The organism is Arthrobacter sp. 2RAF6 (genome assembly GCF_052115205.1).
Taxonomy (GTDB): Bacteria; Actinomycetota; Actinomycetes; order Actinomycetales; family Micrococcaceae; genus Arthrobacter.
The window spans coordinates 1-57,671 of record NZ_JBFRGF010000028.1; the positions used below are offsets into that span (position 1 = coordinate 1).

48 protein-coding genes and 1 pseudogene (1 of these 49 running past the window's edge) are annotated in these 57,671 nt (G+C 64.1%); 35 read left to right on the plus strand and 14 right to left on the minus strand.

The window, feature by feature from the left end:
* A pseudogene (locus tag AB4Z38_RS17885) lies at positions 1-131 on the plus strand (IS110 family transposase); the annotation flags it as partial.
* A 209-nt stretch (positions 132-340) separates the two neighbouring features.
* Here AB4Z38_RS17885 and AB4Z38_RS17890 read toward each other — a convergent pair.
* Complete coding sequence (locus AB4Z38_RS17890; RefSeq protein ID WP_441430946.1) at positions 341-1,585, minus strand: glycoside hydrolase family 32 protein; 1,245 nt, start codon at positions 1,583-1,585, stop codon at positions 341-343.
* The gene (locus AB4Z38_RS17895; RefSeq protein ID WP_441430947.1) at positions 1,585-2,937 is read right to left on the minus strand and encodes a glycoside hydrolase family 172 protein; all 1,353 of its coding nucleotides are present in this window, start codon (positions 2,935-2,937) and stop codon (positions 1,585-1,587) included. Before AB4Z38_RS17895 ends, AB4Z38_RS17890 begins: the two co-directional genes overlap by 1 nt.
* Before the next feature lie 208 nt (positions 2,938-3,145).
* On the opposite strand from AB4Z38_RS17895, the gene AB4Z38_RS17900 reads away from it, so the two are divergent.
* The 9 genes from AB4Z38_RS17900 (at position 3,146) to AB4Z38_RS17940 (ending at position 14,837) form a co-directional block, all read left to right on the plus strand.
* On the plus strand, positions 3,146-4,162 hold the full coding sequence (locus tag AB4Z38_RS17900) for a LacI family DNA-binding transcriptional regulator (protein WP_441430948.1): 1,017 nt from the start codon (positions 3,146-3,148) through the stop codon (positions 4,160-4,162).
* Positions 4,163-4,331: 169 nt separating this feature from the next.
* Complete coding sequence (locus tag AB4Z38_RS17905; RefSeq protein ID WP_441430949.1) at positions 4,332-5,648, plus strand: ABC transporter substrate-binding protein; 1,317 nt, start codon at positions 4,332-4,334, stop codon at positions 5,646-5,648.
* Between the two features lie 69 nt (positions 5,649-5,717).
* Positions 5,718-6,587, plus strand: a complete 870-nt coding sequence (locus tag AB4Z38_RS17910) for a carbohydrate ABC transporter permease (protein ID WP_441430950.1) — start codon at positions 5,718-5,720, stop codon at positions 6,585-6,587.
* Positions 6,584-7,501 carry a carbohydrate ABC transporter permease gene (locus AB4Z38_RS17915; RefSeq protein ID WP_441430951.1) on the plus strand — a complete coding sequence of 306 codons (918 nt, stop codon included), beginning with the start codon at positions 6,584-6,586 and terminating at the stop codon, positions 7,499-7,501. Before AB4Z38_RS17910 ends, AB4Z38_RS17915 begins: the two co-directional genes overlap by 4 nt.
* Positions 7,502-7,921: 420 nt before the next feature.
* Positions 7,922-9,013, plus strand: a complete 1,092-nt coding sequence (locus tag AB4Z38_RS17920) for a PfkB family carbohydrate kinase (protein ID WP_441430952.1) — start codon at positions 7,922-7,924, stop codon at positions 9,011-9,013.
* A gap of 236 nt (positions 9,014-9,249) precedes the next feature.
* A complete protein-coding gene (locus AB4Z38_RS17925; protein WP_441430953.1) occupies positions 9,250-9,831 on the plus strand; it encodes a cadmium resistance transporter in 582 nt (193 codons plus the stop codon).
* 375 nt (positions 9,832-10,206) lie between these two features.
* Complete coding sequence (locus AB4Z38_RS17930) at positions 10,207-10,524, plus strand: hypothetical protein (RefSeq protein ID WP_441430954.1); 318 nt, start codon at positions 10,207-10,209, stop codon at positions 10,522-10,524.
* A gap of 56 nt (positions 10,525-10,580) precedes the next feature.
* Positions 10,581-11,762: a NosD domain-containing protein gene (locus AB4Z38_RS17935; RefSeq protein WP_441430955.1), complete on the plus strand. Its 1,182-nt coding sequence runs from the start codon at positions 10,581-10,583 to the stop codon at positions 11,760-11,762.
* A 537-nt stretch (positions 11,763-12,299) separates the two neighbouring features.
* Complete coding sequence (locus AB4Z38_RS17940; RefSeq protein ID WP_441430956.1) at positions 12,300-14,837, plus strand: GH32 C-terminal domain-containing protein; 2,538 nt, start codon at positions 12,300-12,302, stop codon at positions 14,835-14,837.
* A gap of 172 nt (positions 14,838-15,009) precedes the next feature.
* On the opposite strand, the gene AB4Z38_RS17945 is transcribed toward AB4Z38_RS17940, so the two are convergent.
* Positions 15,010-16,560 carry a chitinase gene (locus tag AB4Z38_RS17945; RefSeq protein WP_441430957.1) on the minus strand — a complete coding sequence of 517 codons (1,551 nt, stop codon included), beginning with the start codon at positions 16,558-16,560 and terminating at the stop codon, positions 15,010-15,012.
* Between the two features lie 217 nt (positions 16,561-16,777).
* Between AB4Z38_RS17945 and AB4Z38_RS17950 the strand changes: the two genes are divergently transcribed.
* The 11 genes from AB4Z38_RS17950 (at position 16,778) to AB4Z38_RS18000 (ending at position 28,212) form a co-directional block, all read left to right on the plus strand.
* The gene (locus AB4Z38_RS17950) at positions 16,778-19,141 is read left to right on the plus strand and encodes a glycosyltransferase family 2 protein (protein ID WP_441430958.1); all 2,364 of its coding nucleotides are present in this window, start codon (positions 16,778-16,780) and stop codon (positions 19,139-19,141) included.
* Between the two features lie 95 nt (positions 19,142-19,236).
* Positions 19,237-19,587, plus strand: a complete 351-nt coding sequence (locus tag AB4Z38_RS17955; protein ID WP_441430994.1) for an ArsR/SmtB family transcription factor — start codon at positions 19,237-19,239, stop codon at positions 19,585-19,587.
* Positions 19,584-20,291, plus strand: coding sequence for an aquaporin (locus tag AB4Z38_RS17960; protein ID WP_441430959.1), 708 nt, complete (start codon positions 19,584-19,586; stop codon positions 20,289-20,291). Before AB4Z38_RS17955 ends, AB4Z38_RS17960 begins: the two co-directional genes overlap by 4 nt.
* The gene (locus tag AB4Z38_RS17965; protein WP_441430960.1) at positions 20,288-20,710 is read left to right on the plus strand and encodes an arsenate reductase ArsC; all 423 of its coding nucleotides are present in this window, start codon (positions 20,288-20,290) and stop codon (positions 20,708-20,710) included. The genes AB4Z38_RS17960 and AB4Z38_RS17965 overlap by 4 nt, the downstream gene beginning before the upstream one ends.
* Positions 20,711-20,749: 39 nt before the next feature.
* A complete protein-coding gene (locus AB4Z38_RS17970; protein WP_441430961.1) occupies positions 20,750-21,172 on the plus strand; it encodes an arsenate-mycothiol transferase ArsC in 423 nt (140 codons plus the stop codon).
* A 7-nt stretch (positions 21,173-21,179) separates the two neighbouring features.
* Positions 21,180-21,725: a DinB family protein gene (locus AB4Z38_RS17975; RefSeq protein WP_441430962.1), complete on the plus strand. Its 546-nt coding sequence runs from the start codon at positions 21,180-21,182 to the stop codon at positions 21,723-21,725.
* Between the two features lie 179 nt (positions 21,726-21,904).
* On the plus strand, positions 21,905-23,218 hold the full coding sequence (locus tag AB4Z38_RS17980; RefSeq protein WP_441430963.1) for a MinD/ParA family ATP-binding protein: 1,314 nt from the start codon (positions 21,905-21,907) through the stop codon (positions 23,216-23,218).
* A gap of 370 nt (positions 23,219-23,588) precedes the next feature.
* Positions 23,589-24,461: a hypothetical protein gene (locus tag AB4Z38_RS17985; RefSeq protein WP_441430964.1), complete on the plus strand. Its 873-nt coding sequence runs from the start codon at positions 23,589-23,591 to the stop codon at positions 24,459-24,461.
* Positions 24,462-24,481: 20 nt separating this feature from the next.
* The gene (locus AB4Z38_RS17990; protein WP_441430965.1) at positions 24,482-25,237 is read left to right on the plus strand and encodes a hypothetical protein; all 756 of its coding nucleotides are present in this window, start codon (positions 24,482-24,484) and stop codon (positions 25,235-25,237) included.
* A gap of 195 nt (positions 25,238-25,432) precedes the next feature.
* Positions 25,433-26,650 (plus strand): MFS transporter, encoded by a 1,218-nt coding sequence (locus AB4Z38_RS17995; RefSeq protein ID WP_441430966.1) that lies wholly within the window; start codon positions 25,433-25,435, stop codon positions 26,648-26,650.
* Between the two features lie 239 nt (positions 26,651-26,889).
* Entirely contained in the window at positions 26,890-28,212 is a 1,323-nt protein-coding gene (locus AB4Z38_RS18000; protein ID WP_441430967.1) for an acyltransferase family protein, read from the plus strand.
* A gap of 3 nt (positions 28,213-28,215) precedes the next feature.
* Here the strand turns inward: AB4Z38_RS18000 and AB4Z38_RS18005 are convergent, their stop codons facing one another.
* The 4 genes from AB4Z38_RS18005 to AB4Z38_RS18020 all read right to left on the minus strand — a co-directional run bounded on the left by AB4Z38_RS18005 (position 28,216) and on the right by AB4Z38_RS18020 (position 33,263).
* Positions 28,216-29,082, minus strand: coding sequence for an alpha/beta fold hydrolase (locus AB4Z38_RS18005; protein ID WP_441430968.1), 867 nt, complete (start codon positions 29,080-29,082; stop codon positions 28,216-28,218).
* Positions 29,083-29,115: 33 nt separating this feature from the next.
* Complete coding sequence (locus AB4Z38_RS18010; RefSeq protein WP_441430969.1) at positions 29,116-29,964, minus strand: phosphatase PAP2 family protein; 849 nt, start codon at positions 29,962-29,964, stop codon at positions 29,116-29,118.
* Positions 29,965-30,068: 104 nt separating this feature from the next.
* A complete protein-coding gene (locus AB4Z38_RS18015) occupies positions 30,069-31,091 on the minus strand; it encodes a glycosyltransferase (protein WP_441430970.1) in 1,023 nt (340 codons plus the stop codon).
* Positions 31,092-33,263 (minus strand): amylo-alpha-1,6-glucosidase, encoded by a 2,172-nt coding sequence (locus tag AB4Z38_RS18020; protein WP_441430971.1) that lies wholly within the window; start codon positions 33,261-33,263, stop codon positions 31,092-31,094.
* Between the two features lie 357 nt (positions 33,264-33,620).
* Between AB4Z38_RS18020 and AB4Z38_RS18025 the strand changes: the two genes are divergently transcribed.
* The 4 genes from AB4Z38_RS18025 to AB4Z38_RS18040 all read left to right on the plus strand — a co-directional run bounded on the left by AB4Z38_RS18025 (position 33,621) and on the right by AB4Z38_RS18040 (position 38,338).
* A complete protein-coding gene (locus tag AB4Z38_RS18025) occupies positions 33,621-35,039 on the plus strand; it encodes an ABC transporter substrate-binding protein (protein ID WP_441430972.1) in 1,419 nt (472 codons plus the stop codon).
* Entirely contained in the window at positions 35,036-35,986 is a 951-nt protein-coding gene (locus AB4Z38_RS18030; RefSeq protein WP_441430973.1) for a carbohydrate ABC transporter permease, read from the plus strand. The genes AB4Z38_RS18025 and AB4Z38_RS18030 overlap by 4 nt, the downstream gene beginning before the upstream one ends.
* A 92-nt stretch (positions 35,987-36,078) precedes the next feature.
* The gene (locus AB4Z38_RS18035) at positions 36,079-36,882 is read left to right on the plus strand and encodes a carbohydrate ABC transporter permease (protein WP_441430995.1); all 804 of its coding nucleotides are present in this window, start codon (positions 36,079-36,081) and stop codon (positions 36,880-36,882) included.
* Between the two features lie 25 nt (positions 36,883-36,907).
* Positions 36,908-38,338, plus strand: coding sequence for a glycoside hydrolase family 32 protein (locus AB4Z38_RS18040; protein WP_441430974.1), 1,431 nt, complete (start codon positions 36,908-36,910; stop codon positions 38,336-38,338).
* 115 nt (positions 38,339-38,453) lie between these two features.
* On the opposite strand, the gene AB4Z38_RS18045 is transcribed toward AB4Z38_RS18040, so the two are convergent.
* Positions 38,454-39,512, minus strand: coding sequence for a LacI family DNA-binding transcriptional regulator (locus AB4Z38_RS18045; protein WP_441430975.1), 1,059 nt, complete (start codon positions 39,510-39,512; stop codon positions 38,454-38,456).
* Positions 39,513-39,855: 343 nt separating this feature from the next.
* On the opposite strand from AB4Z38_RS18045, the gene AB4Z38_RS18050 reads away from it, so the two are divergent.
* From AB4Z38_RS18050 to menD, 4 genes are all read left to right on the plus strand, one after another.
* A complete protein-coding gene (locus AB4Z38_RS18050) occupies positions 39,856-40,644 on the plus strand; it encodes a hypothetical protein (RefSeq protein ID WP_441430976.1) in 789 nt (262 codons plus the stop codon).
* Positions 40,645-40,763: 119 nt separating this feature from the next.
* Complete coding sequence (locus AB4Z38_RS18055) at positions 40,764-41,753, plus strand: o-succinylbenzoate synthase (protein WP_441430977.1); 990 nt, start codon at positions 40,764-40,766, stop codon at positions 41,751-41,753.
* A 109-nt stretch (positions 41,754-41,862) separates the two neighbouring features.
* Positions 41,863-43,959, plus strand: a complete 2,097-nt coding sequence (locus AB4Z38_RS18060) for a PhoX family protein (protein ID WP_441430978.1) — start codon at positions 41,863-41,865, stop codon at positions 43,957-43,959.
* A 177-nt stretch (positions 43,960-44,136) separates the two neighbouring features.
* Positions 44,137-45,846 (plus strand): 2-succinyl-5-enolpyruvyl-6-hydroxy-3-cyclohexene-1-carboxylic-acid synthase, encoded by a 1,710-nt coding sequence (menD, locus tag AB4Z38_RS18065; protein WP_441430979.1) that lies wholly within the window; start codon positions 44,137-44,139, stop codon positions 45,844-45,846.
* A gap of 81 nt (positions 45,847-45,927) precedes the next feature.
* Here menD and AB4Z38_RS18070 read toward each other — a convergent pair whose 3' ends face one another.
* The 4 genes from AB4Z38_RS18070 to AB4Z38_RS18085 form a co-directional block, all read right to left on the minus strand.
* A complete protein-coding gene (locus AB4Z38_RS18070) occupies positions 45,928-46,704 on the minus strand; it encodes an amino acid ABC transporter ATP-binding protein (RefSeq protein WP_441430980.1) in 777 nt (258 codons plus the stop codon).
* Positions 46,701-47,675, minus strand: coding sequence for an amino acid ABC transporter permease (locus AB4Z38_RS18075; RefSeq protein ID WP_234748933.1), 975 nt, complete (start codon positions 47,673-47,675; stop codon positions 46,701-46,703). Before AB4Z38_RS18075 ends, AB4Z38_RS18070 begins: the two co-directional genes overlap by 4 nt.
* Positions 47,676-47,710: 35 nt before the next feature.
* Complete coding sequence (locus tag AB4Z38_RS18080; protein WP_284984889.1) at positions 47,711-48,664, minus strand: ABC transporter substrate-binding protein; 954 nt, start codon at positions 48,662-48,664, stop codon at positions 47,711-47,713.
* Between the two features lie 201 nt (positions 48,665-48,865).
* Positions 48,866-50,257: an isochorismate synthase gene (locus tag AB4Z38_RS18085; RefSeq protein WP_441430981.1), complete on the minus strand. Its 1,392-nt coding sequence runs from the start codon at positions 50,255-50,257 to the stop codon at positions 48,866-48,868.
* A gap of 92 nt (positions 50,258-50,349) precedes the next feature.
* Here AB4Z38_RS18085 and AB4Z38_RS18090 point away from each other — a divergent pair, with 92 nt between their 5' ends.
* The 4 genes from AB4Z38_RS18090 (at position 50,350) to AB4Z38_RS18105 (ending at position 54,233) form a co-directional block, all read left to right on the plus strand.
* On the plus strand, positions 50,350-51,126 hold the full coding sequence (locus AB4Z38_RS18090) for a demethylmenaquinone methyltransferase (RefSeq protein ID WP_441430982.1): 777 nt from the start codon (positions 50,350-50,352) through the stop codon (positions 51,124-51,126).
* 22 nt (positions 51,127-51,148) lie between these two features.
* Entirely contained in the window at positions 51,149-52,561 is a 1,413-nt protein-coding gene (locus AB4Z38_RS18095; protein ID WP_441430983.1) for a geranylgeranyl reductase family protein, read from the plus strand.
* Positions 52,562-52,570: 9 nt separating this feature from the next.
* The gene (locus AB4Z38_RS18100) at positions 52,571-53,674 is read left to right on the plus strand and encodes a polyprenyl synthetase family protein (RefSeq protein ID WP_441430984.1); all 1,104 of its coding nucleotides are present in this window, start codon (positions 52,571-52,573) and stop codon (positions 53,672-53,674) included.
* Positions 53,675-54,005: 331 nt separating this feature from the next.
* The gene (locus AB4Z38_RS18105; RefSeq protein WP_441430996.1) at positions 54,006-54,233 is read left to right on the plus strand and encodes a DUF559 domain-containing protein; all 228 of its coding nucleotides are present in this window, start codon (positions 54,006-54,008) and stop codon (positions 54,231-54,233) included.
* Between the two features lie 37 nt (positions 54,234-54,270).
* Here AB4Z38_RS18105 and AB4Z38_RS18110 read toward each other — a convergent pair whose 3' ends face one another.
* Positions 54,271-54,696 (minus strand): hypothetical protein, encoded by a 426-nt coding sequence (locus AB4Z38_RS18110; RefSeq protein ID WP_441430985.1) that lies wholly within the window; start codon positions 54,694-54,696, stop codon positions 54,271-54,273.
* A gap of 13 nt (positions 54,697-54,709) precedes the next feature.
* Positions 54,710-55,381 (minus strand): trimeric intracellular cation channel family protein, encoded by a 672-nt coding sequence (locus tag AB4Z38_RS18115; protein ID WP_441430986.1) that lies wholly within the window; start codon positions 55,379-55,381, stop codon positions 54,710-54,712.
* A 63-nt stretch (positions 55,382-55,444) separates the two neighbouring features.
* Between AB4Z38_RS18115 and AB4Z38_RS18120 the strand changes: the two genes are divergently transcribed.
* Both AB4Z38_RS18120 and AB4Z38_RS18125 read left to right on the plus strand, forming a co-directional pair.
* The gene (locus AB4Z38_RS18120; RefSeq protein ID WP_441430987.1) at positions 55,445-56,158 is read left to right on the plus strand and encodes a sirohydrochlorin chelatase; all 714 of its coding nucleotides are present in this window, start codon (positions 55,445-55,447) and stop codon (positions 56,156-56,158) included.
* Positions 56,159-56,291: 133 nt separating this feature from the next.
* Positions 56,292-57,671 carry the 5' portion of a nitrite/sulfite reductase gene (locus AB4Z38_RS18125; protein WP_441430988.1) on the plus strand. The gene runs 366 nt beyond the window's last position, so 1,380 of the gene's 1,746 nt are visible here — the first part of the coding sequence; it begins with the start codon at positions 56,292-56,294; its stop codon lies off the right edge, out of view.

Consider the following 57,671-nt stretch of genomic DNA (forward strand, 5'->3'; position numbering starts at 1 on the left):
CCGAGAAGCGCCGCGCCGAGGGCAAAACTGATAAAGAAATCCGGCGTTGCGTCAAGCGCTTCCTAGCCCGACGCGTGTTCAGAATTCTGATGGCTTCAGCTCAGGCGAAAAAGGTGCAGGAAGCGGCTTGACAGACATAGAAGAGTCGACCGCCAGAACCGACCCTTGCCGTGCGGGAGTTCTGTTTTTTTTCTTTTCAGGCCTGTACCTGTGCTACAGGCTGTTCTTGATGACCGTCAGGACCAAGCGAAGACACCGCCTTGTCGGCTGGTCCGTGCCTGTCGGCGTCGGACGCCGGGGGGTGGTTCCCGAAATGATGACCGCTCGCCGTGGCCGTCGCTCATCCCTGGCGGTCCAAGGGGTAGATGGTCGCGTGGAGGGCTTCCACGCTGTACGTTGGGCCCTCTGGCGTAGCCGCGAACGCGAGAATTCCCCACGTCGACGAGATCTCGATTGCCTGGGCGTCGAGGATGATCCGGACAGCACCCCCGAGGTATGGGACTTCGAATGATTCCGCATCCGTCTTGGCGATGAGATTCCGGGAATCGGCGTCGAGAACGAAGACCGTTTTCCCGGCCGATGTGACTCGCAGCGATTCCCCCGTCGAGGGCGACCATATGATGTCGCCGGAAAGTCCGGGAAGATCGCCACCAACGACGGCTGAGGATCTGTACTTCTCGAGGTCAGGATGCGGAGTCGCGACCAGCCGGTTCTCCTCAAGGGTGAGAATATGAGGGACGCTGTGGGCACTTGCCCAGCCCGAATCCGGATCGGCAATGCCACGCATCCAGAAGGTCAGGCACGGACGGCCTTCTGCATCACGGAAGAATGACGGCGCGTAGTAGCTGGGGCCATAAGTAAGGCGTCCCCAGGAACTCGGGTCGAAGCGTCCGTCGGCGTAGCTGCCCACTGCATAGCCTGCGTAGTGCAGTACGTCATCATCCCAGACCGAGGAGACCATCAGGTGCCGGCCGTCGACGTCGAAGATCTGGGGGCATTCCCACAGTGCCCCCAGCCATACCGGCTCTCGATCATTGGTCGAACGTTGCAGGGCAACGCCTTCGTACTCCCACGTATCAAGGTCGGCCGAGCTGTAGCTGAGTGCCATGGCGGTGCCATCGGATGACCCCGCTCCCACGAACATACGCCAGCCCACCGCTTCTTTGACGAGGAAGGGGTCTCGGTACGCGATGATATCGAGACCGGAGGGGGCATCGGCGACAAAGTCTCCCTTGTCCCATTCGATCCAGGACCTGTCGACCGGAGATGCGACTCGAATGCGGCCGATGCCGATGTTCGGCTGTGCCGTCGAGGTGTAGAAGATGCGGGTATCTCCGTTGTCATCGGTGACGAGGGAGCCCGTCCAGATGCCCTCGTCACCGTCGCCGGGTTCGATCGCGACCGGCAGTTGTTCGAGTGAGAACAGGTCCGATCCCCGGGCATGTCCCCAGTGGCAGTTGGGGGCCCAAATGGTGCTGTCGGGTACGTACTGGTAGAAGAGATGGTATTCGCCGTCTTTGACGGTGATGCCGTGCGGGTCATTGATCCAGCCGCTCTCGGCGACGAAGTGGAACGCCGGCCGCATCAGTTTTCCTCCCCATCGAAACGGGCCCGGATGTCGCGGGCGATCTTGACGTTTCCCTGCTCCCATTCATCGATCTGCAGACGCCGCTCTTCACGGAGGGCTTCGCGCTTGGCCACGAAGTCCTCCATCCGCTTCGCGGCGGCGTTACGGGCCTGCTGTTGTTCCTTGTTCAATTCCGGAAGGGGCGCCTGGATCACGCGGTCGATCGGCCGCAGTGGCAGCCGTTCCTCCACCCCGGGGATGCCGAGGATCGGCGAGGGGAGAGTCTGATACCAGTACGCGGTTGATGACCAGTCGTCTGAGAGGTGGTTGCCGTGACCGTGCTCGAAGGTGACCTTGATCCGCTTTTCGAACCGGATGGGGTCGACCATGTGGAAGCGGTAGCTGTGGTGGAACCCGGGGACGTTCTCCTCGTGGACGATGGTTCCGTTGAACTGGTAGGCGTTGTGCTGCATGCCCCAGGCGTGCCCGAAGTAGTCTTCCATTCCGGTTCCGTGAAGGCTCGGGGGCCAGGTGTCGTCGTCGATGAAGATCATGTCGTCTCCCTCGCCCCACCAGGAGCCCTGGAAGTGGCGGACAGCCAGTGTGCACCCGACGTAGTGCCCGCGGCCTTCAGTCTCGAGCGCGACGTAGTTGTCCTTGCCGTCGAGATTCGCCACCGTGGTTTCGATGCTGTTGGCTTGCAGGTCCGGTGCCCAGCCGTTGGGTAGGGCGCGACGCCAGTGTGCGTGGAAGTAGAGAGTGTCCTCTGGAAGCGGCTCCTTGACGAGCTCGTAGTCGATGTAGAAGTACTGGAGGTACGGAATGTCGTTCTGGTTCTCGACGACGATCCGCGCGCGTTTTCCGAAGGGCATCCGGAAGTAGCTGTTGAAGGCTGCGGAACCGCCGAAGGTGTGGAGTTCCGGTTCCTTGGCGGAGACGGAAAGCGGCAGTGAGTCGTACGAGCCGGAGAGGGAGTTCATCAGGCCGAAGAAATCACCGAGCGGCGCGACCACGCTCGTCGTCTCCTGGTCATCCCAATACATCTTCAGAACAATCTTCCGGTAGTAGTCAGGGTCAACGACTTCCCAGCTCACGCCCAGGGCGTTATGGATCTCCAGCATCGGGACCCCGACGACGTTCGGATCGATCTGTCCGGGCCCCGGCTGGTTCCGGCATGACTGGGTCATCCAGATGTGAGTGATGTATCCCGGGCCTTCAATATCAGCCAGCGTCCTTTCCTCACCGGGCATGACGATCCAGTTATCCCGGTTCCGGCCAGTCTGGTCAAAGCTTGACGCCCGTGCTGTTCGTGCGTGATGGGCCCGGGTCAAGTCCCCGAGGATGCCCGCTGGCGTGTGGTTTTCGGTCACCGTTGTCCTTCCTTGTACTTCCGAGTCTGTCTCTGCCTGCTGCGAAGGGTCGGAAGCATCGAAACGTTTGCGTGACTGGATGATAGGCTCATTCCAGTAACAAGCGCAACTGGGCCACCATTTCCCCGACGGGATGGAGGTTCCAGAGCTGGAGTAAGGTAGTTCCAAACTTGCGCAAACGATGCGCCGCTACATGATGAGGTGAGCAATGGCGACGATGGTTGAAGTTGCACGCAAGGCCAAGGTGTCCATATCCACGGTCTCGCACGTGCTGAATGGAACCCGCAATGTGGAACCGGAGACGCGAAAGCGCGTCCTTGCGGCAATTGCGTCCACCGGCTATCGGCAGGATGCACTGGCAAGAGCACTCCGGCGTTCCCAGACCGATAGCATCGGCCTCGTGGTTTCGGATGCCGGCGAGCCGGCCTTCGCCGAAATGGTCCACGGCGTCGAGCATGCCGCCGTGGAAAACGGTCTCACCTTGGTTCTGGCGAACTCTGCCGAGAACGCCGACCGGGAAAAGAAAGCCGTCCAGACCCTCCTGAACCGACGCGTGGACGGGCTGATCCTCGCCAGGGCAGCGGAGTCGGACCCTGCCCTGCTCCAGGCCCTGGAACAGGAGAAGCCCCCCACGATCCTCCTGGACCGCATCTTCTCCCAGCTCCCCTTCGACCAGGTCGGCGCAGACAACCGGGAAACCATGCGCCAGCTGGTGGCGCACATGATCGCCTCCGGCCATAAACGCTTCGCCCTCGTGGCCGGAGACATCCGCGTGCCCACGCTCCAGGAGCGCATGGGCGGCTTTACGGACGCCTCGCTTGAGGGGCGGCTCGGCCTCGACGAACAGCTCATCATCACCGGAACAGACAGAGAAGCCCTGGCGAAGGAGCTCGAAGATTCACTCCGCACCGGCCAAATCACCGCAGTCATAGCCTGCAGTACGCCCCTGGCTGCCCTTAGCCTGCGGACCTTGGCCCGTGTGGGAATATCAACTCCCCGCGACATCGCTTTCGCAACCTTCGATGGCTTTGACAATTCGGATCTGTTCCAGCCGCGAGTCACCACGGTCAGGCAGCCCGCCTTCGACATGGGGGCGGCGGCAGTGCATCTGCTCGTTGAGCGGCTCCGCTCCCCCGAGGCAAGTCCGCGCACCGTCAGGCTGCAGCAGCGCATCGAATGGCGCGAGTCCACGGAAGACTATCGCCGGCAACCGGCCGGCGACTAGTCCGATGCTTGACAATCAAAGCATCGCGTTCTAACGTCAGACAAACGTTTCGCGCAAACGTTTCGACAAAAAGACTTGGGTAGCTCGTTCACTCCCCCCTTCGGCGGGCACCCAACCACCCGAATCCGAGAGGGCACCAGCGCCCTCTCGCTCGTCAAAGGAGATGAAAGTGTCCTTCTCAATCACCACTGCCGGACGGGCTCGACGCCTTGCCGCAGCAGCCCTTGTGACTGCAGCCGCTATGGGCAGCCTCGTGGGCTGTTCGTCGAGCTCGTCAGCATCTGACGGCCCGACCACAATCTCGCTGTCGATGCAGAACCCCGACGTCAAGACGGCCGACCCTGCCACCTGGGCCATCATCCAGGCCTTCGAGAAAGCGAATCCCAACGTCAAAGTGGAGGTCACGGGTGAAGCGGTTGCCGAGCATCTGCAGAAGCTCTCCATTGCCGCGCAGAGCGATACGCTGCCTGATGTCTTCTGGGTATACAAGTCCAACGCCGAAGACATGCTCAAGGGCGGGAAGCTGATGAATCTCTCCCCGGTGCTCAGCGAGCTTGGCCTGAGCGACAAGTTCCCCAAGAGCACGGTGTCCAACTTCACGTCCGGCGACGCGATCTACGGGGTCCCTTACCAGGGACTCCTCACCGGCCTCTGGTACAACAAGAAGATCCTGCAGGATAACGGGCTCCAGGTTCCCGTCACGTTCGACGATCTCCTGACTGTTGCCAAGAAGCTGAAGGAAAAGGGGATCACCACCATCTCCAACGGGGCCAATCAGTCTGCCTTCAGCGTGTGGAGCTTCCTCACGGATCTCGACCGCTTCGGCTACGCCGACAAGATCGACAGCATCCTCAAGGGCACTGGAAGCTTCAACGATCCGGACTTCCTTCGCCTCTACCAGCACATCGCCGAGCTCCGGGACGCCGGCGCATTCGCGTCCAACGTCTCGACCCAGACCTACCAGCAGGCAGTGGACCAGTTCACCAGCGGCAAGGCGGCCATGCTCGATGCGGGCGTTTGGGGCTCGAGCGCGATTCAGAAGTCTTCCGTTGCAGGGAACGTGGGTTTCTGGGCCGGCCCCCAGTTCAAAGACGGCGTCGGCAGCCAGAACATCATCATGAACGTCGCCTCAGCGCCCCTTGTGGTCAGCGCGAAGGTCTCAAAGGACAACGCCAAGCTCGCCGCAGTCAAGAAGTTCATCGCCTTCTACTACGGCGACGAGGCCCAGCAGATGCTTGTCGACAACGGACAGCCCCCGGTCACGACCTACAACCCGAAGGTGGACCAGTCGTCCCAGAGTGCGTTGAAGGCCGCTCTGGACGCGGCCAGTGCCCCCGGCGTTTCGAGCCCGGAGTCCCAGCCGGACCTCCTGGTGTCGACCCCTGTCGCCAACGCAATGTACGACAGCATTTACGGTGTGATTCAGAACCAGCTCACACCCCAGCAGGCCGTCGATCTGGTCCAGGCCGCAGTCCAGTCCAAGTAGCTGATCGGCGGCTCTGGCTCTCGACGCCGGAGCCGCCGACAGTCCAACACCTGCAGAAAGTCTCAACCCGTGACATGGATAAGTTCCCGCTGGAAGATCCTCGTGATGATCGCACCAGCGCTGATCCTCTTTACCCTGTTCCTCGTCTACCCCGTCATCTACTCCCTTGGCTTCAGCTTCACCAAGTTCCAAGGATTCGGAAACCCTGAGTTCATCGGCCTGCAGAACTACATTTCGCTGGGGCAAGACCCCTTCTTCTGGCGGGCGCTGCAGAACACCGTCATCATTCTCATCGTCAGCATCGTCTTGCTGGTCCCCGGATCCTTCGCTCTCGCGCTTCTTCTTCGCCGCAAGGTTCCCGGCGGCGGGGCTCTTCGTGCCCTCGTCTTCGGTCCGGCCATCATCGCGCCGATTCTCGTCGGACTGATCTGGGTCTTCATCCTCGACCCGAAAATCGGCCTGCTTAATCGGCTGCTGGGCTTCGTGGGGGTGGCCCCGGTCCAATGGATCGGCGGGGACACCCTGACACCGTACGCAGTTGCGCTGGTCTTCATTTGGGGCAGCATCGGCTTCGCCATGACGATCTTCTACGCGGGCCGGCAAGTGCTGCCCGAGGATGTCATGGAAGCCAGCGAGCTCGACGGCGCCACAGGGTTTCAGCAGCTGCGCTACGTCACCATTCCGATGATGCGAGAGACATTTGCAATCGTCACAATCCTGATGATCACAAGCGTCTTCAAGATCTTCGAACTCGTCTACATGCTCACCGGCGGCGGTCCCGTCCACCGGTCCGAAACCCTTGTCAGCTACATGTACTTCACCACGTTCACCAACCAGAAATATGGCCTGGGCATGGCCCTGGCCGTCATCATCACGGTGCTGGGCGCAGTCGTTTCCGTTGCATACCTGGCCCTCTCGCGCGAGCGGAAGACAGCATGAGAACCACTCTGACCGACGTCATCGATGAATCCATGAGCACCGACCTGCCCGGGGTTGTCCCGGGCCATCAGAAGCCGAAACGGACCCGGCGCAAGGCCGTGGCAATCGCCTCGGGCGCCCTCGCCTACTTGATCACGTTCCTCGTCGTCCTCCCGCTCCTCTGGATCGTCCTGCTCTCCTTCCAGCCAAGCGGAAACATCCTCGGAAACCCGTTCTCACTCACCAATCTGACTCTTGACAATTACCTGACGGTCATCGGATCGCTGCCGCTGCTGAAAATGTACGGGAACACCGTCCTGATCGCGGTCGTCGCCGTCTCTGTAGGAACGGCGATCTCCTTCACGGCCGCTTTTGCATTGACACGGATGATCTTCCGGCACGGGAAAGTCCAGTCGAGCCTGCGTTTCTACATCCTCGCCGGCCTCGCGGTGCCTGTTTACATCCTGCTTTTCCCGGTTTACCGCCTCGACCTGGCGTTCGGCGTATTCGGAACGTACGCTGCGCTGGTCCTGCCCTACATTGCGGTGTCCATTCCGTTCAACACACTGCTGCTGACCGGTTTCCTGAGGGAGTTTCCGTCCGAGCTGGAGGAAGCCGCGATCATTGATGGCGCAGGGCTCTGGAGGCTGTGCTGGACCGTCGTGCTGCCGCTAATGCGGCCGGTGATCGCCACAGTGCTCATCTTCAACGTGGTCTATGTCTTCAATGAATTTCCTTTCGCCTCCATCCTGATCAACAACCCGGATATGGTGACTGTTTCGCTGGCCGTATCGCGATTCCAAGGACAGTACACGGTCGATTACGGGGGCATGATGGCGGCCGCGACTCTCGTGCTGTTGCCCCAGCTCGTCATCTATGCGCTCTTCCAGAAGCAGGTCATCGCCGGAATGACCGTCGGCGCGGTCAAAGGCTAGACTTCGGCGGCTGCCGCTATTGAATGGAAGGTTCCCGCCGCCGTTGGGGCCAGCGGGCATTCTGGCCTGGGAATCCTTGTTTCACGCCACGACCGTCAGACGCTGACCGTAGAGCTGAGCGAAGAGGCTCCATACAGAACAATCGTTGGAACGCGACCTGAGGACGCCCCACCCCCCTGAGGAGACTTGCCTGTCCTTCTCGCGGAAAAGCGGGAACCTCCGACTTGACACTGACCAGCGCGGCAACGCCGTCCTCGAACCGCATTTCAGCCTGTCCAAGCCTTTCCGAAGGGGATGGGAGGACGGGTCCGTCGTCACTCTCTTTGGTGGGCGTCCCATGGCAGGAAACCGGCGCGAGACCCTTCGCGGCGCCATGAGCCCGCGGCAACTTTCGAACCAAATTCAACATAAGGAGTCCAGATGCAAAACCCGACCGTAGCTGATCAGCGGGCGCCCGATAGCGGGAGGCAGGAGGTTACCGAAACCAGCCCCGGGAACCGCCAAAAGATGACGTCCGGGGCTTGGCCTGGAAAGCATGTGCTGGTTGTGGGCGAGGCGCTGACAGACATCATCAACACCGCCGAAGGCATCAGCGAGCACCCGGGAGGCTCTCCGGCGAACGTGGCCCTCGGACTCGCGCGGCTTGGCGTCGCAACATCGTTCCTCACCGCTCTGGGCCGCGACGCACGCGGCGAGGAGATCGCGGCCCGCCTTCGCGCCTCCGGCGTCGAGATCCTGCCCGAGTCTTGGTCCCTCCCGGTGACGTCCACGGCACTGGCGGACATCCAGAGCGATGGTGCTGCCCGCTATACGTTCGATTTGGACTGGTGCCTCCCGGTCGACGCTGTACTCCCGGAAGTTGACCACGTTCATGTCGGCTCGGTGGCGGCCTTCCTCGCCCCTGGCGCAGACCGGGTAGAGGAGATCGTCCGCGAACTCGGCCAGCACGCGACTGTTAGCTTCGACCCCAATATTCGACCGGCCCTCAACGGAGATCCGGCCAGCGCGTTGGCCCGCTTCGAACGCCTCGTGGCCCTGTCCGATATCGTCAAGCTCAGCGACGAGGATGCCGCCTACCTCTATCCAAGCCTCACTGCGCAAGAGGCGGCCAGAACGATAGCCGGCAACGGTCCTGTTGTCGCCGTGACGGCAGGAGCCGGAGGGTCCTTCCTCATATCCGGCGGCGACATCATCGGGATCGAGCCAGTCTCAACAACAGTTCAGGACACGGTCGGCGCCGGAGACAGTTATATGTCCGCCCTCCTCACGGCACTCCTCAGCCTGGGACGGCCGCCCTTCAACTATTCCGAACTGGCGGCTGCGGGGACCCTGGCGGCTCAGGCAGCCGCCGTCACGGTCTCCCGGGCCGGAGCCGAGCCCCCCACTCTCATGGACCTGCAGATCGTGCGCTCAGACGAGCCGGCAATGCCTGGTCGCATCGCAGAACACAGCCCCGGACCCGCACAGGCATCGAGAGGCAGGTCACCCGCTCGTTTAATCAAGGGCCGCTGAACATGTTGAGACCCGGGCGCGGCGACCGGCCCGGGGGCACCGCCCTGAAGGTTCCCGGCTGCAAACGGACCATGCCGCGCGGCCTCGGCCGGCGGGCCACCAGAACCGCGCCCGAGGACCAGGTCGTCGAGGTCATGGCCTCTGCCCGGGCCCGGGCTTTCTCAACCGACCGGGCTGGTGCTGGGTGCCCTTCAAGCAGCGCCAGCGCAGTCTTCGCCCCGCGCTGAGAGGCAGCCATGGACCCCGGTATCCTCTTCACCGCCGCAGGAACCTACGCCGCAACCAATCTCGACGACTTCGTGGTACTGACAGCGCTCTTCGCACTGGACCGGGCAACGGGCACCAGGAACACGGTGCGGATCTGGGCGGGCCAGTTCATCGGCATCGGACTGCTCACTGCCGCAGCCTTCCTCGCGGCCAAAGCCCTGAACGACGTGCCGACATCCTGGATCCGGTATTTGTCCCTGATCCCGATCTTCATCGGACTCAAGTCACTCCGGCCCAGAGACAGACAGCCCCGCGGGGAGCGCCCGAGAACAGAGGCCGGGACGACACTCGCAGTCATTGGCATCACGGTCGCCAACGGAGGAGACAACATGGCCCTGTACATCCCCCTGTTCCACGGCATCAATGAAGCTGCGGGAGCCGTGACAGCGGGCTGCTTCCTGGCAATGACTCTCCTGTGGTGCACAACCGCCTGCCTCCTCACCCGTGCTGCTCCGGGTCCGGGGACAGCGCGGCGAATACCTGCAAGACTCGCGCCGGTCGCATACATCGCCATCGGAGCCACGGCTCTGATCCGCTCCTCGCTTACATGAGCACGGCACGCGGCAGCCCAAAGACAGTATGGCAATCACGGTACCAAGCGAGGACCGGAAGCTGTTCGAAGTCGACGTACGAGCAGCACGAGGACCGGGTCCCGGGCGGAACCTGCGCCGGCGCGTGAGCAGAGGCCCGGGAAGCTGGCTAGGGGCGATGCTAACCACGACGCCATCGAAACGTTTACGCATAAAAATGACACACTCCTTCGAGCAAGTCAAGACAAATTTCCTTTCAGGAACTAGCTGAAAAGCGCTTGTGAAGATTGTTCCTTGACATTTCTTCAGGTGGGGCCGTAACGTCTGTCGAAACGTTTGCTTGCCCCCAAGTGAAGGCCGGTGCCCATCACGGCCGCTGATCGAGTAAGGCGAAAAATGTCAAAGGTGACTCACTTGACCAAGGAACCCAACACGCCAGATACTGTGCGGCTGATCGGCGAAACGCTGGCACCCCGTCGGCCCAACGCCCCTGGTAGTTCACTGATCCCCGACTCTGAGGAGTTGACGGTGAATCGCATGAAACCGTCGATCCCGCGGCGCGGCATACTGATCGGCGGCCTGGCCGGCCTCGTGTCGCTCAGCTTTGCCCGACAAGTCCCTGCACAGGCCGCCTCGACGCTTCCGGCTTCCTCAGTGCCGACGGTTGCTACCGCGGAACCCTCTCATTACCACGCGATCGTCGGCATCCTCTAGCAAACTCGGGCCGCCGCTTCGGTGGGCCCACCCAACCGCACGATGAAAGGACAGCGATGGCCAACACTGTTTACGATGTAACGACTTGGACCGGTGCAACCGTCTCCCCATATGTTGACATCGGTGCCGTGATCAACCAGATCATCGCGGATATCAAGACGAACCAGACCACGCAGACTACCCGGCCGGGTGCGGTCATCTACATCCCGCCCGGTCACTACAACCTGCTTACCCGCGTCGTCATCGACGTGAGCTTCTTGCAGATCAAAGGCTCCGGGCACGGCTTCCTGTCCGAGGCGATCCGCGACGGATCGTCAACTGGTTCCTGGGTGGAGACCCAACCCGGTGCCAGCCACATCCGGGTCATGAACACAGACGGGCACCTTGAGGCGTTCCTGGTCTCCCGCGCCGGAGATCCCAATGTGGTCGGGCGCCTGAACAGCATAGAGTTCAAGGACTTCTGCCTGGACGGGGTCACTGACTCCAAGCCGTACTCGCCGGGAAACTCGAAGATCGGCATATCGGTGCAGTCCGACAATGATTCGTTCCGGGTCGAGGGCATGGGCTTCGTGTACCTGGAGCACGCGGTCATCATCCACGGCGCGGATGCACCCTACCTGACCAACAACTTCATAGCGGAGTGCGGTAACTGCATCGAGCTGACCGGAGCATCCCAGGTCGCGAAGATTACCAACAACTTCCTGATCAGCGCCTGGGCCGGCTACTCCATCTACGCGGAGAACGCAGAAGGCCCCCTCATCACCGGCAACAGCATTCTTTGGGCCGCCAACATCACCCTGAGCAACTCCAACCGGGCCTCCATCAGCGCCAACAAACTGCTGAGCAACTTCCCGAGCATGATTGCCTTCCTCGGGAGCTGCGCGGAGAACCTGATCTCCGCCAACCACTTCCGTCGGGTTTACGGCGATGGCACCTCCACCCGCTTCGACGACCTGTTCGGACTGGTCCACATCGAGGGAAGCAACAACACCCTTACGGGCAACCTGTTCTCTTTCAACGTCCCTGCCGCGAACATCACCCCATCCGGCGCCGACCCGACGATCGTCCTGGTCAGGAGTGGCGACAGCAACTACCTGGCGAGCAACAACATCGTGAGCAATGTGACAACCAAGGTCGTTCTCGACGCCAGCTCGACGGCCACGAGGATCATCTACAGCGCACAGAGCGCGCAGTTCAACCCGTACACCACCAACTACTCGTTCATCGCTACGCCATAGGCGGCACGTACGCGGGGTCGACCGGGCGGAGCGACGATGGTCCCCGTAGGGGCCGAGAGCATCCCAAAGACGAGTTGCACAGGACACCCCATCTCAGACTTTCTGCTGGCCGGGGTTACACCGTGCCGACTACCGACGTATCCACCTCAAGGTCAATGGTGGGGGAGCACACAGCCTCTTTCCGCTGTCCTCCTGAATGCGGGGCAGCGGAGGGCGAACGCGGTAACCGCGCAGCCGATGCCTTGAATTTTGGGCTATGGCCGGATTCGTTGGGTGTGCCGCCGTTTGGCGGAAGGGGTATTCGCAGACCGTTGTGTGTCCGGAACGGCCCCGAGCGGGCCGGTCTCCAGGTGGCTTGGGCCTGCGGCGAGGAAAAGTTGGACACCGGCGGTGAGCTATACCCGGCGCTGGTGACTCAACTGGCGCGTGTTGCTGATCTCCGCACCCGAACTCCAGCAGCGATCACAGGCCTGCATGTCAAAGACGACAAGAAAGGTGAGCACCATTTTGCAAGTAATTTCGAGAGCGCGCAGAGGCGTGGCAGGGAAATCTAGATTCAGAAGCCGGAGGGGGAAAGCCGTCCTGGCAGCGGCTTTGGCAGCGGGACTGTTCCTTCCGCTGAGTACTTCGACGGCCGTGGCCGATACATCCTATACAGAAACATACCGGCCGCAGTTTCACTACAGTCCGGCACGGAACTGGATGAACGACCCGAACGGACTTGTCTACTACAACGGCCAGTACCACCTGTTCTACCAGTACAACCCGTCGGGGACCACGTGGGGGAATATGTCCTGGGGCCACGCGGTCAGTACCGATCTCATCCATTGGAGCGAACTCCCGGTCGCTATTCCGCAAGACGACGCCGACATGATCTTCTCCGGCAGTGTTGTCGTCGACACGAACAACACGACCGGACTCGGGACAACGGGGAACCCGGCCATGGTCGCCATATATACGGCGGCGAACAAGACGAGCGGAAACCAGTCCCAAGCGCTGGCATACAGTACCGACGGAGGGCAAACGTTCACCAAGTACTCGGGTAATCCCGTGCTGGACATCGGATCGAACAACTTCCGTGACCCGAAGGTCTTTTGGTATGCGCCTGGAAACGAGTGGTTGATGACGGCGGCGCTGTCGGACCAGCAAAAGGTCACTTTCTACAGTTCGCCGGACCTCAAACAGTGGACGCACCTGAGCGACTTCGGCCCCGCCGGGGCCACCGGAGGCCCCTGGGAATGCCCTGACCTGTTCCCCTTGCCGGACCCGTCCGACCCCACGAAGCAGAAATGGGTTTTGATCGTCAACCTCAACCCCGGTGGCGTCGCCGGCGGCTCGGGCTCGCAGTACTTCACAGGAAACTTCGACGGCACGTGGTTCACCCCCGACGGTCTCCCCACGGCGGGAACGCCACTTGGCGGCTTCGACGCCGGCAACTACGACGGATGGACGGCTGCCGGGACGGCGTTCGGCTCTGCCCCCGTTACAGGAACGCTGCCGGGGCAAATGCCCGTCTCCGGCTGGACCGGTGCCGGCTACGCCAACAGTTTCAACGGCGGCGACGCCCCGACCGGCACCCTGAGCTCACCGGACTTCACGATCAACCACGGCTACCTGAACTTCCTCGTCGGCGGCGGAAACCACCCGTTCGTCCCGGGATCTGTCGTCGGGAACGGCGTACCCGACGGCACGACGTTCGCCGACTTCGAGGGCACCACCTACGGCACGGGGTGGCAGGCGGCCGGAGATTTCGCCAACACGGGCCCCGCACAAGGAACCCTGGCGAACCAGAACCCGGTCAGCGGGTACATCGGCAGCCAGCTGGTCAACACATTCACCAACGGCGATGCCCCTACCGGCACCATCACCTCACCGTCGTTCACCCTTTCCCAGCGATTCGTGAATCTGCAGGTCGGAGGCGGGAACCATCCATGGGGATCGGCCAACCCGACAGCAGTGAACCTCGTCGTCGACGGTCAAGTCGTCGACACTGCCACCGGCCAGGACAGCGAGCATCTTGGATGGGTCAGCTGGGACCTGAATGCCTACCAGGGGAGGACAGCGACCATCCAGATCGTCGACCAGAACTCCGGCGGCTGGGGGCACATCCTGGCCGACCAGATCATGCTCGGCGACAACCCTGTCTCGGTCGCTCAGGATACGTCCGCGAGGCTCGTCGTCGACGGCCACGTCGTCCGCAGCGCCACCGGCCAGGACAGCGAACATCTGGACTGGACGACATGGGACCTGAGCGATCTGCAGGGCAAGACCGGTCACATCGAAATTGACGACAACAACGCCAACACGTACGGGGGCAGCTGGGCGCACATCCTTGCTGACCAGTTCAGCCTCTCAGACACCTCTGTCCCTGCGGTTCTGCAGCGCCAGCACTGGGTCGATTTCGGCAAGGACGACTACGCCGCCGTCACCTACAACGACGCGCCCGATGGAAAGCGAATCATGCTCGGTTGGATGAACAACTGGGATTACGGCCAGTCGATCCCTACCTCCCCGTGGCGGAGCGCGATGACCGTCCCCAAGGAACTGTCCCTGAGCCTGGTTGGCGGCGTACCCACCCTCATCCAGAAGCCCGTTGACCAGCTCACTCAGCTTCACAACGGGCAGACTGTCTCCCAGCAGAACGTGCCCATTCCGGCCGGGACCACCGGCCTGGCTGCCAGCGGCGAAGCGCTCGACATCACGGCAACTTTCTCACCCGGCACTGCCAGCTCCTACGGCATCAAGGTTCGAACCGGATCCGGACAGGAAACTTTGATTGGCTACGACAACGCCGCCGGTCAGGTCTACATAGACCGGACTAATTCCGGCAACTCGAGCTTCGCATCAAGCTTCCCGGGAGTCCAGCAGGCACCCCTCGCGCCCATCAACGGCATGTTGAAGCTCCACGTGCTTGTGGACTGGTCGTCGGTCGAGGTGTTTGCGAACGACGGACAAGCTGTCCTGACGGACCAGATCCTCCCCGACCCAACCAGCCAAGGCGTCGCCGCCTTCGCAAACGGAGGTACGGCAAACCTTGTCTCATTGACGGTGAATCAGATGGGCTCCGCCTGGTAGCCTCCCACCCAAAAGCAGCATGTGGGTTGCCGAATCGGAGGGCGAGCTAGTGGGATTCGCAATGGCCGGGCGGGCCAGTGGAAGTCCGGCGGCTGAAGCTCCACCTCGAACTGGCAGTAGATGCCCTCTGGGAGCGATTTTGAGGGCATCAGCTGCCAGTTCGCGCTTCAGTTTAGGAAGCGGGCGCAGATTGGATTTGGGCCGGGGTCAATCTTGCCCATGGGGAGTCCGGGGCACCTTGGACTGCGGCTTCCGGGCTGTCGCCTTGAGTCCACCACTTGGCCTCGAACGCTGACCCCTCGAAGAGAATACGGTCGCCCTTGTGGTAGATGGTCTCCGGAGCCCATGCCGGGAAGGTCCCCGCAGGCACGGTCGCTTTGGGACTTGGGCTGTCTCCGGGAAGCACCGGACCCACGAGTTTCCACGGGGTGGCACCGCCCTGTAAGACCGGGTTATCCGGGACGTCGGCGCGGGTCCACCATTTTGCCTCGTAGACGCTGCCGTGCCAGACCACCCTGTCGGCCGCGGTGTAGGCGGCGTTGGTATTCCAGACCGGATACGGGCTCGTTGCCGGGTCATCGGTGGCGGTGGCACTGCTTGAGGCAGTGGCTGTAGGCGATGGAACTACTGTCGGGATAGGCAGCGCGACATCATTGGCAAGGGTGGCGGAGAACAGTTGGGAACCCTGGACCACCCCGCTGCAGCTGTCCGAGACCTTGCCCAAGTCGGGGTAATTGGGGCTGCACGTCCTGTCCCTGTTCATGGACCACATCGACAATCTGCCCAGGCCCTTGTCTTTGGCGAAGCTGTTCATGGTGGAGGCGTCATTGAGGGTGAATATTTCACCGGCGATATCGTTCTGGCCGACCATGACCGTCAGGCCAAGCTTGCGCCAGAGGGTTTCGCTGCCAAAGTCAGTTCCGGCGTTGCGGTAGAGGGCGTCAAGCTGACCGTGGGCGGCATCCGCAGCTGATTCTGCGGCCCGGGACATGCTCCAGGTTGCAGGCTTACTCGCGCCGAAATCCATCGTCATGATGTTCACGCCCTCCAGTTCGACCCCGCCGGCGAGAGTATGCGCCACGATGCCCTGGCCTTGGCTAGTGAGGCCATTCGGGTCAGCCGCAAGAGTCAGCCAGACGGTGAGGGGCTTGCCGCTGGCTGTGCGTTCCTTCTGAACGGCGGCAATGGCTTGCGCCCGTCGGTCGGCAGCGGCCGTGTCCGTCAGCGCATTGCTTTCGATATCAAGATCGATGGTGGTGAGATCGTAGCGATCAACAATCTGCCGGTAGGCGTCAGCCAGGGCCTTCGTGTCTTTGCAGGAAACGGCGAGTTCGTTATTGCTCAGCCCGCCGAAGGAAACCGCTGTGGCCCCTCCAAGCTGGCGGAGCCGGGCGATCCTCCGGTCCAGGTCGAGATCGGTAGCTGCCAGGTCGGGGCTGTACACCGCACCCCAGGACGGGGCGCAGTCTTGCTTCGGATCGGCGACAACGAAAGACAGCACCACGGCTTTCGCGCTCGGCACGGCTGGATCTTCGAACGCGAACCGCGGCGTCGCTGTTACGTCCACATAGCCGGAGAACACCGAAGGCATGGATGCTGCGGCACTGACATCCTGGACGTTGCGGAGGCCGAGGTAGCCCGCCGTGACCGCCGCGACCACGATGACGCAAAGGATGCCCAAACGCAGGACGGACAGCCGGCGGCCGGGAAAGCGCTTAGACACAGAAATACCCCCAGAGCTTCTGAATAGGACTTCACGGATGTCTGGGAAAGATCTCATTCCCCGGGAAGCGCCGCAGCTTGCGTAGCATTTCCATGAGTTCTGTCGGAACTCCGCGTTGTTCGCCTATCATAGGGGCGCACTGGAGTGCGGTCCGTTACATTACGCCCGCATTGTGCCGTGTGCCCGCTGGGGGCACACGGACAGCGAATGGGGATTCATGTCGGATCAGATCGTGCTGCTTCGCCCCGATGAACAGGGAGCGGCGGACGGGCAGTCTTCAAAAGCCCGAAAGCGTCAGTGGGGAGCGGAGAAACGCTCTGAACCGCTCTCGATCGTCCACCCTGCACCATCGCGGCGGAAAATAGTCCTCGGCCGCATCGGCGTCCTCACCACCGTGCTCGCCTGGGTCGGCTATGTGGTCACGACGGTGCTCAAGCAGCTGGTGGACAACCCCGGCGCTGGATTCCGCTTCGGCGCCGAAACCCTCTCCTATCTCGTGGTGGTGTCCTTCCTGACGTTCTCGGCCCTGATGTACCTCACCGCCCGCCAGGGCGCCCTGACTCGCTTTCGGGCCCACCGCCGGGTTCCCCGGGGGGAACTCGACCGGCACTTCTTCGAGTACTCCGAGGGCATCACCGTGCTGATTCCTTCCTACGCGGAAGAGCCGGAAGTCGTCCGTGGCACCATGTGGTCCGCGGTCCTGCAGGAATTCCCGGACCTCAGCGTTGTGCTCCTTCTCGACGACCCGCCGTTCCCCGAAGACCCCGACGTGCTCCGGCGCCTGGAAGCCACCCGGGCGCTCGCAGCTCAGATCGCGGAAACCCTCAGGGAACCAGCGGCGAGGGTCAACGGCGCCTACGGGAGGTACCGCCGTCGTCGTGATCAGGGACCTGAACTGGGGGCCGGCACTAACGCCGGCACCGAAGTGGAGCGGCTCATCGCCGAATACGAATACGCGGCGGAGTGGCTCGAAGCAATGGCGGAGACCGAGTCCGTCGAGGACCACGTGGATGAGTTCTTCGTGGACCTGGTCCTCATGGGCCTGGCCCGGGAACTACGCCTGGTGATCCTGGCCCTTACGGCCGCCAACGCGCAGCACACCTCGCCCGGCCCGGAACGCATCGCTGAGCTGTACGCACGGCTTACCTGGATCTTCAACGCCCGGGTGTCTACGTTCGAGCGAAAGCGGTTCGCCAGCCTCTCCCACGAGGCCAACAAGGCCATGAACCTGAACGCCTACCTCTCGCTCATGGGCGGGACCTGGCACCCCGAACCGACAGCGGACGGCACCGTCTTGCGGCCCGCAGGGGTTTCCGGGCCCGCGGGGGTGGCCGACGGCGACGCGCTGTCGATCCCCGACACCACCTACGTCCTGACGCTGGATGCGGACTCGCTGCTGCTGCGCGATTACTGCCTCCGCCTGGTCCATCTCCTCGAATCCCCGGGCAATGAGCAGGTAGCCGTCACCCAGACCCCGTATTCCTCCTTCCGAGGCGCCCCGACACGGATCGAACGCATCGCCGGGGCGACCACGGACATCCAGCACATCCAGCACCAGGGGATGACCGAATACGGCGCTACGTTCTGGGTGGGAGCGAACGCCGTGATCCGCAAACGCGCCTTGGAAGACATCGTTGAAATCTCCACGGTGGGCGGCTTCGAGGTCAGAACCTACATCCAGGACCGCACCGTCATCGAAGACACCGAGTCCAGCGTGGACCTCGGCACGCACGGCTGGACCTTGGTCAACTACCCGGAGAGGCTCAGCTATAGTGCCACGCCGCCCGACTTCGGATCGCTCGTGGTGCAGAGACGTCGCTGGGCCAACGGCGGCCTGCTGATCCTGCCCAAACTCTGGGAACAGATCCGCAACCGGCGAGGCCCGGCCCGGCCGGTCCTCTTCCGCGAAATCCTGCTCCGGGTCAACTACATGGCCTCCATCACCTGGGCCAGCTTCGGGCTGCTGTTCCTCCTCGCGTACCCCTACGACAGCCGTCTCCTCAGCCCCTTGGTCTTCCTTGCCGCGCTGCCCTACTTCCTGGCCATGGGCAGCGACCTGCGGGACTGCGGCCACCGGTTCAGCGACATCTTCCGGATCTATGGTTTCAACCTCGTTCTCTTGCCGGTCAATCTGGCCGGCGTCCTGAAGTCGCTCCAGCAGGCGCTCACGGGAGACAAGATCCCGTTCGTGCGCACCCCGAAGGTCAAGGACCGCACCGCGGCCCCGGCCCTCTTCGTCCTCGCTCCGTACCTGATCGTCGCGTTCTCCTTGTTGACCGTCTGGCGGAATTGGGAACTGGGAAACTGGGGCAACGCCGCATTCGCTGCCTTCAACGCCGTCATGGCCGCCGGTGCGATCCGGGCCTACATCGGACTGGCCAACTCCGGAGTGGACATGTACCTGGGCGTGTTGAACTGGCTGTATATCGCGCCTAAAAAACCGAAAGCGCTACCGCCGGCCATCATTCCCAAAACCCCGGAACAGGTCGATTGGGAGTCGCTGCTGTATCACGGGGACCGCCGCCTGAACCGCGACCTCCGAGGCAAGAACGACCGCCGGAAACGGGCCGGATCGCTGTAGGGCTACGGCGTGGATGGCGGACGACGATCCGGCCTTGCCTTAAACGATCCGGCCTTGCCTTAAACATCGACAAGTGTAAATATTTACCTGTGTCTATGTCCTTGGAGTTAACGCCTGTCCAGACGGTGTCGTGTTGTTCGCCGCTGTCCAGGGAGCCCTTGTCGGAATCCGAAGCCGAAGGAATCGTTCCGCTACTGAAAGCGCTGGGCGATCCGGTGCGGTTGCGGCTGATGTCCCTAGTGGCGTCCCGCGAGGGCGGCGAAGCCTGCGTATGCGATCTGAACGACGCCTTTGAGCTGTCACAGCCGACCATCAGCCACCACCTGAAGGTCCTGCACGAAGCGGGTCTCCTGGATCGCGAGAAGCGCGGCGTCTGGGTCTACTACCGCGCCCGCACCGATGCCCTGTCCGGTCTGGCGGCTTTGATCGGGGGACAGGCCCAGTGAGCGTGCTGTCACGGCGGGCCGTGGCGGAGTTCGCCGGCACCGCCTTCCTGGTCATGGCCGTGGTGGGGTCCGGCGTCATGGCCTCGCGCCTGTCCCCGAACGACGTCGGACTGCAGCTCCTGCAGAACAGCGTCGCCACAGGCGCCGCCCTCGTGGCGTTGATCCTGGCCCTGCAGCCGGTCTCGGCATCTTTCAATCCCGTGGTCACTTTGCTCGAGCGCGCCCTGGGGATCCTGGACACGCCCACGGCGTTGGCGCTGATCGCCGCCCAGTTCGCCGGCGGCCTGGCCGGGAGCGTGCTCGCCAACCTGATGTTCGGCCTCGACGCCGTGACGCTCTCCACGCATGAACGCGCAGGGGGAGGGCTGTGGCTCGGCGAAGTCGTCGCCACCATCGGGCTGCTCCTGGTCATCTTCGGCACCGTTCGCTCCGGTCGACCGGACAAGGTTGCCTTTGCCGTCGGCGGGTACATCACGGCCGCCTATTGGTTCACCAGCTCCACCAGTTTCGCGAACCCGGCTGTGACCGTGGCCCGGACCGTCACCGACACGTTTTCCGGGATAGCCCCTGCCTCTGCCCCGGCGTTCATCCTCGCCCAGTTGCTGGGCGGCACCGTCGGGTTCTTCCTGATCCGCGCCCTGTATCCAGGCGCTCCCGCGTTGCCCGCACCCGTCCCGGCACCCGATCGAAAGGTTCTCTCATGAGCACTGAAACCGTCAAGAAACCCTCCGTTCTCTTCGTCTGTGTCCACAACGCAGGCCGTTCCCAGATGGCTGCCGCCTTCCTCACGACTCTTGGCGAGGGCCGGATCGAGGTCCGCTCCGCAGGTTCGGAGCCCGCAGACAAAGTCAACCCGGCCGCCGTCGAAGCCATGGCCGAACTCGGCATCGACATGTCCGCCGAAATCCCCAAGATCCTCACCACCGAGGCCGTGAAGGAATCCGACGTCGTCATCACCATGGGCTGCGGCGACGAATGCCCGTACTTCCCGGGCAAGCGCTACGAGGATTGGGTCCTGGACGACCCGGCCGGCCAGGGCCTGGACGCCGTCCGCCCCATCCGCGACGAGATCAAGGGCCGCATCGTGGACCTGATCGAGTCCCTCACGCCTGTCGCCGAGTAGCGCCCACGTCCGGTGACCTTTGATGCAAGAATCACAGGCATGAACCCAACGCCCACAACCCCGAGTGTCCTTTTCGTCTGCAGCAGGAACGGCGGAAAATCCCAGCTCGCCGCCGGACTCATGCGCGACCTCGCCGGAGACACCGTCAGCGTCCATTCCGCGGGCACCAAACCCTGCGAGGAACTGAACCCCGAATCCGTCGAGTCCTTGAATGAACTCGGCATCGACATCACCGGCGAGCACCCCAAATCCGTCACAGACGAGGTGCTCAACGCCGCCGACGTCGTGGTTGTCCTGGGCACCGAAGCCAAGCTGGTTGCCCCCGCCGGGCAGCGCTTCGAGACTTGGGAAACCGACGAACCTTCCACCCGCGGCATCGAAGGCATGGAACGCATGCGCCTCGTCCGCGACGACATCAAGGCCCGAGTCCAGACGCTCTACGCCGAACTCCTCGAGAACTAGGAACCCGATGGATCCGGCCCGGGAAGCATGCATCGCGGGATACAGCCAGGCCCTTCAGGATTTGAACAGGTGGCTGGAGGACGCGACCACCTCGGAACTGCAGCGCAAGAGCAACGGGACCCGCTGGACCAACGAGGAACTGCTTTTCCACATGGTCTTCGGATACATGATCGTCCGGTCCCTCTTGCCTTTGGTCCGCATCATGAGCCGTCTGCCCCGGTCCTGGAGCCGAGGCTTCGCTGCTTTATTGGACGCCGCCACCGGCCCGTTCGACTGGGTGAACTATTGGGGTTCGCGGGCGGCCGCCATGGTCTATGACCGGCACCGGATGGGCCGGAAGTTCGAAAAGACAATCACGGCCCTGGCGCACCGCCTCGAACGCGAAACCACTGTTTCCCTGGCCAGATCGATGCCTTTCCCGACTCGGTGGGATCCTTTCTTCACGGCCGATATGACACTCGCGGACGTCTACACCTACGCCACACTGCATTTCGACTTCCACGCCAAGCAGTTGAGCCTCCGGCCACCGGATTCCTCACCCGGGCCATCGTGATGTCTCCCCACGCCGCAGGCCACAAAACCAGGCCCAAACGAAGGCCGCAAACCGCGGTTCGAACTGCCCGGCACGGCCCACATGTCAGGTTTGGGGCCGTCGCCACCTAGAATTGCTGGTTGAAGCAATCTAAACGAGAGCCGCGGCGCACAACGCTGCGAGTCTTAGGGGACAAGACCATGCCGGATTCCGTGGAGAACGAAGCCAGCGCCGCTGCATCGAACGAAGGGCAACCCGAGCTTCGTCGACGCCGCGATCGCCGTCGCGCAGAGGGTGACCCCTGGACAGGAACTATGCCGATCATTACACCGAACGATTCCGACGCGCCCGCATCCACTCCAGCCCCGCTCCAAAGCAGATCCTGGGCTGAAGCGGCAGCCGCCGCCGACGCGTCCGCCCGCACGGAAACGGACCGTACGGTAACGGACCGCACGGTAAGCGAAGACTCGACCGGCGGTGACGCGAGCCGTGAGGAACCACGCCGTGAGATCCCGGCGGCGGCAGCACCGGCGTCGGGCGCTGGTTCCCCAGCTGCCGGACGCGCCGCAGCCGCCAACGCTCCGATTTCCGACTTCATCTCCTCGCCGGGTTCCTTCGTGAGGGAACAGAAACCGCGTCCCATCGGTGGCTTCCGCGGCATGCTCTACAGGCTGAGCGGCGGCGCCTGGAACCTCGGGCCCAGCGCCAAGCAGCGCGAAGAGGACGAGCTGGCGCGGCGCATTTCCCGCCAGCTCCAAGGCAGCTACAACACGGCCGTCCTGAGCCTCAAGGGCGGGATCGGCAAGACCTCCACCACGGTCGGCGTGGGCCTCACCTTGGCGGAATTCCGTGGCGACCCGCCGTGCGCCATCGACGCCAACCCCGATTCCGGCGACCTCGTGGAGCGCGCCCTGGGTGAGGGCATCTACCAGAAGGCCACCCCGCGCACCATCACGGACCTGCTCAAAAACGTCGACAACGTCGATTCGCTCACTGCGCTGGCCCGGTACATGCACCATGCCGGCCGACTACACCTGATCGCCGGCGAACAGGACCCGGAAGTTTCGGATTCACTCACTGCCGAGGAATACCTGCGGATCCGCCAGCTGATCTCGGGCTACTACTCCGTTGCGCTGACCGACTGCGGAACCGGCGTCACGCACAACGCGATGAGCGGCATCCTTCAATCGGCCGACAACCTCATTATCGCCGCCGGCTATGCCGTGAGCGGTGCTAAGCGTGCCCGCAGCACCCTTCAATGGCTTGCGAGCCACGGCTACGAGGAACTCGCCCGCAACGCGATCGTGGTCATCACTGACAAGGACGAGGTGTCGTCCCGTGTGGACAAGGATGCCATCGAGGAGCACCTCTCCGGGATCTGCCGCCAGTTGATCGCCGTGCCGCACGACAGGGGAGTGGCCGACGGCGACCTGGTCACGCTGGACGTCTTGCGCCCCGATACCCGTCGTGCGTACAAGGAGATCGCGGCCGCGATCGTGGACGGGTACGTGTAGCGGCTCCTCTTTTCGGTCGCCCCGCCCAACTAGCTCGCATTAGATGTCGTTTTCAGGGCTCATAACGACGTTAAGTGCGAGCTAGTTGGGTAGGGGCTACTTAGTTATTGCCTCGCGTGACGCTGCCGACACTCTATTCATTACTTGGTTTACGCGGGCAAGAGCGGGTTCCTACTCGACCACTACGCGGATTGCAAATTGTCGCTTCCGCCGGGATTTCCCTAGAGTTGCCCCTGGACGTCATTCGCTTTGCGGGGCGTCCTCGCCATGACCGGGAACTGGGCCCGGGCATGGTGCACCGAATTCCGTGCCTTCATGACACCCTGCTGCGCCCGTTTCTGAACCCGGGGCCGGCACCCAGGAGCCTCCTTTGATTCCCAAAAAACTTGCCTTGATGTTCGCTGCCGTGCTTCTCCTCGGACTGACGGGTGCCACTGGCGCTCGCCCCTCCGCCAACACAGCGCCCGACGCCGGTCCCGCACCAATCGCGAACGCCGCACCCGCCGCTGAGGTGGCCCCGCTCGCTACGCCGGCACCGTCCGCTACCCCGACTCCGGCACCACCCGCCGTTCCGCAGCCTGCCGCCGCACCCGCGCCCGCCGTCGTCGTCCCCGAAGCTGGCGTCGTCCCCGAAGCTGGCCAGGGCGGCTCCGTGAAGGTGCTCGACACCACCGCGGCCATCACCGACCCCAACTGGTTCCGCCAGGCCTACGCCGAAGGCTTCCGTCTCTACGTAATGCACTCCACCGTCTGGGGCACGTGCACTCCATGGCAACAGACCCAGGCCCAATTGAAGATGGCGCTCGACGCCGGCCTCAAGATCGCGGTCTACACCCGTGATGCTTCGTGCTGGGAGAACGGGATCAAAGCCGCCGGCCCGTACATGTCACAACTCCAGTTCTTCGCCCTGGACATCGAGCCCGGGGGATCCTTGGTTACGCGCGCCATGGTGGATGGCGTGCGGAGCCTGGGCGTGCGGCCCGTGATCTACAGCGGCAGCGGCATGTGGCCAGGGCTGATGGGCAACAGCACCGCATTCTCGGACGTGCCCCTGTGGGATACAGACACGAGCAGCCTCAACTACTCCAGCTGGACCGCGGACTACCTGGCGCCGGCACCTGTGCAATACGGCGGCTGGAACACGGCCGGCACCATGCGCGTGGGGATCCAGCAGAAATTCGAACACACCCTGAACGGCATCAACGTTGACTTGAACTCGTTCGACGCGAGCTTCCTGAAGTAGGCGCTGCGCCTAATTCCTGAGTGTACGTTGACGGCGCCGCATGGGCCGCACTGAAACCGTGGGAACAATACCGTGTCCGGGTCAGCGCTGCGGCCGAAACCTCCAGCGCACGAACCATATTCGCCAGGCACTCGGCAGCGTCTGTGTGGGGGATCCCTACCATAGGCCTGCAGCATCCGGTGCAGGCCCTGACTCTCCAGAACGACGGCGGCCGCTCGCGTGCCGGGATATCCCGCCACTATGCGGATCCCGCTATCCTCAAGCTGTATCGCTGCGAGGGACTGCTGGTGACTGGCAGGGTGCGCACGGTGCTGGACCTGGCCGCTTTCACCCCGTTCGTCGAATCCATTGCTCCCTTGGATCACGTGCTCAAGGCCGACCGGAAACGGGGACTGCCCGCCATCACGAAAGAGACGCTGCTGGCAGGAGTGGATGGAATCTACACGGCAGCAGCCATCCGGAGAATCCAAGCGGCGGTCGATTTCGCAGATCCCCTTTCCGGATCTGCGGGGGAATCCTACAGTCGGGCCTTGATGCATGTCGCAGGATTCGAAGCCCCGGTTCTTCAACGTGAATTTCGCGACGAAGCGGGCCTCGTGGGCTATTCGGACTTCTATTGGAAGGGTGTGCGGGTGGCCGGGGAGTTCGACGGCATCGATAAGTACCTGAAGCCGGAATTCCTCAAGGGACGGACTGCCGCTCAAGCCGTCATCGATGAGAAGCTGCGTGAGGACCGAATCCGTGCCACCGGGTCCGGCGTCGTCCGTTGGGTGTAGGCGGAACTCATGGCTCCCGGAGTGCTCGAACGGAAGCTGGCAGCGGCAGGCGTGCCCCGGCGTCGTCCGCGCGGAGCCCTATGAGGCGCGTTGTGTCCCGCCTGGCGCTGCGCGGAATGCCTGACGCGGCCGGAATTCCCTGTGCGGCAGGTATTTGGCGCGTCGCAAAGAATGGGGCGTCCTAGGATGAAAGGGATGACCACCAGCACCCTTCAGCCCTTCAATCTTCGCAGCATTGCCTTGCCCGCCTTTGGGCCCGCCCTGCTGTTCTGTATCGGCGAAGGCGCGGTGCTTCCGGTGGTGGCATTGTCCGCCCGCGACCTTGGCGCCTCAGTGGCCGTGTCCGCGTTGGTAGTCACGCTGATCGGGCTGGGGTCCTGGTTCTTCAACCTGCCCGCTTCGCTCATCACCATCAAGTTCGGCGAACGATGGGCCATCGTCGCCGCAGGTGCCGCCGGAGCATTGGCCTTGTTGGCCGCCGGATTCGCGCCGCTCCTTGCGCACAATGGCATCTGGCTGCTCGCCGCGGCGATGACCGTCGTCGGGATGTCCACGAGCGTCTTCAACCTCGCGCGCCAGAAGTACCTCACGGAAGCCGTCCCGGTCATCTACCGCGCTCGTGCCCTGTCGACGCTGGGCGGCGTCACCCGGATCGGAGTGTTCATCGGCCCGTTCGTCGGCGCGGCCGTCATGCAGTTCGCCGGCATCAGCGGCGCGTACTGGGTTGGCGTGGTGGGCATGGCGGCGGCCGCGGTGCTGTCACTCACCATCCCGGATCTTGTGTTGCCGGACGACGTCGACGGCGGACGCAAGGGCCCCGAGCCCACCCTCCGTGGCGTCGCGGTTTCCCACGCGGGAGTGTTCCTGACCATCGGGACCGGGATCCTGCTGCTCAGCGCGCTGCGGGCCTCACGCCAGGTGGTCATCCCTTTGTGGGCGGACCACCTGGGATTGGACGCAACACACGCGTCACTGATCTACGGCTTGTCCGGTGCGATCGACATGCTGGTGTTCTACCCAGCCGGCAAACTCATGGACCGCAAGGGGCGCATGTGGGTCGCAGTGCCGTCCACCCTCATCATGGGCACGGCGTTGTTCCTGATGCCGTCGTCCGCGGATTTTGTGGGGCTGCTGCTGGCCTCGCTCCTGATCGGCTTCGGCAACGGCATCAGCTCAGGACTCATCATGACGCTCGGCGCCGACTTTTCCCCGAATAAGGGGCGTGGGCAATTCCTCGGCTTGTGGAGGTTCATTTCCGACGCCGGTGCCACAGGAGGGCCTGTGTTGCTCTCGGCCCTCACTGCCGCCATATCGCTCGCAGCGGGCGTCTGGGCCACGGGATTCCTTGGCTTGGCCGCGGCGGCGGTGTTCGCCGTCGCACTCCCGAAACTCAAGCACCGCAGGAACTACTAATCCCCACGGGCTCCAGGCAGGGACCCTCGCCGGTGGGGCCCACGGGCAGGGACCCCTGGCGGCGTGGGCCCAACTGGCTAGCAGTAGGTGTCGTTTTGAGCCCTCAAAACGACGTTAACTGCGTGGGGCCACGCCGCCCGGGTTCCCTGGCCGAGCTTGCGAGGCGAGGGTGGCGGTGGGGATTACTTGGGCATGCAGCTCCCAGACTCCGGTCAGGTGCCTCCGGTATGGTGAATTGGATGTTCTCAGTCATCTCGCCTCCGCATCGTGCCCCCACTGCGAATCCGACCCCTGGGAATCCCGACACGGACAGCGTCCGGCCGCTCGGTTCCGGGGCGGAGAATCGCCTGCCGAAGAGCGAAGCAAAGCAGCCCCGGCCTGATCTCAAGACGCTGACCGCGCTGCGTTTTGTTGCCGCGCTGTGGGTGGTGTTCTTCCATCTTCAAGCCATGCAGCACACCTTCCTCGGCCCCGTCTATGAGCTGTTCCGTCCCGTCATTGCCAACGGTGACCTGGGCGTGGACGTGTTCTTTGTGCTCAGTGGCTTCATCATCACGTACACCTACATGGACCGGTTGGGCCCACGGTTCCGCTGGCGGGCTGCAGCGGACTTTGTCTGGGCCCGGTTCGCCCGGATGTGGCCCGCGTTCGCGCTGGTGGTGGGCGTGGTGGGCCTGTGGTTCGTGTACGGGACCGCGCAGGAAACCGTGCGGGAGTGGTCCCTCCAGACCCAGGCTCCGGACCTGTCGCCGTGGGGTCTGGCCAAGCAGTTGCTGATGATGCATCTCTGGTTCCAACCCGGCACCGACGGCGCCAGCTGGTTCGGTCCGGGCTGGACGGTCAGCGCCGAGTGGCTGGCCTATTTGGCGTTTCCGCTGCTGGCGCTGGTCCTGTTCCGGTTGCGTCGGCTGCATCCGCTGGCCGCACTGACGGCCTCTGTGCTCGTCCTCCTGCCGACTGCCGTCTGGGGCCCGGACCTGCCAATCGGCACGGTTGAGCATCAGCCCTACGAATGGCTGCTGCGGATTGCCTGCTGCTTCATTTCCGGCGCTTTCGCTTGCATCGCCGCACGGAATGCGGACCGCATGAAGTTCAACCCTTCCCTGGCCGGTCCCGGCGCCCTGCTGACCGGAACCGCCGTCGTCGTCTTCCTGGCCACGGCCGGAAAACCGGGACCGGGACGGCTGGCGGTGCTTGCCTTCCCGCTGCTCATTGGCCTTCTTAGTTTGACCCGCGGCCGGCTCCGAACGGCGTTGTCCGCGAGGTGGATGCAGTACGGCGGGCGCAGTTCCTACAGCCTGTACTTGGTCCACATGTTCTTCATCTACCTCTTCTACTGGCTCATCAGGGACTGGCCGAACGGTGCCGGGCCGCTGGTGGAGAACCTGCTCGCGGCGGCGTGCCTGCTCGGGATTGCCTTGGCCACCCACCTGCTGTTCAAGTACGTCGAGGAACCGGCCCGCGTCCGGCTGCGCGCACTGGTGCCGAGGGCGGGTGCCGCGAGGGTGGCTAGGGCGACTGCCGCCGTCGGGCACTCAAGCCGTGGCAGCGGCCGTGCGTGAACCTTAGCCGAGGGAACTGAGGAACGCGGTCGCGTCGGCTGCCACCTGGTCCGGACACTCCCACAAGACCAGGTGCCCTACCCCGGGATAAACCTTCAACACGGCGCCTGGTATTCGGGCCGCCAAGGCCTCCTGGTGCCTTCGAGGCAGTACGGAGTCATGTGCGCCCCACAGGATCAGGGTGGGCGCGAGAATGGTTCCGGACTCCGTGGGCGGAGTTGCCGTACGCAAACCGTCGAGGATGCGCTTCCACGCATGCGCGGGCATCCTGATCCCGTCGCGTACCCGGTCCTCGATAAACCAAGCAGGAATCGCATGCAGCATTGGGAACCAAGCCAGGGAACTCCGTACCCAGTCCTCGTCGACGGGGTCCTCGAGAGCGTCGACTTCGTCGGCGAAAGCGGGCCGAGCCCGAAGGCTCAAGGGAGAACCCACCAGCACAAGCGCCGCGACACGATCGGGATACCCGACGGCTAACTGCTGGGCCACGTAGCCGCCGCTGGAGGAACCGAGGATGAACGCCCTTTGGACATCGAGCGCATCCAGGATGGCGGCGGCGTCCTCTGCTTGTTCCGCCAGCGAATAGCCGAGCTCCGGTTTCTCCGCGTCGCCCTGGCCGCGGAGGTCGGGCGCGTAAACCCTGAAGTCCGTCAGCAAAGGTACAAGGCGGTCAAAGCTGCGACGGGACTCACCCCAGGCGTGCAATAGCAACAGCGGCTTCGCGTCGGCGTCGCCATGGACGAGGCACGGAACCCGTATGCCCGTGGTGAGCCTGAGATCCAGGACTTCGGCGCCCATAGCATCAGGGTACGCCTCGCCGCGCGGCACCAAGGTGAGCGCCGCCGTCGGGCATTCAGGCCGGGCCTCCAAATCCAACCACCTTTGGCCGGTGCCGGCGCGGCACTAAGGTGACTGCCGCCGTCGGGCACTCAAACTGAAAAGCCAGGTGGCAGCGACCGTTGCCAGATAACCGGTGATGACGATCAGGGAAACCCCGGCCCAGAAGTAGTTGGTGGTGCTGCTCTCCTGGCCGAAACCGGGCGCAATCTTGATCAGGGAGTACACCGAAACCGCCGCAGCGGCGACGCCCGCCAGCGCCGACAGCAAAAGCCACAAACGCGACGACGCCCAGTGCTCACCGCGGCCGTCCTGGACGTTCCAGCGCTTGCCGGTGCGTAACACCAACCAGCCGGCCGGCAGCATGACCGCTCCGACCACGAGGAACGCGGCGACGACGTCGGCGGGCCGATGCCATTGGTTGATCAGCGTGGAAACCCCGGCCGCCACCGCGAAAGTGCCGCCGAGGAACCCCGCCAGAGGCCGCCACCGCGGCGAGACCACCAAGAAGACCGCGGCAGCCGCCGAGGCCGCCAAGGTGGTGTGACCGGAGGGCAATGAGTTCAGTTCGATGGTCTGGACGCCGCGGAACGGCCTGTTCGGAAACCAGTCCTTGAGGAGCTGGGTGGCCAGGTTTGCGGCGACACAAGCGGCCACCGCGATCCCGGCGGACTTCCAGCGGCGGCGCATTATCGTAACGAAAAGAACGACGACGGCGGCGATCGCCACCGAGATGACCGGCAACCAATCGAGGAACTGGGTGGTTGCGCGCTCGGTGGGACCGTTGATGGTCGCGGCTTCCACCAGGGCGGATTCGTCGATGTACTGTCCCGTGGTGGTGCGCACGAAAAAATAGTACGTGGCAATGAATGCGGCCATGCATGTCAGGGTTGCGAGCACAAAAAGGATGCCCATCCCAGCGCCTGCCCAGCGCTTGGTGGCGGTACCATGTGTGGCCGGCAGCCGGCTCGTCTTAGGAAAACTCATTGCTTTCAGGGTGTCATATTTGGCTGGGAGGATCACTTTTGCTCTGCGAGGAGTTCCTCATAGAGCGCCAAGTGTTCGGCAACCATCCTCTCGGCGCTGAAGTAGTTTTCCGCGGCGCGGCGGCACTCTCCGCGATCCAGCGACGCGGCGGCAATGACCGCCTCGGCTAGCTCCGGGGGACTGGAACGGAGATAGCCCGTGACACCTTCGGCAACGATCTCCGGGGCGGATCCCCGGAAAGTTGCCACCACCGGAGTCCCAACGGCGAGGGACTCGATCATCGCCATGCCGAACGGTTCATCCCACTGAAGCGGATTCAACAGGGCCACGGACCCGCCCAGGAGGACGAACTTGTCCGCAGCGTTCAGCTCGCCGAGGTATTCGACGTCGGGCCCCAGCAGCGGCGCGATGACCGCGGCGTAGTACTCGTGTTCTTCCGCGCTGTACATCTTGGCGGCAATTCGCAGCGGTACCTGGGCCAGTCGGGCGGCCTCGATTGCTTCCGGCAGGCCCTTGCCGGGGTGCATCCGGCCGAGGAAGCTGGCGTAGCCGCCGTCGCCGGCTCCGAGCGGGACGGACTGCGTGTCTATCCCGTGGTGGATGACCCTCCGTATCTTGATTCCAGGGGCAGTGTCTGCTTGATGGTGCGATATGGCAATGATCGCGGTATCTGTGGCCATGGCCTGGTAGATGTCATGGTTTTCTTCTGAAAACGGAAGGTGCGCGGTGGCGGCGAGGGGGATTCCTCTTGGCCGATGCCGGTAGAGCGGCCCGGCCAGCGTGTTGTCGTGGATGAGGTCGACGTCCTCCATGGCCGCGAAGGCGTACACGCTGTGGCGGAGTTCGTCCGTCCCGTTCCCTATCCTCGAGCCGTCGGCAAGCGGTGGGCCGGGGACCTTGGCCACTGGACATGTGCTTCCGGACGCCGCCGCCAGAAGCACATCATGGCCCGCGGCAACCAAGCCCCGGGCAAGAATGTCGACTATTGACTCAGTTCCGCCGTAAGCGGGCGGCGGGACGGGGATCCATGGCGGGGCCACGAGGCCGATGCGCATTTAGCGCCCCCGATCCGGTGCTGTGGAGACGGGATGGACGTCCAAGAGATCGGAAAGTGGTTTGCGGGCCTCGCGATGCAGCGCAATATCGTCGGGCAGGTCTGTGACCCGGGTTTCTCCGCTGACCACCTCGACGGAGATCCGGGATCCGGCGAGCGGAATGTTCCGCATCTTGATGTCGCCGAAGCCTTCAGGGACGACGGGTGCCAGCCAGAGGCCTCCGTGGGTGAGGCACGGATCGAAACGGAGCAGCACCCGGAGCAGGTGGACCGGTGTGGCGGCGGCCCAAGCCTGCGGCGAACATGACGAAGGGTATGGGACGGGCGTCCCGTAGGTTTTCCTGTCCAGGCCGCAGAACAATTCCGGTAGCCGCCCACCGAACGCCTCGGCGGCATCCAGGAGGCCTTTGACGAGGCGCTGGGACTCCTCAACGAAGCCGTAGCGCATCAATCCGCCGGCAATGAGTGCATTGTCATGCGGCCACACCGAACCGTTGTGGTAGCTCGCCGGGTTGTATGCCGACATGTCCGATGCCAGTGTCCGGACGCCCCAACCCGTGAACATGGTGTCCGACATCAGCCGCTCGGCGACCAACGGAGCCTTGTCGTCGTCGACGATTCCGCTCCAAAGGCAATGGCCCATATTGGACGCGCATGCGTCTACCGGCCGCTTCTCGCGATCGAGGGCGACGGCGAAATAGCCGCGTTCAGGGAGCCAGAATTTCTCGTTGAAAAGTCGCTTGAGCTCGGCTGCCCGAGCGCCCCACACCGCGGCCAGCTTCCGGTCGCCGTCCTCTTGGGCCATCAAAGCCCGGCTGAGATAGGCCGTGTAGACATACCCCTGGACTTCGCACAAGGCGATCGGCGGCTCCGCCAATGTGCCGTCGGCGAAGTTGATGCCGTCCCCGGAGTCCTTCCAGCCCTGATTGAGGAGGCCATGGTCCGTGGCCCGCGAGTACTCAACGAAGCCGTCGCCGTCGGCGTCTCCGTAGTCGCGGATCCAGTCCAGGGCGCGGTCCACCGCTGGCAGAAGGGCTTCCGAGACCTCAGCATGGAACCCCCAACGGGTGAGCTCTCCGGCGAGCGTGACGAACAACGGCGTGGCGTCCACTGAACCGTAGTAGGCACTCCCGCCGCCAAGTGCAAGGCCCGTGGTGGCGCCGAGACGCACCTCGTGCAGGATCCGGCCCGGCTCCTCCTCGCTGAGCGGGTTGATGGTCCGGCCCTGATGGTCGGCCAAGGTTTTGAGGGTTCCCAGCGCCAGGGAGGGGTCTAGCGGAAGAGTCATGAAGGACGTCAGGAGGGAGTCCCGGCCGAACAGGGCCATGAACCAAGGCGATCCTGCAGCCACCACCGTCCGCCCGGGATGGTCGGGGTCGAAGATCCTGAGGGAGCCGAGGTCTGCCCTGCTCTGGGCCAACGCTTTCTCGAAGGCCTTGTTGGCAAGTTCCGTTGTGGGAACCTTGCCATGCCACTCCTGCAGCCTTTCTTCCGGGACATCGTAAGGGCGCTGGTTGCCCCAAACCTGGGCGTCCGCTTCGGGTCCGACCCCCTCGATGCGTGGCGTGGCCGTCACACCCGTGGACCAATGGCCTTGGGGTTCAAGAGTGAAGTCATAGCTGATGACATCACCGTCAACCGCGCCATTCGGAGCGTCAACGGTGACCAGGACGTGCCGCCCCTGCCGCTGGGACTCAAGGACCAACGAACCGTCGCTACCCCGCGTCAAATGCACGCTCTCATGGCGTGCCCGGCCCTCCTTCACTTCGAAGATGTCGGCAAAGTCCGCATTGACCGTGAGCGAAACCGTGGCGTGGGTGGGCTTGCTGGAAAAATTCCTGACCGTAATCTCTTCGTGCACTCCGCCGAACAGGCTCCGCCGGCGTTCAATCAGCAGATGGCTGTCTGCCAACCCATTGGTGCGCGACGCTCGGCCGACAAAATCGGCGCGATAGGGCTCCGGGACAGGAGAACCCAAGGCCTCGATGGGGTGACCGTTCACCTCCAAAGCCCAGTTTGAAACGAACCGCGTGTCACGGAAGAACATCCCGTGTGGGCGGAGTTGGTCCATATCGCCATTGGCCGCAGAGACGCAAAACGATGTTCCTGCCAACAGCGTCACGGCACCTGCGCCAGCCGAACCTGCAAGGTTCTCGGCATTCCAACCTGTCATCTATGGGCTCCAAAGCTAGGGACGGGGGAATGGGGCAGTTTGTTTCAGCGTATGCGCCGCGTCTTCGGAAGTGAACCCTCGCTCGGATATGGCGGGTTTTGGGTGGACCCTCGCTCGGATATGGCGGGTTTGAGGTGGACGCTCGCTCGGATATGGCGGGCCGGAGGGGGATATATGTGAGCGGGCGTCGGGCCGGAGGGGGATATATGTGAGCGGGCGTCGGGCCGGTCGGGGATATATGTGAGCGGGCGTCGGGCCGGAGGGGGAGGGTGAGCCACGCGTAACACGAATGTGATGCTTGACACGTGTTAGGTGATGGATTTACGCTACCTAACACGTGTTAGGAAGGAATGAGACATGCCAGGAAGCAATGGGACGCTGCGTGAGATCTCACGCAGGACAGCCCTTGGTGCCTTGGGTGCGGGAATTGTCGGAGCAACGGTGGCGTCGTGGCCCCGGTTGACCGGCATGGACATCCCGGGCCGCGGGGACAACAGCCTCAGCATCGCCATCTTGGGAACCGCAGCGGACGCAGCAGCCCGCCAGCGGGTCATTGATGCGTTCGCGAAGGTGCACCCGGAAATCAAGGTGAAGGTCCAGGCCATCCAGGCCGCGGACTGGAAGGACTTTTTTACCAAGATCCTCACCATGGTGGCTGCAGGAACGCCACCGGATGTGGTTTACGTGGCCACCGAAGGTGCCCAGCTCTTCGCCGAGAAACTGGCGCACCCCTTGGACGAGTACCTTCGCCGCGATGCCGCGGACATGAAGGAGTACTTCGCCGACGTCCACCCGAGCCTCGTCGAGGCGTTCATGTACAAGGGGAGCCTGTTCCAGCTTCCCATCGACTGGAACGCCGCCAACATGTACTACAACACCGCGGCCCTGCAGCAAGCCGGACTCGAGCGTCCCGCGGATAACTGGACCCAGGTCGATTTCCGCAACACCCTCGCTGCCATGCGGAAAGCCAGGCCGCAGGACTTCACTCCGTACTACTGGACGAACAGGCTCTTCGGCGGCGTGGTGCCCTGGCTCTATGCCAACGACACCAGCTTCCTGAAGGAAACCAAGTCCGGTGGCGGCGAATGGCTCTGGGACAGCTTCTACGCCCAGGATCCTTCGCGCGGGCTGCGCTCCGGCGGCTACCAGTGGCTTGAACCCAATGCCGATGACCCGCGGGTGTACGAGTCCTTCGACTACCTCAGGGGCCTCGTCAAGGATGGCCTGGGCGTCCGTCCCGAAGAAGGCGGCGGAAACTCACTTGTCGGGCTGTTCGCCTCCAACAGGATCGGGATGACCCCGGCCGGCGGCTACTGGGTGGAAGGCCTCCACGAAGCCGGAATGAAGGAAGACGACTTCGACGTCCAGTTCTTCCCGCGCTGGCGCACCCAGCGGCACCAGTTCGGCACCGCCGGATACGCCATCATGAAGACCGCCAAGGACAAGGACGCGGCCTGGGAGTGGGTCAAGTTCGCTTCCAGCCTGGAAGCCATGCGCTTGGTCTTCCCGACGCCGAACACGACCCCCGCGCGCCGTTCCATGGTCAACGAGCAGTTGTACGCGGGACGCGGCCCCAAGCACTGGAAAGTCTTCTACGACACCCTGGACAAATTCCCCACCACAGGTCCCATTCCGGCACCGCCCCAGCAGGCCGCCGTCGAGACCGCACTGATGAAGAACGTATCCCTGGCCGTCAGCGGTGACGAGCGCCAGCTCAAGCAGGCCCTCGACTCCATGCAACGCGACCTTGAGATCGCCTTGAGGAGGCAGGCATGAGCACGGCAGCAACGGGCACATCCACCACGCGTCGGAGCGGCACGGGGTCCACCCAGAAACAGGAATCCACCGGAAGGCAGCGTCAGCGCTGGCTGCCCTGGGCGTTCCTGGCGCCCACCATCCTGGGCATGGGACTGTTCACGATTGTGCCGATTGTGGCGTCCGTGGTCCTCGCGTTCTTCCGCTGGGACATTATTTCCGCGCCGAGCTTCGTCGGGTTCGACAACTTCGCCGAAGTGGTCCAGGACCCCACGGTCCGGGTGTCGTTCCTGAACACGATCATGTTCGTGGTGGTCGCCGTGGCGTTGCAGCTCGGCCTCGCGTTGGCGCTGGCGATCATGGTGCAGGAGAAGCTTCCGGCCTGGCTTAGGGTCTTCTTCCGCAGCGCCTTCTTCTTCCCGCTGATCCTGTCCGCGGCCTCGGTGTCCATCTTCATGCGCTACCTGTTCAACGAACAATTCGGCGTGGTCAACTGGCTCTTGTCCTTCGTCGGCATCCCCGCCGTCCCGTGGCTGACGACGCCGGCCGGGTCTGCCGCCGTCGTCATCCTTGTATATGTGTGGCAGAACTTCGGGTTCTCGTTCCTGCTGTTCATCGGCGGCCTTGCCTCCATCCCCACCGAAACCTACGAGGCCGCATCGATCGACGGCGCCACCGGTTGGCGCAAACACCTCCACGTGACGCTGCCTCTCCTGAGCCCCACCACCCTGGTGGCGTCGGTCATGGCGATCATCAACGCCCTACAAGTGTTCGACCAGCCCTACGTCCTGACCCGCGGCGGCCCCGGTGACTCCACGCGCACCGCCGTGATGGTGATCTTCGAGTCCGCCTTCCAACGCCTCGAGTTCGGCCAGGCCTCGGCGATCGGCGTGATCCTCACCCTGATCATCATGGCCATCACTGCCGCGCAGTTCCGGCTCAGCAAACGATTCGTCTTCTACCAGTAAGGCCCGCCATGACTACAACCTCAACCCAGCGCGCCGTCGTCGGGCGCACCACCTCCAACGGTGCTACGCCCCGCAAGAAGCGCAACTGGAGCATGGCCGGGCGAATCGTGCTGCTCCTGATTGCGGCCGTCTTCATCCTCGGTCCGGTGCTGTGGACCCTGTCCACCTCGCTGCGGCCACCGGCGGAATCGTTCCAGCTGCCGCCGTCGTTCCTTCCGCTCAAACCCGATTTCTCGTCCTATGACCAGGTCTTCAAGCAGCTCAACATTATGTTGCTGGTCCTCAACAGCGCCCTCGTGACCGGACTGATCGCCGTCGGGCAGATGTTCACTGCGGCGCTGGCCGGATACGCGTTCGCGAACCTCAAGTTCCGCGGCCGCGGGGCCCTGTTCTCGATTGTGCTGGCCACCATGATGGTGCCGGTGCAGGTGACGATTGTCCCGGTCTTCATGCTGATCCGCGGCATCGGTTTGTCGGACACGCTCCTCGCGCTGATCCTTCCGGCGATCCCGACGGCGTTCGGCACCTTCCTGATGCGCCAGTACTTCCTGGGGCTGCCCACTGATTTGGGCGAGGCCGCCGCGATCGACGGCGCCTCGCCGTGGCGCACGTTCCGTTCCGTGTACGCGCCGCTGGCGATGCCGGGCATGGCGATCGTAGGCATCCTGGCCTTCAACTATCACTGGAACGAGTTCTTCCGCCCGCTCATCCTGACTATCTCCGAGCAGAACTTCACGCTCCCGCTGGGCTTGGTGTCTCTGCAGGGCAACCTCGGCACCGGCAGCATCTCCGTGGTGCTGGCAGGCGTGATCCTCTCCATGATTCCCGCCCTTGTGGTGTTCATGTTCGGCCAGCGCGCATTGCGTGACGGACTCACCGCCGGTACCGGCAAATAGCTTCTACTTCCCTGAAAGGACTTCGATGACGGACCTCATATCCTCCGCCCCGGCACTTGCGGCGGCGGCCACCCACCCGGACCCGGCTTTCCCGCGCTTCCACCCCCGCCCGGCGCAAGGCTGGATCAACGACCCCAACGGCATCAGCTACATCAACGGCCGCTACCACGTGTTCTTCCAGTTCAACCCGGAATCGGCAAGGCACCACCGGATCCAGTGGGGGCACGTCAGCTCTCCGGACCTGGTCCACTGGGATGAGCACCCGGTCGCGCTCCGCCCGCAGGACGGCGGACCGGATGAGTTCGGTTGCTGGACCGGTGTGGTGACCGACGACGGCGGTGTCCCCACCGCTGCATACTCCGGCGTGCGGGGCGACGGTGGGCACTCGCAAGTGGTGATTTCCCGGGGCTCCGCGGACCTGGTGACCTGGGAACAGGATGGCCACATTGCCGCTTCCATGCCGGACGATGGCTTGGTCACGGCCGTGCGCGACCCCTTCATCTTCCACTTCAACGGCAAGCGCTACGCCATGCAGGGCGCCGGGCTGGCCAATGGACATGCTGCTCTGCTCCTGTACACGGTGGAGGACATGTCCGACTGGAAGTACCACGGCATTTGGCTGACCACCGAAAACCCCGTGGCATCCACCCACACTCCGGCCGAAATCTGGGAGTGCCCGCAACTGGTTCAAGTGCCTTCCGACGGCGTGCTCACGGACGGCGTGCCCACCGACGGGGCCGAAACCTGGGTCATGATGTTCTCCCTGTGGCTCTCCGGTGACGACCATGAGCATGCCAACGGAGTGGGCCACCTGATCGGCTCGCTCGCCGAGGACCCGTCCACGGGGCTGCCGGTGTTCGTTCCGCGTTCCGGCGGCAGGTCCGACCTTGGCCGGGACTTCTATGCTCCCCAGATTGTTCAGCTGGATTCTGCGTCCGGGCCGGGGTCGACGCCGCGGGCCCTGCTGTGGGGATGGGCCAACGAAGGCCCGGGCCGTGATGGCCGACGTGGCCGTTCGCAAGACGAGATCGACGCCGCAGGCTGGGCGGGGGTATTAACCCACCCGCGCTTCCTCTCGGTTGAGGACGGTGCATTGGTGGTTGCTCCTGCCCCGGAGGTCGAGGCGTATCGGGCTGCAGTGCGTGCGGGCCTGGCGTCCGGGTCCGTTGCCTTGCCGCCGTTTGCCGAGGCTGTTGTGAAGGCTGGGACTGTCGGTGGAACCGGCGAGGTTCGGCTGGTCCTGGCCTCCGGCGCGGAACGCCAAGTCGTGTTTGCGGGGGCGTTGTCCGAGGACGAGGAACTCCGCATCTTCGTCGATGCTTCCCTGGTGGAGGTGTACCGGAAGGGCTCGGTGGCCACAACACTCCGTGCCTATCCCGCCTTGGGCGAGGAATGGATCCTTGAGCTTCCCGAAGGTGCGGCGGCGGACGTCTGGGAACTGAAGCTGCCGGAATAGGCGGCAGGCCGCCGTCGGGCACTCAACTTTTGACCACTTTTGGCCGGAATCGCAGTCCGGGATCCCCGTATTTCCGCGGATTCCTGGGCGGCGGCCCGGCCAAAAGTGGTCGGATCTAGCGGGCGGGAACGGGCCCGGTGGACTCACGGACCACCAAACGGCAGGGAACCATGGTTTCCAAGCCGGTGCCGCCTCCCGCAGCGGGCCGCTGGGTCCGCCCCGGGTCCTCAATCTGCTCCAACAGCATGCTCATCGCGGCCGCGCCCATTTCCCGTAGGGGAAGCGCTATGGTGGTGAGCGCGGGGACCATGGTGGCCGCGATGCGGAATTCGTCGTCGTAACCGATGATCGAGAGGTCGCGCGGGACGGCGAGGCCCAGCCGCGCCGCAGCCAGGGCGACACCGATGGCGAGTCGGTCGTTGGCGCACACAATCGCCGTCGGCCGCTCGTTGGCGGAGAGCAGTCCCATGGCGCCGTGGAAACCGTCGTTGATGTCCCAACCGGCCATGAACACGCGGTCCTCGCGAACGGGGATGGCGGCCTTGGCCATTGCTTCTCGATGTCCCGTGATGCGCAAGGGCACAGCGGGAGACGTGGCGGCGCCGGCGAGGAACGCGATATCGCGATGGCCCAGCTGCAGCAAGTGTTCGGTGGCTTCCCGACCGCCCGAAACCTCGTCCGGGATCACGTGGTGCAGCTTCGGGGCGGGGCTGCTGTCGTAGCAGTTGGCGAGCACGGAGGGGACCCGAAGCATGCCATGGGGTACGTCGAGCGGCTTCAAGCCGACCGTGACGTACATCAGCCCGTCCACCTGCCGGTCCAGCAGGGTCTCGACGGCGCTCTCGTCACGGGAGGCATCGCGCTCGGTGTCCATGACGACGGTGACAAAGCCGTGGGCTCGGGCGACATCGTCGGCGCCACCGATGATGTTGCCGTCAAAGGGGCTCACCACCACCTCGTCCGACACGATGCCGATCACGCGCGTGCGCTGGTTCCGCAGGCTCAGGGCGATGGCATTGGGGGAGTATTTGAGGTCCGCGGCGGCCTGCCGGATACGGTCCTGGCTTTCCTTGGCGACGTTGCCGTCTCCCCGGCCGTTGAGCACCAGCGACACCGCACTCCGCGAGACGCCTGCCCGTTTGGCGACGTCGAGTGCTGTGGCCTTGCGCTGCATGCGGGCTCCTCCGGCTGTGGTTCCGTTTCTTGCTGCATTCTACCTAACGCGTGTGAGGAGGTGGTGCGGTGCCTGTTTCCCGCGTTCCCCAGCCCGACGCTCGCTCACATATATGGCCTTCCTGTCGGACGCTCGCTCACATCATGTGAGCGAGCGTCGGCGGAAAACGCCCCAAAAGTGAGCGGGCGTCTGTGGGGGGCCGGTGTGTCAGCCGGACGCTCCTGCAGATATGCACCTTTCCAGCACCCACGCAAGCGGTATCGTTGGGCGTGCCGGGCAGTACCGGTGTTTCTGATCTATGGGGGTGGGTCCGATTTTTCCTTTGCGCCGAGTGGCTACGATCGTGCTGACAGCGGCGGTGGCGTTGAGTCTCAACGCGTGCGTGTTCGATGTAACTGCCGCCAGGCCGCTTGCCCAAGCCGGGACGTCCTCCGCCCCTCCGAGCTCCAAGCCATCCGCGACACCCAGCACAAGCGGTAGCGCCCAAATGCGGGTCCAATCGTCGCAGGAGCTGCAGGCGTTGCTCGGCAACCTCCGTGCTCCGGACGGCGTGATGTCGCGCCTCATCGATGAGGCAGCGATTCAGGACTTGCAGGATTCGATGGCAGTCGGGCCCGCCGACATGACCACCGATCCCGCCAAATGCCGGGACCTCCTGAAAGCAGGAGAGTTGGTCGACTACAGAATCCCGACGGCGGCCGCGGTGCTGGGGCCCCAGGCGAATATGTCCGTCATCATGGCGTCATCCGATGACTCCGGCTATTTTTGGCAGGGCATGTACAGCATCGACAAAGTTCTTGGATATTGCACCGAGGTGACTATTAGCTCGGGGAATCAAAACGTGCACTCGTCCCTGACGCGGTTGAATATGGATCTTCACGGCTCGAAGTCGTTCACCTACGTCACCACCATCACGGGTGCAGGGTCGCCGATCCATGTGCTTCGCATGGTCACCATGAGCGGAAACCTGTTCGTCACGGGGGTCCACCCGATACCGGATGCGCAGCCCACGGACGCGGTCATCCGGGAGCTCAGCAGTTACGTCAATGCGATCGTTGACCATGCCGGCGATCAAGTGCCAGGCGCTCCCGCCACAAAGCAGCCGACGACTCCAGCCGGCGCCCCGGCCTAGCTGGGCGCCTCAGCCGGCCACGCGCCTCAGCCGGCCACGCGCCTCAGCCGGCCGGGCGGCGGCGGCCCCACGCCCAGCGGCGCCCCGGTCCAGCCGCCGCCCCACGCTACAGTGAAACCATGCCTCCATTCCCCACCCTCGACGAGCTCCTTGCCACCGCCAAAGTGGTGAGCCTGCCGATGCGGGTCAAGTTCCGGGGCATTACCGAGCGTGAGACCCTCCTGTTCCGAGGCCCGGCCGGTTGGGGCGAGTTTTGTCCGTTCCCCGAGTACGGCGACGCTGAGGCTTCCCGCTGGCTAGCCGCCGCCGTCGAAGCCGCATGGCAAGGTTTTCCACCGCAACTGAGGGACACCATTCCCGTCAACGCAACCGTCCCCGCCGTCCCTGCCGCCCGGGTGCCCGAGGTGCTGGAGCGCTTCGGCCGGGTGGACGCCGTCAAGGTCAAGGTCGCCGAGCGCGGGCAGGAACTGGCCGACGACGTCGCGCGCGTCACCGCAGTTAGGGACGCCCTGCCGGACGCCGCGATCCGTGTGGACGCGAACGCAGGCTGGGATGTGCCGCAGGCGGTTGAGGCACTCGGGCGACTGTCCGCCGTCGGGCTCGAATACGCCGAGCAACCTGTGCCGCACATCGAGGGCCTCGCCGAAGTCCGCCGACGGCTCGCCCGGCAGGGAACGCCAGTGCTCATCGCCGCCGACGAATCCGTGCGCAAGGAAGACGATCCTCTCAAGGTGGCACGCGCTGGCGCGGCTGACCTGATCGTGGTCAAGGTGGCGCCGCTTGGGGGAGTGCGGCGCGCGCTGGACATTGTGGCGCAAGCCGGGCTTCCCGCCGTCGTGAGCTCGGCGCTGGACACCTCGGTGGGGATCCGCGCGGGTCTCGCGCTCGCCGCCGCGCTGCCCGAGCTGCCGTACGCGTGCGGGCTGGGGACCGTGCGGCTGTTCGCGTCGGACATCACGCAGGATCCGTTAGTGCCCGACGACGGCGCCATCCGCGTCCGCGAGGCCGTTGCCGATGAGGGGCTGCTGGAGCAGTATGCGGCTCCCGCTGAACGTCGCGACTGGTGGCTGGACCGGCTCCGCCGCGTGCACGCGCTCCTGCACGCATAGATTGCTGTGAAAACGCTGGGAGTTCACCGGAACTTAACCATAGTGTCCTCTCGGATTCCGATAGCGCTGCAAGGGTGGGGAAATCACTCAATCCCCGGAGGTATTTCCCATGTCTGAATCAACCGCGCGCAAGTTCGGCTTGCTCCCCATGCTCGGCCATACGAAGGGTAAGCGCAGCCCCGTGACGTGCGCCCTGAAGTGCGACAACGCTTGCTCGGGCGAGGTGTGCAACACGAGCTCCAACGCCTACTTCCGCGACATCGCCTCCGCAGCCGTGTCCCGCCGCGCCGCCCTGGGCTTCGGCGCCGTCGGTGCGCTCGCCGTCGTACTGGGCGGGCTCGGCTCCGCTGAAAAGGCCGTTCCCGAAGCCGGCGGCGTAGGCCTGTCCGAGGCGGCAAAGACGGGCTTCGACAAGGCCAAGCTCAAGTTCACCCCGATCAAGCCGGTCGACTACACGGTTGACGCCTTCACCGTGCCGGAAGGCTTCGCGTGGCAGCCGATCATCCGTTGGGGCGATCCGCTCTTTGCCGACTCGCTGGCCTTCCAGCTGAACGGCCAGACCGCAGCCGCGCAGGCCCGCCAGTTCGGCTACAACAACGACTACACGGACATCCTGCCCATCGCGGATTCCAAGGACCGCCGTGCCGTACTGTTCACCAACCACGAGTACACCAACGAGAACATCATGTTCCCGGCCACTTTTGCGGCTGCGGAGGCGCGCGCGATCGGGCGTGCAGCACACGGACTCACGGTTGTTGAACTCGAGCGCAAGAACAAGAACAAGCCGTGGAACTACGTCAAGGGTGCCAAGCTGAACCGCCGCTTCCTCACCGACACCACCTACGAGCTCACCGGCCCGGCCGCGGGCACGGACCTCGTCAAGACCATCGACGACCCCTCCGGCCGGAAGATCAAGGGCACCCTGGGCAACTGCTCCGGCGGCACCACTCCCTGGGGCACCATCCTCTCTGGCGAGGAAAACTTCAACGGCTACTTCGTGGCTCCGGGAACTTCGGCAAGCGACAAGCGCTACGGCCTCACGAACAAGCCAACTGCCCGTCAGTGGGAACTCGACGAACCGCGTTTCAACACCAACAACGCCGGTTACGCCAACGAGACCAACCGCTTTGGCTGGATCGTCGAAGTCGACCCGTTCGACCCCTCCTCCACACCCAAAAAGCACTCCGCGATGGGCCGCTTCAAGCACGAAGGCGCCAATGTGATTGTCGCCGCCTCCGGCCATGTCGTGGCTTACATGGGCGACGACGAGCGCTTCGACTACCTCTACAAGTTCGTCTCCAAGGGCAAGTACATGTCCGGCGACTCGGCCGCGGCACGCCGGAACAACATGAACCTTCTCTCCGAAGGAGATCTCTACGTCGCCAAGTTCACCGGAGACTCTCCCGCATCTGAAATCACCGGCAACGGTGCGCTTCCCTCTGACGGGGCGTTCGACGGTTCCGGCGAGTGGCTTCCCTTGGTGGTCGACGGCGCCTCCGCAGTTCCGGGCATGTCCGTCCCCGAGGTGCTGGTCTACACCCGCCTCGCCGCGGACAAGGTCGGCCCCACGAAGATGGACCGTTGCGAAGACGTCCAGCCGAACCTGGCGACCGGCAAGGTCTACGTGGTCTGCACGAACAACTCGGACCGCGGCAAGCCCGGCAAGGAAGGCGCCACCGAGGTCAACCCGCGCACGCTCAACCGGGACGGCCATATCGTCGAAATTACTGAGACCGGCGACCAGACCTCGACACGCTTCAACTGGACCCTCCTGATGGTTTGTGGAGATCCGGCCAAGAACTCCTCCATATACTTCTCCGGCTTCCCCGTGGACAAGGTCTCGCCCATTTCCTGCCCGGACAACGTGGCCTTCGACTCGGCAGGCAACATGTGGATCGCGACTGACGGCGCGCCGTCGTCGATCGGGTATGCGGACGGCCTGTTCAAGGTCACCCTGGCTGGCAGCGAACGCGGCAAGGTGGAGCAGTTCCTCGCCGTACCGCGCGACGCCGAGACCTGCGGACCGATAGTCCACGACGACGAACGGACAGTATTCGTCGCCGTGCAGCACCCGGGCGAGGAAGGCTCCTTCGACGCTCCGCACTCGTACTTCCCGGACTACGTGGGCGCCGGAGCCGCCCCTGCCGCCGGCCAGGTCCGCGCCCCGCGTCCGTCGATCGTGCAGGTGTTCCGCAAGGACGGCTGACCTTCCGGGGAAACGCTCGCTCACCTTTAGGCCCTTTTCGGGAAACGCTCGCTCACCTTTAGGCCCTTTTCGGGAAACGCTCGCTCACCCATGCCTGCATAGGTGAGCGGGCGTTTGGGCTTTGGCCCGATAGGTGAGCGAGCGTTGGGAAGGAGGCGCCGCTAATAGACTGGTGCGGTGACTTCGCAAGGCTCCCTGAGCTCCCTCGCCGCTGCCCGGATCGCCGTTAAGGCGTTGCTCGACGGCGGTGTGCGGCACGTGGTGGTCTCTCCCGGTTCGCGCTCGGCACCGATGGCGTACGCTCTGGCCGAGGCCGAAGCGGCCGGGAATGTCCAGCTCTTGGTCCGGATCGACGAACGCTCGGCCGGGTTCACTGCCCTCGGCTTGGCCCTGTCGACAGGGGCCCCGGCGGCCGTCCTCACCACCTCAGGCACCGCCGTCGGGAATCTCTTGCCAGCGGTCATGGAGGCCAACCACGCCGCCGTGCCGCTCGTGGTCCTTTCGGCCGATCGCCCGGCCGAGCTGCACGGTACCGGCGCCAACCAGACCACCATCCAACTGGACCTCTTCGGCGAACACGTTCGTTTCGCTGTCGACATCGCCGCTGGCAGCAACCCGCGGAGGGCCGTCGAGACCGCCATCTACGCGGCAACGGGCGCCCTCGAGGACACGCCTCCCGGGCCGGTGCAGCTCAACCTGGCGTTCCGCGAGCCACTGGTTCCGGAACCAGGCGAGGCGCTGCCCGCCGCCAAGGGCCACGGAGTTTTCCACTACGACTCCGGTCCCCAACCACTGAGCATGCCCCCCGCTCCTGTCGAGCTGACGGAACGGCGGACGGTGGTCTTGGCGGGGCACGATGCCGGTCCGGTCGCCGAGGCTTTCGCCCGCGCCCACGGTCTTCCGTTGCTCGCCGAGCCGTCGTCCAACGCGCGCTTCGGTCCCAACGCGGTGGGGCCGTACCGCCTCATGCTGGACAACTTCGGGCGTGGCTCTGCGCTGCCGATCGAGCGGGTGGTGGTCTTCGGACGGCCTACGCTGTCGAGGCCCGTCGCGTCTCTGTTGGCCCGGGGAGACCTTCGCGCCGCCATGTACGAGCCCGTTCCTGTGGCCTGGTACGAGCACGGCCGGCGCAGCGAGGAACGCTTTGATTCGCTGACTGAGTTGGCGGCGTTCGCTGGCCGGGGCTCGGCCGAGTGGCTCGACGCGTGGCTCCTGGCCGGTGCCGCGGCCCAACACGCGCTCGACGGCGTCCTCGAGGCCGAGCGTGAAGCCAACGGACCCGCCGTGGGAGCCACCGTCTGGAAACACACTCGGGGGCAGCTGGTCCTGGGCTCCTCCAACGGCATCCGCGACGTCGACCTTGCCGGACAGCCCAGCCCCGAGCCCCTCGCCACGGTGTTCGCGAACCGCGGCCTCGCCGGCATCGACGGCACGATCTCCACGGCCACGGGAATCGCCCTCGGCGCGGGCCGCGAAACCACCCTCCTCCTGGGCGACATCACCTTCCTGCACGACGCCGGGGGCCTGTTCCTCGGAGCCGGCGAACCAGGTCCGGACCTGCGCATCGTGGTCCTCAACGACGCCGGCGGGGGCATATTCGGCCTCCTCGAGCACGGCAAGGTGGAGGACGACGGCGGCTACGGCACCGCCGTCGACCGCCTCTTCGGCACCCCCCACAGCGTGGACATTTCAGCGCTGGCCGCGGCATACGGCGTCGGGCACACTTTGGTGCGTACGACGGCGGAGCTCGCCGCCGTGCTTGCCTCGCCCTTGAAGGGGCGCAGCATCGTCGAAGTACGCACGGACCGTTCCGGCCTGCGTCCCTTGCACGCGCGCATCAAGGCCGCAGTTGCTTCGGCGGTGTCCCAGGTGCTGCTCGGGGCGTAGGCGGTTGGCGCTGCGCAAAATGCCCGGCGCGGCTGGAATTCCAGCTGCGCCGGGCATTTTGCGTGTCGACATCCCGTTCGGCTACAGCACGCGGCTGAGGAATTCCTTGGTGCGGGCGTGCTGGGGGTTGGCGATGATTTCGCGGGGGTCACCGGATTCCACCACCACACCTCCGTCCATGAAGGTCAGGCGGTCGCCGACTTCGCGGGCAAAGCCGATCTCGTGGGTGACCACGATCATGGTCATGCCGGACTTGGCCAGGTCCTTCATCACGTTGAGCACATCGCCCACGAGCTCCGGGTCAAGGGCGGAGGTGGGCTCGTCGAAGAGCATCAGCTCCGGTTCCATGGCCAGGGCCCGGGCAATCGCGACGCGCTGCTGCTGGCCGCCGGAAAGCTGTGCCGGGTAGTGGTTGGCGCGGTCGGCCAGGCCCACCCGGTCCAACAATTCGAGGGCGGCCTTCTTGGCGCCTGCCTTGTTCTTGCCCTTGACCTGCACGGGGGCTTCCATGACGTTGTATAGGGCGGTCTTGTGCGGGAACAGGTTGAAGCGTTGGAAGACCATGCCGATTTCCCGGCGCTGCGCGGCGATTTCCTTGACCTTCAGGTCGTGGAGGCGGCCGTTGACTTCGCGGTAACCAATGAGTTGGTCGCCGACGGAAATGCGGCCGGCGCTGATGGTTTCCAGCAGGTTCACGCAGCGGAGCATCGTTGACTTGCCGGAACCGGACGGGCCGATGACAACGGACACCTCGCCCTGGTTGACCGTCAGGTCGATGCCGCGGAGCACGTGGTGGGGACCGAAGTACTTATGGAGGCCTTCGATCCGCACCAGCGGTTTCTGGGTTGTGATCGTCATTTTGCCTCATCCTCCGGGAAGTCCATCTTCAAGGACGGCTCTGCTTCGGCACTCGGTGCCACGGCTGCGGCAGCCTTGGCGGCTGCGGGGTTGATGACCGCCGGCGCGAGGTTGGTGTCCACGCCCTTGCCGTAGTACGCCTCGATGTAATGCTGGCCAACCATGAGCAGGCTGGTGATGACGAGATACCAGATGGCTGCCACGATCAGCAGCGGCACCGGAAGGTAGATCCGGTTGGCCAGGGCGTTGGTCGCGAAGGTCAGGTCCAGGGTGAAGGGGACCGCCAGGACCAAGGAGGTGGTCTTAAGCATGCCGATCGTTTCGTTGCCGGTGGGCGGGACGATGATGCGCATGGCCTGGGGCAGAATGATGCGCCACATGATCTTGCCTTTGCCCATGCCCAGGGCTTCGGCGGCTTCGGTCTGTCCCTTGTCCACGGACTTCAGGCCGGCACGGAAGATTTCGGCCAAGTAGGCCGATTCGTTGAGGCCAAGCCCCAGAATTGCCGCGACAAGAGCCGTAATGACTGTGCTCGTGTCCACGCTGAACAGTTCGGGGCCGAACGGCACCCCTGCGCTGATTTTGGGGTAGAGGACGGCGATCAGGCCCCAGAAGACCAACTGCGTGTAGACCGGGGTGCCGCGGAAGAACCAGACCCAGACCCAGCTGGTGTAGCGAAGGACCGGGTTGTCGGACTGGCGCATCACGGCCAGCAGGATGGCCAGGACAATCGCAATGACCATCGAAGCTACAGTCAAGAGCAACGTCCAGCCAACACCCTGGACGACCTTCACGTCCAGGATGTAGGTGCCCACAACGTCCCAACGGAAGTTGTGGTTCGTGATGACGCTCTGCACCATCAGTGCAAGTACGCCAACAATGATGATGGCGCTGATCCAACGGCCAGGATGCCTGACAGGCACCGCATCGTTCAGCACGGGTGCTGCGTGGCCTGGTTGATGATGATCCATCTGTGCACCTGATTTGTTATCGGTGGCGGGAATACTCAAGACTTGACCGCCGGGTTGACCTCGGACTTGGTGATGGCGCCTTCGGCGTTGCCCCAGCCAGTGAGGATCTTCTTGTATGAACCGTCAGACATGAGCTTGGTCAGCGTCTTCTGGATGACATCGGCGAGGGCGGTGTCCGACTTGGCAACAGCGATGCCCTGGGGAGCGGCGTCGTAAACGTCGCCGAGCCTCTCAAGCTGGCCGTTCGTCTGGGTCAGGGCGTAACCGATGATGGGGGAGTCGGCTGCCATGGCATCGATGCTGCCGTTGACGAGCCGGGTGGTGACGTCGGTCTGGTTCTTGAGCGTGACGATGTTGATCGGCTGCTTGCCGTCAGCTGCGCACTTCTTGTTGCGGCCGGAGAGGTCCGGGTCTTCCTGGACGGTACCGGTCTGCACGCCGATGGACTTGCCGCAGACGTCATCCAGCGAGAACTTCTTCGGGTTGCCCTTCTGCACGGCCCAGGCGGTGCCGGCGTTGAAGTAGCTGACCATGTTGACGGCGCCGAGACGCTCGGGGTTGATGGTGAAGGACGAGATGCCCAGATCATACTTGGGGCCGAGGGCGGGGAGGATGCCCGTGAATTCGGCGGTCTGCACCTGGACCTTCAGGCCGAGGGTGGCGCCGATCGCCTTGGCGATGTCGACGTCGTAACCGACCGGGGTCTGGCCGTCGGTTCCGAGGAATTCCGCAGGAGCGTAGGTCGTGTCCGAGCCAACGGTCAGCGTGCCCTTGGACTTGATGGCCGCGGGGACCAGTGCCGCCAGGGTGTCGTCCTTGGTGATGGTGCTGGGGTCAAAGCTTGCATTGGCACTGCCGGAAGGCGAGGCGGCGCTCGACGGGCCCGCCTCTGAGGCGTTGGTGCAGGCAGTCAGTGCCAGGGCGCCGATTGCGATGATTGTTGCAGCCTTGAGCGTCGAACTGACCGGGAGCGAACGGAATTTCTGCATTTTCTTACCTTTTGTTGCAGTGGATGCGAAACTAATCGGTTCATAGTGTAGCGCCGAACATGAGATGTGCGTCACAGAAAACTAAGTTTTACTATTGGATAACCTACCAAGCAAAAAATCAAGACCCCTAACAGGGCTATTGTCTCGCACCCCAGACATCCACGGGGGTAGGTTTCGAACGGAATCCTTGGGTTCGGACTCTTAGCGGCTGATACCCAGCGACTCGAGCATCGGCCGGAATTTGGCCCAGGTCTCGGCAAGCTCGGCGTCGGGAACGGAGCCTTCAACGATCCCGCAGCCCGCATAGAGGCGCACGGTCGTAGGACTTTCGATGATCGCGCCGCGAAGTGCGATGCCCCATTCGCCGTTGCCCGCGGCGTCGAGCCACCCGACCGGACCGGCGTAAGGCCCGCGATCCATGTGCTCAAGCTCCCGGATCAGTTCCCCGGCAACCAAGGTAGGCGTGCCACACACGGCGGCCGTGGGGTGTAACGCGTTGATCAGGGCCAAGCACGTAGGGACATGTCCCTCAATATCAGCGAGCTCAGCCTTCACGTCAGATGCCAGATGCCACACATTGGGCAGCTCCAGGATGAACGGTTCGCTGTGGGCGTTCATTGCCTCGGAAAACGGCGCGAGCTGGGTGGTCAGCGATTGGATGGCGATCTCGTGCTCGTGCCGTTGTTTCTCGGAACCGGCCAGCACACGTTCGGCGTATTCCATGGGGGAACCGTCCACACCCTCGGCGTCGCGCCGGTCGAGCGTCCCGGCCAGGACCCGCGCTTGCGCAGTGCGGCCCTCCACCTGGATGAGCATTTCCGGCGTCGCTCCCACCAAGCCGTCGACGCCGTAGGTCCAGCATTCGCGGTAACGGCCGGCAAGCTGCCGCAGAACCTTGGCTGCGTTGACGCCGTCGGGCAGCGTCGCCACGATGTCGCGGGCGAGGACCAGCTTCTCCAGCTTTCCGGTCCGGATTTCCGCCACGCCGTCGGCCACGGCCTGCTTCCAGGCGGTTTCGCTCAGCGAACCGCTCTCCAGCGTGACCTTCCCGTCCCCCAACTGGCTCGCATTTGTTGTCGTTATGAGGCTTCTAAACGACAACAACTGCGAGTTAGTTGGGTGCCCGACGCCGGAGCCGCCCGCCGCCGTAAGGTCACCGTCCGCGGAGCTAAGCCAGCGTGCGAGGGCGGCGAGGGCGCCCGCCTCGGTGAGTTCGACGTCGTCGAGCGTCAACTGGGTGAGCCATGACTGCCCATCCCGGATCCCGACAACAATTTCCGGGAGGATCAAGCGCGATTCAAAGTCGGATGCCTTGGAGAAAGCAAAGGAGCCGAAGGCCACAGGGCCGGTGCCGGGGATCTCAAGGGGATCCGTGACGTCGGCCTCGATGACGAGGTGGCGCCACCAAATATCGGCCTCGAGAAAGCGATCGGGCCCGGAAGCGGTGAATCGCGCGAGTTCGCCAAAGCCCACCAGTCCGTTCTCGCGGCGGGACCAGCACAGGACATCGTCCCGTACCAGAAATGACGGCAGTCCCCCGGAGGATGAATCAACATCGAGGGGGACTGTCAAGGTGCGGAGCGTACTCGTCATGATGGAACAACATTACTCCCGCGGGCAACGGGAGCCGTCCGGGCCGGAGCGCCCCGAAAGTTCTTCCCATATTTGTCTGAGACAATTGCAGGGTGAACCGAGCATCCTTGGAAAAGCGTCCGGACGAAGTTGCGACGATGTTTGACGATGTCGCCCCCAAATACGACGTCGTCAACGATGTCCTGTCCATGGGGCAGACCCGGCGTTGGCGCCGCGTCGTCGTGGACGCGATGGATGTTCGGGTAGGCCAAAGGGTCCTGGATCTAGCTGCCGGTACCGGCACGTCCAGCGAACCGTATGCCGATGCCGGAGTGGATGTTGTGGCCTGCGACTTCTCGCTCGGGATGCTGAAGGTCGGCAAACGCCGCCGTCCGGACATCAACTTCGTTGCCGGGGATGCTACTCAGCTGCCCTTCGCGGACGACTCCTTTGACGCGTGCACCATTTCCTTCGGCCTGCGAAACGTCAACGAACCGCACAAGGCCCTCGCGGAGATGTTCCGCGTCACCAAGCCGGGTGGACGCCTGGTTATCGCCGAATTCTCGGCCCCGGTGGTGCCCCTCTGGCGCACCATGTACACCGAGTACCTCATGCGCGCACTGCCCGCCATCGCCACCAAGGTCTCCTCCAACCCGGACGCCTATGTGTACCTCGCCGAGTCCATCCGCGCATGGCCGGACCAGGACCACCTGGCCGCGTGGCTGCAGGAAGCCGGCTGGGCCGACGTCAACTACCGCAACCTGAGCGGCGGCATCGTGGCTATACACCGCGCCCAGAAGCCCGGTGCCGAACACCGGGAGAGCGTCCCCGTGGCCAAGCTGCGCCGCCAGATCAAGCCGCGCCGCCAAGCCGGCGATCAGTCCCGCTAACGGGCCTATTAACAAGGACGCTGTGAACGTACTGATAGTCGGCGCAGGGCCAGCCGGGTCCACCGCCGCGTATTACCTTGCCCAGGCGGGCATTTCCGTGACGGTTCTGGAAAAGACCGCCTTCCCGCGTGAGAAGGTCTGCGGCGACGGCCTGACTCCCCGCGCCGTCCGCGAAATCCAGAAGCTCGGCCTCCCGCACGCCGAGGACCAGGGATGGCGCCGCAACAAAGGGCTCAGGCTCATCGCCGGCGGCCGCACTATTGAAGTGCCGTGGCCAGAGGTCGCCGATTTTCCCACGTACGGACTCATCCGTACGCGCCTCGGATTCGACGAGGAGCTGGCCCGGCACGCCCAGTCGGCAGGCGCCGTCGTGCTTGAACGCCACAGCGTCACCGAAGCCCTGCGCGACGACGCCGGACGGGTGATCGGCGCCCGCGCCGCGTTGCTCGACGAGTCCGGACGCAAGACGGGCGAAACGCGCGACTTCCATGCCGACGTCGTGCTCGCCGCAGACGGCAACTCCACCCGTACAGCCGTGTCGCTCGGCATGCATAAGCGCGACGACCGCCCGCTCGGCGTCGCCGTCCGCACCTACTTCACCTCGCCACGTCACGACGACGACTGGATGGAAGGCTGGCTTGAGCTCGATTCACCGGCTTCCCGCGCCTCGCAAGCTCGGCGCGGGGCCCGCGCCGGCTCTCTTGGCAAGTCCGGCAAGCCGCTGCCCGGTTACGGTTGGGTGTTCGGCGTCGGCGACGGCACGTCCAACGTTGGCCTCGGGATCCTGAACTCCTCCAAGGAATTCGGCAAACTCGACTACAAACAGGTCCTGCGCGAATGGACCGCCGGCATGCCGTCCGAGTGGGGCTTCACACCTGAAAACCAGGTGGGGGAGATCCGCGGCGCCGCACTGCCCATGGGCTTCAACCGCACCCCGCACTACTCGCCCGGGCTCATGCTCCTGGGCGACGCCGGCGGCATGGTTTCACCGTTCAACGGCGAGGGCATTTCCTACGCCATGGAGTCCGCCCGCTTTGCGGCCGAGTTCATCATCGACGCGTCCTCGCGTTCCCGCTCAGCCGGATGGGGATCCGGCACGGAGACTTCCAGAGCCGCCGACGCGCACCTTTCGAGGTACGCGGACTACGTGCGGGACCAGTGGGGTTCACACTTCACCCTGGGCCGCGTCTTTGCTGCCCTCATCGGCAAGCCCGCTGTCATGAAACTCGCGCTACGGACAGGCATGCCCATCCCGGTGCTGATGCGCTTTGTGGTGCGGATGCTCGCCAACCTCACGGATGCGTCTGCCAAGGGTTTCGAGGACCGCGCCATCCGCGTCCTCGAGATGCTGGTTCCGGCCACGTCCAACACCACATCCACCGCCGCCTCCACCCGCGTCGGCACCGAATCAATGCTTTCCTCCGCGAAAAGTTAGGGTTAACCCGTGACTCACTCTGCCGAACACAGTTGGACGCATGCCGGGCACGGCCTGCCGGACGCTGTCGAACCCGCTCCCACCACTACCGCGATCGCCACTGGCCTGCAGCTTCCTGCAGGTTTTGCGGCTATCGCCAAGGACGTGGAGCTGGGTCCTGCCATCACCACGAACCTTGCCCGCGTGGAAAAGCAGCTCCGCGAAGCAATTGCCAACTCGGACCCCCTGGCTGACGCAACGTCGCGTCACCTGGTGGAAGCCGGCGGCAAGCGCATCCGCCCGTTGTTGACCCTCCTCTGCGCCCACCTCGGCGACGCATCCCGTCCGGAAGTGGTCCAGGCCGCCGTCGTGGTTGAACTGACCCACCTCGCAACCCTCTATCACGACGACGTGATGGACTCCGCGCCCTACCGCCGCGGCGCCCCCACGGCCCACGAAGTCTGGGGCAACTCAGTGGCCATCCTTACGGGCGACCTGATCTTCGCCCGCGCCTCGATCCTGGTGTCCGAACTCGGTTCGCGTGCACTGGGAATCCAGGCCCGCACCTTCGAACGCTTGTGCCTCGGGCAGCTGCACGAAACCGTGGGCCCGCGTGAAGGCGAGGACGCCGTGGAGCACTATCTCTCCGTCATCGCCGACAAGACAGGTTCCCTCGTTGCCGCCTCGGGTCAGCTCGGTGCCATCTTCGCCGGCGCCGACGAAGCCTTCGAAGACGTACTGGTGGAATACGGCGAGAAGGTCGGCGTGGCCTTCCAATTGGCCGACGATGTCATCGACGTCACCGGCGTCAAGGTCAAGTCCGGCAAGTCCCCGGGTACGGACCTCCGCGAAGGCGTTCCAACGCTGCCTGTCCTCCTGCTCCGCAAGGCCGCCGACAATGGTGACCACTCCGCCGTCGAACTCTTGAAGCTGGTAGACGGCGATTTGTCCTCCGATGAGGCGCTGGCCCTTGCCGTCGCCGGGCTGCGCGAGCATCCTGTCACCGCCGAATCCTGGGTGATTGCCCGCCAATGGTCCGCGGAAGCCATTGAAGCCTTGAAGCCGTTGCCGGAAGGCGTGGTCAAGGAGTCGCTCACGAACTTCGCTCACGCCGTGGTGGAGCGCGCCAGCTAGTTTGGCGGCCCCGCGGACCCAACTGACTCGCAGTTGTTGTCGTTTTGACCCGTCATAACGACACCTACTGCTAGCTACTTGGGTGGGTACGGGCTTAAATGCAATGGCCCCGGTTCCTTGCAACGCTACGAGTCACGCGCTGCAACGAACCGGGACCATAATCTCCGTTCGCATCAGATCCACCGGAGGCATTTAGTGAATCCGGTTACAGCATATGACAACTTTGTCACGGGTGCAACTTTCCCGGTCAAAGGGTTTTCCGGAGTTTGGCGGGACTTCTGCGCTCCTTCCTGAACCTCTTTAAATTGAGAATGGCCCCGAGTGCCTAGTGGTGGAGCTCGACGGCCGGACTCATCTTGAGGGGCGTCAGGTCAAGAAGGATCGATACCGCGACAACGCCAGCATGAGGGGTGGGCTCTTGGCGTTGCGTTATTACTACGAGGACGTGGTCCACCGTACTGAAGAGATGGTCAACGAGATCTTGACCGTATTGCGGCACCGGGAAGTCGGCCACTTCGCCCCGGCGCGATACGCCCCTGGGCGGGTGCCGCCGTCGTAGTCCGGCAGGAAGGCGCGGCCTCCTCTGAAGAAACCCCTCAGTCCTCTTCGTCGCTGAAAGCCCAGTCGAACATGTCGAACACGAACTCGGAGAACGTGCCTTCTTCTGATTTCCACTGGCCGCGGGCGTTGTTGCGGCGCCACACGATGGGATCCGGGACGCCGAGGTCGCCTACGCGGAAGCCCCACGTGAACTGCTCTTCCTCGTCCTCCAGGAACATGAGGAAGCCCTCGTCGTCCACTTCGAGCTCTTCGGGATCCCAGAAGTAGTGGTAGGCCTCCATGAGGTCCTCGCAGCCACCGAGCGCGAGGTAGAACTCGCGCAGCACCATGGGAATGGTGAACGTATGGGCTGACAGGGCTTCGTCCAGCTCAGAGGCGGACAGCCCGTCTTCTTCCTGCCATTCGTCCTCGAGATACTTCGGTACAAGCGCGCGGAACTTCTCGAGGAACATGTCAGTCATGCTCCCATCCTAGCTAATCGCGGCCACGTGAATCGGCGCCCGAGGAGACCCCGGCGCGGTGCCATCCCCGGACCGCCAGGGGCACCCGCCAACCGCGACGCCAAGCCACCACCCGGAAGGCGAAAACCCAGGCGGCAACGACCCCTGCCGTCACCGCGTTGAAGGTTCCGATGTTCCAGAGCAAGGCCGTCAGGGCGGCTCCCGTGAAGGCCGGCAGGGCGTAGAGATCCCGGGCATTGAAGAGGGTGGGAATTTCGTTCGCCGTGATGTCCCGGAGCAAGCCGCCGCCCACGGCCGTGGCGACGCCCAGGAGGATTGCTGCCACCGGATTCATCCCGGCGCCCAGTGCCTTGAGCGTGCCCGTAATGCAGAACAGGGCCAGCCCGCCGGCGTCGAACAGGGTCAAAAGGGACGTGAAGCGCTGGATGCTCGAAAACAGGAAGTACACGAGGATCGCGGCCAACAGGGGAGGCACAAGGTATACCGGGTTGGTGAACGCCGCGGGCGGGCCGGCATTGATGATGATGTCGCGGATGACACCGCCGCCCAAGGCCACGAGCGAAGCCAAGAGAAGTGAGCCGATAATGTCGAACTGCTTCTTGGCCGCGAGCAAGGATCCGGACACGGCGAAAAAGAAGACGCCGGCCAGATCCAGCCATACCAGCGCAAGGTCAAAAGTGAACAAATGCAGCTCCATTCTTCGTTCACAGACGGGCGATCGTGCTCGCCCAACGTTACGCTTGCACGCATGAACAGCCCCGTCTTGATCGCGTGCGCCCACGGAACCCGGAACGTCGAAGGGCAAGCCGCTATCCGCCAGGTCATGGCCGAGATCGAGGCCTTGCGGCCCGGCCTGACCGTCGTTGAGGCCTACGTCGACGTCCAGGAACCGGAGTTGTCCGGCGTGGTGGCCGGCCTCCCGGAAGGCACGGCCGCCGTCGTCGTTCCCTTGCTGCTCAGTACCGGCTACCACGTCAAGGTGGACATCCCGAAGGCGATCAAGTCCCGTCCGGAGGTGTCCGCGGCGCCGCCGCTGGGGCCGGATCCGCGGCTTGCGGAGCTGCTCGCCGCGCGGTTGCGCGATTCGGGCCTGGCTGACGACGACGGCGTCCTGCTGGCCGCCGCGGGCTCGTCGCTGCCGGACGGTTCCGTCGATTCGGAAGAGCAGGCGCGCCAGCTCGCCGAGTTGCTGCCGAACAAGGTGCGCGTCGCCTATGGCGCCAGTGCCGAACCGAACGTGCCCGACGGCGTCGCGGCCCTACGCGCCGAACTCACCGGCGCGGAAGTCACCGACGACGGGGGACGGGTCGTCGTGTCGTCATACCTGCTGGCCACGGGCTACTTCCACGACCAACTGTCCAAGGCCGGGGCCGACGTCGTGACTGCACCGCTGCTGCCCTCTCCGGTGCTCGCGGAGATCGCCCTGGAACGCTACGACGCGGTGGTCGCCGCTAGCTCCTGAGCGGGATTTTCGAATGCACAGCGCGGCAAGGTGAACAAGGCCCGAGGGCGGTTCGTGACGAAATGTTTCCCTAGGTGACTTTCCGTTTCCCGGACCTTTGTTACGCCTCTCTGGCCAGCCCTACAGTCGATGCATGACTGATACAGCTCTAGCCGGAGCGTCTGCGGACGAGGCTGCACCCAAGCGCCCGGCCCGCACCGCCCGTCCTGCCGCGAAACCCCACGGCCAGTGGAAAGTCGACGGCACCGCGCCGCTCAACGCCAACGAAACCTGGAAGCAGGAAGACAACGGGCTCAACGTCCGTGAGCGTATCGAGTCTGTCTACTCCAAACACGGCTTCGACTCGATCGACGGCACGGACCTGCACGGTCGCTTCCGCTGGTGGGGCCTCTACACCCAGCGCAAGCCCGGGATCGACGGCGGCAAGACCGCCACGCTCGAGCCGCACGAGCTCGAGGACAAGTACTTCATGCTCCGCGTGAGGATCGACGGCGGCGCGCTCACCACCGAGCAGCTGCGCGTCATCGGCCAGATCTCCGTGGACTTCGCCCGCGGCAGCGCCGACCTGACCGACCGCCAGAACATCCAGCTGCACTGGATCCGCGTGGAAGACGTGCCGGAAATCTGGCGCCGCCTCGAATCCGTCGGCCTGTCCACCACCGAGGCTTGCGGCGACGTTCCGCGCGTCATCCTGGGTTCCCCGGTTGCCGGCATCGCCAAGGACGAGATCATCGATCCCACGCCGCTGATCCACGAACTCGCGGAACGCTTCATCGGCGACCCCGAGCTCGCCAACCTGCCGCGCAAGTACAAGACCGCCATCACCGGCCACCCCTCGCAGGACGTTGTCCACGAGATCAACGACTTCGGCCTGGTCGGCATGGTCCACCCCGAACTCGGCGTCGGCTATGACCTCTGGGTGGGAGGCGCGCTTTCCACCAACCCGATGCTCGCCAAGCGGCTCGGCGCGTTCGTGAAGCCCGAGGAAGCCGCCGAAGTGTGGCTCGGCGTCACCAGCATCTTCCGCGACTACGGTTACCGCCGCATGCGCACCAAGGCGCGCCTGAAGTTCCTCCTTGCCGACTGGGGTCCCGAGAAGTTCCGCCAGATCCTCGAGGACGAGTACCTCGGCTTCAAGCTTTCCGACGGCCCCGCAGCGCCCAAGCCCTCGACGCCGGGCGACCACGTCGGCATCCACGAGCAGAAGGACGGCAAGTTCTTCATCGGCGCGACGCCCTTGGCCGGACGGCTCTCCGGCAGCCAGCTCGTGAAGCTGGCTGACACCCTCGAAGCCCGCGGATCCTTCCGCCTCCGCACCACTCCGCACCAGAAGATCGTTGTGCTGGATGTCGCCAAGGATCAAGTGGAGCCGCTCGTGGCCGATCTGGACAGCCTGGGCCTCTCCGCCCGCCCGTCCGTCTTCCGCCGCGGCACCATCGCCTGCACCGGCATCGAGTTCTGCAAACTCGCCATCGTGGAGACCAAGGTCACCGCAGCCACCGCCGTCGCCGAA

What these genes read in the sequence shown, in the direction of transcription:
- AB4Z38_RS17890 (WP_441430946.1), bottom strand. Translation starts at nt 1,585, where the DNA reads ATGCGGCCGGCGTTCCACTTCGTCGCCGAGAGCGGCTGGATCAATGAC.
- AB4Z38_RS17900 (WP_441430948.1), top strand. Translation starts at nt 3,146, where the DNA reads ATGGCGACGATGGTTGAAGTTGCACGCAAGGCCAAGGTGTCCATATCC.
- AB4Z38_RS17915 (WP_441430951.1), top strand. Translation starts at nt 6,584, where the DNA reads ATGAGAACCACTCTGACCGACGTCATCGATGAATCCATGAGCACCGAC.
- AB4Z38_RS17920 (WP_441430952.1), top strand. Translation starts at nt 7,922, where the DNA reads ATGCAAAACCCGACCGTAGCTGATCAGCGGGCGCCCGATAGCGGGAGG.
- AB4Z38_RS17925 (WP_441430953.1), top strand. Translation starts at nt 9,250, where the DNA reads ATGGACCCCGGTATCCTCTTCACCGCCGCAGGAACCTACGCCGCAACC.
- AB4Z38_RS17930 (WP_441430954.1), top strand. Translation starts at nt 10,207, where the DNA reads ATGTCAAAGGTGACTCACTTGACCAAGGAACCCAACACGCCAGATACT.
- AB4Z38_RS17935 (WP_441430955.1), top strand. Translation starts at nt 10,581, where the DNA reads ATGGCCAACACTGTTTACGATGTAACGACTTGGACCGGTGCAACCGTC.
- AB4Z38_RS17950 (WP_441430958.1), top strand. Translation starts at nt 16,778, where the DNA reads ATGTCGGATCAGATCGTGCTGCTTCGCCCCGATGAACAGGGAGCGGCG.
- AB4Z38_RS17955 (WP_441430994.1), top strand. Translation starts at nt 19,237, where the DNA reads ATGTCCTTGGAGTTAACGCCTGTCCAGACGGTGTCGTGTTGTTCGCCG.
- AB4Z38_RS17965 (WP_441430960.1), top strand. Translation starts at nt 20,288, where the DNA reads ATGAGCACTGAAACCGTCAAGAAACCCTCCGTTCTCTTCGTCTGTGTC.
- AB4Z38_RS17970 (WP_441430961.1), top strand. Translation starts at nt 20,750, where the DNA reads ATGAACCCAACGCCCACAACCCCGAGTGTCCTTTTCGTCTGCAGCAGG.
- AB4Z38_RS17975 (WP_441430962.1), top strand. Translation starts at nt 21,180, where the DNA reads ATGGATCCGGCCCGGGAAGCATGCATCGCGGGATACAGCCAGGCCCTT.
- AB4Z38_RS17980 (WP_441430963.1), top strand. Translation starts at nt 21,905, where the DNA reads ATGCCGGATTCCGTGGAGAACGAAGCCAGCGCCGCTGCATCGAACGAA.
- AB4Z38_RS17995 (WP_441430966.1), top strand. Translation starts at nt 25,433, where the DNA reads ATGACCACCAGCACCCTTCAGCCCTTCAATCTTCGCAGCATTGCCTTG.
- AB4Z38_RS18000 (WP_441430967.1), top strand. Translation starts at nt 26,890, where the DNA reads ATGTTCTCAGTCATCTCGCCTCCGCATCGTGCCCCCACTGCGAATCCG.
- AB4Z38_RS18010 (WP_441430969.1), bottom strand. Translation starts at nt 29,964, where the DNA reads ATGGGCATCCTTTTTGTGCTCGCAACCCTGACATGCATGGCCGCATTC.
- AB4Z38_RS18015 (WP_441430970.1), bottom strand. Translation starts at nt 31,091, where the DNA reads ATGCGCATCGGCCTCGTGGCCCCGCCATGGATCCCCGTCCCGCCGCCC.
- AB4Z38_RS18020 (WP_441430971.1), bottom strand. Translation starts at nt 33,263, where the DNA reads ATGACAGGTTGGAATGCCGAGAACCTTGCAGGTTCGGCTGGCGCAGGT.
- AB4Z38_RS18025 (WP_441430972.1), top strand. Translation starts at nt 33,621, where the DNA reads ATGCCAGGAAGCAATGGGACGCTGCGTGAGATCTCACGCAGGACAGCC.
- AB4Z38_RS18030 (WP_441430973.1), top strand. Translation starts at nt 35,036, where the DNA reads ATGAGCACGGCAGCAACGGGCACATCCACCACGCGTCGGAGCGGCACG.
- AB4Z38_RS18035 (WP_441430995.1), top strand. Translation starts at nt 36,079, where the DNA reads ATGGCCGGGCGAATCGTGCTGCTCCTGATTGCGGCCGTCTTCATCCTC.
- AB4Z38_RS18040 (WP_441430974.1), top strand. Translation starts at nt 36,908, where the DNA reads ATGACGGACCTCATATCCTCCGCCCCGGCACTTGCGGCGGCGGCCACC.
- AB4Z38_RS18045 (WP_441430975.1), bottom strand. Translation starts at nt 39,512, where the DNA reads ATGCAGCGCAAGGCCACAGCACTCGACGTCGCCAAACGGGCAGGCGTC.
- AB4Z38_RS18055 (WP_441430977.1), top strand. Translation starts at nt 40,764, where the DNA reads ATGCCTCCATTCCCCACCCTCGACGAGCTCCTTGCCACCGCCAAAGTG.
- AB4Z38_RS18060 (WP_441430978.1), top strand. Translation starts at nt 41,863, where the DNA reads ATGTCTGAATCAACCGCGCGCAAGTTCGGCTTGCTCCCCATGCTCGGC.
- AB4Z38_RS18070 (WP_441430980.1), bottom strand. Translation starts at nt 46,704, where the DNA reads ATGACGATCACAACCCAGAAACCGCTGGTGCGGATCGAAGGCCTCCAT.
- AB4Z38_RS18075 (WP_234748933.1), bottom strand. Translation starts at nt 47,675, where the DNA reads ATGGATCATCATCAACCAGGCCACGCAGCACCCGTGCTGAACGATGCG.
- AB4Z38_RS18080 (WP_284984889.1), bottom strand. Translation starts at nt 48,664, where the DNA reads ATGCAGAAATTCCGTTCGCTCCCGGTCAGTTCGACGCTCAAGGCTGCA.
- AB4Z38_RS18085 (WP_441430981.1), bottom strand. Translation starts at nt 50,257, where the DNA reads ATGACGAGTACGCTCCGCACCTTGACAGTCCCCCTCGATGTTGATTCA.
- AB4Z38_RS18110 (WP_441430985.1), bottom strand. Translation starts at nt 54,696, where the DNA reads ATGACTGACATGTTCCTCGAGAAGTTCCGCGCGCTTGTACCGAAGTAT.
- AB4Z38_RS18120 (WP_441430987.1), top strand. Translation starts at nt 55,445, where the DNA reads ATGAACAGCCCCGTCTTGATCGCGTGCGCCCACGGAACCCGGAACGTC.